The sequence below is a fragment of the Brakhagea baltica genome (assembly GCF_052161605.1).
In the GTDB taxonomy this organism is placed as follows: Bacteria; Planctomycetota; Planctomycetia; order Pirellulales; family Pirellulaceae; genus JBKCUI01.
On the sequence record NZ_CP197409.1, the window covers coordinates 3,690,976 to 3,748,646 of the forward strand.

General features: G+C 51.2%; 49 protein-coding genes (1 of these 49 running past the window's edge). 21 read left to right on the plus strand and 28 right to left on the minus strand.

The features are described 5' to 3' along the window. Position 1: 1 nt before the first annotated feature. The 7 genes from SH449x_RS14080 to SH449x_RS14110 all read right to left on the minus strand — a co-directional run bounded on the left by SH449x_RS14080 (position 2) and on the right by SH449x_RS14110 (position 11,037). The gene (locus SH449x_RS14080) at positions 2-1,405 is read right to left on the minus strand and encodes a methyltransferase RsmF C-terminal domain-like protein (protein WP_482376703.1); all 1,404 of its coding nucleotides are present in this window, start codon (positions 1,403-1,405) and stop codon (positions 2-4) included. Positions 1,406-1,420: 15 nt separating this feature from the next. Further along, a complete protein-coding gene (locus tag SH449x_RS14085; RefSeq protein WP_482376704.1) occupies positions 1,421-3,289 on the minus strand; it encodes a tetratricopeptide repeat protein in 1,869 nt (622 codons plus the stop codon). 113 nt (positions 3,290-3,402) lie between these two features. Continuing rightward, positions 3,403-3,933: a gamma-glutamylcyclotransferase family protein gene (locus SH449x_RS14090; protein WP_482376705.1), complete on the minus strand. Its 531-nt coding sequence runs from the start codon at positions 3,931-3,933 to the stop codon at positions 3,403-3,405. Between the two features lie 12 nt (positions 3,934-3,945). Then, complete coding sequence (locus SH449x_RS14095; protein WP_482376706.1) at positions 3,946-6,705, minus strand: peroxiredoxin family protein; 2,760 nt, start codon at positions 6,703-6,705, stop codon at positions 3,946-3,948. Positions 6,706-6,727: 22 nt separating this feature from the next. Then, positions 6,728-8,341 carry a serine/threonine protein kinase gene (locus tag SH449x_RS14100; RefSeq protein WP_482376707.1) on the minus strand — a complete coding sequence of 538 codons (1,614 nt, stop codon included), beginning with the start codon at positions 8,339-8,341 and terminating at the stop codon, positions 6,728-6,730. Between the two features lie 3 nt (positions 8,342-8,344). Continuing rightward, the gene (locus SH449x_RS14105; RefSeq protein ID WP_482376708.1) at positions 8,345-9,295 is read right to left on the minus strand and encodes a nucleoside hydrolase; all 951 of its coding nucleotides are present in this window, start codon (positions 9,293-9,295) and stop codon (positions 8,345-8,347) included. A 452-nt stretch (positions 9,296-9,747) separates the two neighbouring features. Further along, on the minus strand, positions 9,748-11,037 hold the full coding sequence (locus tag SH449x_RS14110) for a hypothetical protein (protein WP_482376709.1): 1,290 nt from the start codon (positions 11,035-11,037) through the stop codon (positions 9,748-9,750). Positions 11,038-11,228: 191 nt separating this feature from the next. Between SH449x_RS14110 and SH449x_RS14115 the strand changes: the two genes are divergently transcribed. Continuing rightward, the gene (locus SH449x_RS14115) at positions 11,229-11,993 is read left to right on the plus strand and encodes a GNAT family N-acetyltransferase (RefSeq protein WP_482376710.1); all 765 of its coding nucleotides are present in this window, start codon (positions 11,229-11,231) and stop codon (positions 11,991-11,993) included. Between the two features lie 358 nt (positions 11,994-12,351). Here SH449x_RS14115 and SH449x_RS14120 read toward each other — a convergent pair whose 3' ends face one another. From SH449x_RS14120 to SH449x_RS14135, 4 genes are read right to left on the minus strand one after another with little or no spacing between them, the layout of a single operon-like run. Continuing rightward, on the minus strand, positions 12,352-13,428 hold the full coding sequence (locus SH449x_RS14120) for a sulfate/molybdate ABC transporter ATP-binding protein (RefSeq protein WP_482376711.1): 1,077 nt from the start codon (positions 13,426-13,428) through the stop codon (positions 12,352-12,354). 6 nt (positions 13,429-13,434) lie between these two features. Beyond that, entirely contained in the window at positions 13,435-14,379 is a 945-nt protein-coding gene (gene cysW / locus SH449x_RS14125) for a sulfate ABC transporter permease subunit CysW (protein WP_482376712.1), read from the minus strand. Continuing rightward, positions 14,376-15,215, minus strand: a complete 840-nt coding sequence (gene cysT / locus SH449x_RS14130) for a sulfate ABC transporter permease subunit CysT (RefSeq protein WP_482376713.1) — start codon at positions 15,213-15,215, stop codon at positions 14,376-14,378. Before cysT ends, cysW begins: the two co-directional genes overlap by 4 nt. Positions 15,216-15,254: 39 nt before the next feature. Next, on the minus strand, positions 15,255-16,295 hold the full coding sequence (locus tag SH449x_RS14135) for a sulfate ABC transporter substrate-binding protein (protein WP_482376714.1): 1,041 nt from the start codon (positions 16,293-16,295) through the stop codon (positions 15,255-15,257). Between the two features lie 623 nt (positions 16,296-16,918). Between SH449x_RS14135 and SH449x_RS14140 the strand changes: the two genes are divergently transcribed. After that, positions 16,919-18,562 carry a sigma-54 interaction domain-containing protein gene (locus SH449x_RS14140; protein ID WP_482376715.1) on the plus strand — a complete coding sequence of 548 codons (1,644 nt, stop codon included), beginning with the start codon at positions 16,919-16,921 and terminating at the stop codon, positions 18,560-18,562. A 975-nt stretch (positions 18,563-19,537) separates the two neighbouring features. Here the strand turns inward: SH449x_RS14140 and SH449x_RS14145 are convergent. The 7 genes from SH449x_RS14145 to SH449x_RS14175 form a co-directional block, all read right to left on the minus strand. Then, the gene (locus SH449x_RS14145; RefSeq protein WP_482376716.1) at positions 19,538-19,837 is read right to left on the minus strand and encodes a hypothetical protein; all 300 of its coding nucleotides are present in this window, start codon (positions 19,835-19,837) and stop codon (positions 19,538-19,540) included. Positions 19,838-19,933: 96 nt separating this feature from the next. Continuing rightward, entirely contained in the window at positions 19,934-20,143 is a 210-nt protein-coding gene (locus SH449x_RS14150; protein WP_482376717.1) for a hypothetical protein, read from the minus strand. Positions 20,144-20,212: 69 nt separating this feature from the next. Further along, positions 20,213-20,854: an alpha/beta fold hydrolase gene (locus tag SH449x_RS14155; protein WP_482376718.1), complete on the minus strand. Its 642-nt coding sequence runs from the start codon at positions 20,852-20,854 to the stop codon at positions 20,213-20,215. 685 nt (positions 20,855-21,539) lie between these two features. Further along, a complete protein-coding gene (locus SH449x_RS14160; RefSeq protein ID WP_482376719.1) occupies positions 21,540-22,445 on the minus strand; it encodes an alpha/beta fold hydrolase in 906 nt (301 codons plus the stop codon). Between the two features lie 159 nt (positions 22,446-22,604). Then, on the minus strand, positions 22,605-23,414 hold the full coding sequence (locus tag SH449x_RS14165; RefSeq protein ID WP_482376720.1) for a BPL-N domain-containing protein: 810 nt from the start codon (positions 23,412-23,414) through the stop codon (positions 22,605-22,607). A gap of 55 nt (positions 23,415-23,469) precedes the next feature. Further along, complete coding sequence (locus SH449x_RS14170) at positions 23,470-24,063, minus strand: hypothetical protein (RefSeq protein ID WP_482376721.1); 594 nt, start codon at positions 24,061-24,063, stop codon at positions 23,470-23,472. Positions 24,064-24,214: 151 nt separating this feature from the next. Then, positions 24,215-24,598, minus strand: a complete 384-nt coding sequence (locus SH449x_RS14175) for a hypothetical protein (protein WP_482376722.1) — start codon at positions 24,596-24,598, stop codon at positions 24,215-24,217. An 834-nt stretch (positions 24,599-25,432) separates the two neighbouring features. On the opposite strand from SH449x_RS14175, the gene SH449x_RS14180 reads away from it, so the two are divergent. Continuing rightward, positions 25,433-26,587, plus strand: a complete 1,155-nt coding sequence (locus tag SH449x_RS14180; protein WP_482376723.1) for a DUF1559 family PulG-like putative transporter — start codon at positions 25,433-25,435, stop codon at positions 26,585-26,587. Positions 26,588-26,726: 139 nt separating this feature from the next. Next, the gene (locus tag SH449x_RS14185; RefSeq protein WP_482376724.1) at positions 26,727-27,161 is read left to right on the plus strand and encodes a hypothetical protein; all 435 of its coding nucleotides are present in this window, start codon (positions 26,727-26,729) and stop codon (positions 27,159-27,161) included. Between the two features lie 168 nt (positions 27,162-27,329). Here SH449x_RS14185 and SH449x_RS14190 read toward each other — a convergent pair whose 3' ends face one another. Further along, the gene (locus SH449x_RS14190; RefSeq protein WP_482376725.1) at positions 27,330-28,121 is read right to left on the minus strand and encodes an SDR family NAD(P)-dependent oxidoreductase; all 792 of its coding nucleotides are present in this window, start codon (positions 28,119-28,121) and stop codon (positions 27,330-27,332) included. A 228-nt stretch (positions 28,122-28,349) separates the two neighbouring features. On the opposite strand from SH449x_RS14190, the gene SH449x_RS14195 reads away from it, so the two are divergent. Further along, on the plus strand, positions 28,350-28,703 hold the full coding sequence (locus SH449x_RS14195; RefSeq protein ID WP_482376726.1) for a winged helix-turn-helix transcriptional regulator: 354 nt from the start codon (positions 28,350-28,352) through the stop codon (positions 28,701-28,703). 51 nt (positions 28,704-28,754) lie between these two features. Here SH449x_RS14195 and SH449x_RS14200 read toward each other — a convergent pair whose 3' ends face one another. Beyond that, positions 28,755-29,072: a winged helix-turn-helix transcriptional regulator gene (locus tag SH449x_RS14200; RefSeq protein ID WP_482376727.1), complete on the minus strand. Its 318-nt coding sequence runs from the start codon at positions 29,070-29,072 to the stop codon at positions 28,755-28,757. A gap of 243 nt (positions 29,073-29,315) precedes the next feature. On the opposite strand from SH449x_RS14200, the gene SH449x_RS14205 reads away from it, so the two are divergent. Next, the gene (locus tag SH449x_RS14205; protein ID WP_482376728.1) at positions 29,316-29,918 is read left to right on the plus strand and encodes an isochorismatase family protein; all 603 of its coding nucleotides are present in this window, start codon (positions 29,316-29,318) and stop codon (positions 29,916-29,918) included. Between the two features lie 199 nt (positions 29,919-30,117). Here SH449x_RS14205 and SH449x_RS14210 read toward each other — a convergent pair whose 3' ends face one another. Continuing rightward, positions 30,118-30,465 (minus strand): winged helix-turn-helix transcriptional regulator, encoded by a 348-nt coding sequence (locus SH449x_RS14210; protein WP_482376729.1) that lies wholly within the window; start codon positions 30,463-30,465, stop codon positions 30,118-30,120. A 120-nt stretch (positions 30,466-30,585) separates the two neighbouring features. Here SH449x_RS14210 and SH449x_RS14215 point away from each other — a divergent pair, with 120 nt between their 5' ends. Further along, on the plus strand, positions 30,586-31,248 hold the full coding sequence (locus SH449x_RS14215; RefSeq protein ID WP_482376730.1) for an SDR family NAD(P)-dependent oxidoreductase: 663 nt from the start codon (positions 30,586-30,588) through the stop codon (positions 31,246-31,248). 172 nt (positions 31,249-31,420) lie between these two features. Here the strand turns inward: SH449x_RS14215 and SH449x_RS14220 are convergent, their stop codons facing one another. Then, positions 31,421-34,753, minus strand: a complete 3,333-nt coding sequence (locus SH449x_RS14220) for an efflux RND transporter permease subunit (RefSeq protein WP_482376731.1) — start codon at positions 34,751-34,753, stop codon at positions 31,421-31,423. Continuing rightward, entirely contained in the window at positions 34,750-36,489 is a 1,740-nt protein-coding gene (locus tag SH449x_RS14225) for an efflux RND transporter periplasmic adaptor subunit (RefSeq protein ID WP_482376732.1), read from the minus strand. Before SH449x_RS14225 ends, SH449x_RS14220 begins: the two co-directional genes overlap by 4 nt. Positions 36,490-36,639: 150 nt before the next feature. Between SH449x_RS14225 and SH449x_RS14230 the strand changes: the two genes are divergently transcribed. Next, positions 36,640-37,254, plus strand: coding sequence for a TetR/AcrR family transcriptional regulator (locus SH449x_RS14230; protein ID WP_482376733.1), 615 nt, complete (start codon positions 36,640-36,642; stop codon positions 37,252-37,254). A 207-nt stretch (positions 37,255-37,461) separates the two neighbouring features. Here SH449x_RS14230 and SH449x_RS14235 read toward each other — a convergent pair whose 3' ends face one another. The 5 genes from SH449x_RS14235 to SH449x_RS14255 form a co-directional block, all read right to left on the minus strand. Next, positions 37,462-39,837, minus strand: coding sequence for a serine/threonine-protein kinase (locus tag SH449x_RS14235; protein WP_482376734.1), 2,376 nt, complete (start codon positions 39,835-39,837; stop codon positions 37,462-37,464). Next, positions 39,834-40,055: a hypothetical protein gene (locus SH449x_RS14240; protein WP_482376735.1), complete on the minus strand. Its 222-nt coding sequence runs from the start codon at positions 40,053-40,055 to the stop codon at positions 39,834-39,836. Before SH449x_RS14240 ends, SH449x_RS14235 begins: the two co-directional genes overlap by 4 nt. Then, positions 40,031-43,504: a protein kinase domain-containing protein gene (locus SH449x_RS14245; protein ID WP_482376736.1), complete on the minus strand. Its 3,474-nt coding sequence runs from the start codon at positions 43,502-43,504 to the stop codon at positions 40,031-40,033. Before SH449x_RS14245 ends, SH449x_RS14240 begins: the two co-directional genes overlap by 25 nt. Beyond that, a complete protein-coding gene (locus SH449x_RS14250) occupies positions 43,501-44,100 on the minus strand; it encodes an RNA polymerase sigma factor (protein WP_482376737.1) in 600 nt (199 codons plus the stop codon). Before SH449x_RS14250 ends, SH449x_RS14245 begins: the two co-directional genes overlap by 4 nt. A 201-nt stretch (positions 44,101-44,301) precedes the next feature. Then, the gene (locus SH449x_RS14255; RefSeq protein WP_482376738.1) at positions 44,302-45,102 is read right to left on the minus strand and encodes a low molecular weight phosphatase family protein; all 801 of its coding nucleotides are present in this window, start codon (positions 45,100-45,102) and stop codon (positions 44,302-44,304) included. A gap of 159 nt (positions 45,103-45,261) precedes the next feature. Between SH449x_RS14255 and SH449x_RS14260 the strand changes: the two genes are divergently transcribed. From SH449x_RS14260 to SH449x_RS14320, 13 genes are all read left to right on the plus strand, one after another. After that, positions 45,262-45,606 (plus strand): ArsR/SmtB family transcription factor, encoded by a 345-nt coding sequence (locus SH449x_RS14260; protein WP_482376739.1) that lies wholly within the window; start codon positions 45,262-45,264, stop codon positions 45,604-45,606. Positions 45,607-45,713: 107 nt separating this feature from the next. Next, positions 45,714-46,790: an ACR3 family arsenite efflux transporter gene (arsB, locus tag SH449x_RS14265; RefSeq protein WP_482376740.1), complete on the plus strand. Its 1,077-nt coding sequence runs from the start codon at positions 45,714-45,716 to the stop codon at positions 46,788-46,790. A 256-nt stretch (positions 46,791-47,046) separates the two neighbouring features. Then, entirely contained in the window at positions 47,047-47,223 is a 177-nt protein-coding gene (locus SH449x_RS14270) for a DUF1328 domain-containing protein (protein WP_482376741.1), read from the plus strand. A gap of 85 nt (positions 47,224-47,308) precedes the next feature. Beyond that, positions 47,309-48,820 (plus strand): hypothetical protein, encoded by a 1,512-nt coding sequence (locus tag SH449x_RS14275; protein WP_482376742.1) that lies wholly within the window; start codon positions 47,309-47,311, stop codon positions 48,818-48,820. Next, positions 48,817-49,050, plus strand: coding sequence for a hypothetical protein (locus SH449x_RS14280; protein ID WP_482376743.1), 234 nt, complete (start codon positions 48,817-48,819; stop codon positions 49,048-49,050). The genes SH449x_RS14275 and SH449x_RS14280 overlap by 4 nt, the downstream gene beginning before the upstream one ends. 536 nt (positions 49,051-49,586) lie before the next feature. After that, positions 49,587-49,994: a hypothetical protein gene (locus SH449x_RS14285; protein WP_482376744.1), complete on the plus strand. Its 408-nt coding sequence runs from the start codon at positions 49,587-49,589 to the stop codon at positions 49,992-49,994. A gap of 413 nt (positions 49,995-50,407) precedes the next feature. Then, positions 50,408-50,887: a bacterioferritin gene (locus tag SH449x_RS14290; protein WP_482376745.1), complete on the plus strand. Its 480-nt coding sequence runs from the start codon at positions 50,408-50,410 to the stop codon at positions 50,885-50,887. Between the two features lie 143 nt (positions 50,888-51,030). Beyond that, complete coding sequence (locus SH449x_RS14295; RefSeq protein WP_482376746.1) at positions 51,031-52,245, plus strand: DsrE family protein; 1,215 nt, start codon at positions 51,031-51,033, stop codon at positions 52,243-52,245. Between the two features lie 282 nt (positions 52,246-52,527). Beyond that, positions 52,528-53,088: an ECF-type sigma factor gene (locus tag SH449x_RS14300; RefSeq protein WP_482376747.1), complete on the plus strand. Its 561-nt coding sequence runs from the start codon at positions 52,528-52,530 to the stop codon at positions 53,086-53,088. 121 nt (positions 53,089-53,209) lie between these two features. After that, positions 53,210-53,413 (plus strand): hypothetical protein, encoded by a 204-nt coding sequence (locus SH449x_RS14305; RefSeq protein ID WP_482376748.1) that lies wholly within the window; start codon positions 53,210-53,212, stop codon positions 53,411-53,413. Next, complete coding sequence (locus SH449x_RS14310; RefSeq protein ID WP_482376749.1) at positions 53,410-53,814, plus strand: type II toxin-antitoxin system VapC family toxin; 405 nt, start codon at positions 53,410-53,412, stop codon at positions 53,812-53,814. The genes SH449x_RS14305 and SH449x_RS14310 overlap by 4 nt, the downstream gene beginning before the upstream one ends. A gap of 276 nt (positions 53,815-54,090) precedes the next feature. Further along, positions 54,091-56,691: an NHL repeat-containing protein gene (locus SH449x_RS14315; RefSeq protein WP_482376750.1), complete on the plus strand. Its 2,601-nt coding sequence runs from the start codon at positions 54,091-54,093 to the stop codon at positions 56,689-56,691. A gap of 168 nt (positions 56,692-56,859) precedes the next feature. Continuing rightward, a protein-coding gene (locus SH449x_RS14320; RefSeq protein WP_482376751.1) for a protein kinase domain-containing protein crosses the window boundary here: on the plus strand, positions 56,860-57,671 show its beginning. The gene runs 2,308 nt beyond the window's last position; the window shows 812 of its 3,120 coding nt (coding positions 1-812); it begins with the start codon at positions 56,860-56,862; its stop codon lies off the right edge, out of view.

Genomic DNA, 57,671 nt, shown 5'->3' on the forward strand with positions numbered 1-57,671 from the left:
TTTACCTGTCAGCGCAGGGCGTTGCCACTGCGGTTAAACTTTGAAACCGGCTCCAGGCTGGGAGTTGATTCTTTAACTGGCCGTTCGATTGTCTCCCCCACCCCAGCGGTCGACCTCTCCAAAAAACTCTTGTCCATGGATTGTCCCCCAAGGCGCTTAGCCCACGTAACGACTCACCTGAAAGGTACGCGATCGCTTGATCGTCATTGAGCTCTATAACTTCCCGAGATTTAAACCAGTTGTCGCGAGTTAAAGCCAGCGTGTGGCTCGGCTCTAAGCGTCGGGCGGCGGGAATTAACGCCAATGGGGGACGCGCCACCTGATCATGACGATCTAGCATCTTCCACGTCTCCTCCGTTCCCAAGTAAACCTCGTCCCGCAACTGACGAACGACACCGTTTCGTATCTCGCCAATGCCTTGCAATTCGGATAATAGATCGAGCTGAGGATGAGCACCTTGTTTCTTCTTACCGGAATGAGCTTTGTGTGAGCCCTTACCCTTGCATCTGTCATGCCTGTCAGGCGCATCTATTTGTTCGTGCGGCAAATCCTCGTTTAAAACCAAGCCGCCTGCGAAACCACCCGCGCAGGAATCACGGTGAGGCCACAATCGATAGCAACCTTCATAGGCTGGTGACGCCCAGTTCGCCAGACTCGGTGAACACAAAGGGGAGAATACATTCCCAAAAGACTCCACCAATCGACTCAGTTGCATCTCGTTCTCTTCTAGAGCAAACGTACAAGTAGAATACACAAGTCGCCCTCCTGGCTTTAGCAGCTTTATGGCAGCATCCAAGATTCGTTGCTGACGAGCTGCACTATGCTCAATCTGCTTGCTAGACCAAGCGTTCGCTTCCCGCTTATCACGGGACACCATCATTTGACCGCTACAGGGAGCATCGACTAGAACAGCGTCAAACTCACCGGCAAACTCCTGTGCCATCCGATCTGGATCCAGTTCCGTGGTCAAATAATTCGGCAATCCGGTGCGGCCTAACATGTACTTGAGCACATTGGTGCGAGACCGAATCGGCTCATTCGCGACCAAGACTCCTTGCCCCTGCATTCGCTCCAAGATAGCAGTCGACTTTCCCCCGGGAGCTGCACACAAGTCGCAGATCAACTCTCCTGGCTCCGGCTGTAATAGGCTAACCGGGAGCAGAGAGCCTGCATCCTGAATGTAGTAACAACCCGCGGCGTAATGCAAAAATCCCCCGGGTCGACATTCGCTATCCCTTAGAAAGAAACCTGCGTCATTCCATTCCACAGGCTCAACCTCAAAGGGTAAATCCGAAGCCTGAAAGTCATCACGCAGCCGGATCGCTCTGCGAGGGTGCTCACCTAACGAAGCTGTAAAAGCTTCCGACTCAGAACTCGGAAGCAGAGATAGGAACGATTCTAACAATCCCTTGCGCCGATCTTAAGGAGCGTCAGCTGGCGAGTTCTTCTCGCGCCATGGTTTTTTCTCTTGGTAGCTCTTGAGCTCCTCACGCAGCTGTTCGATCTGCTCGCTCTCTTCTTTCTCACCTAGCTCAACAGCTTTCTTAGCATACTCTACCGCCTTTTCAAAATCTCCCGCTTCGGCATAAGCAGCTGCCAAGGTGCTCACCAAGTGGGCCTCCGTAAAGTCGGTCATCTCGCAAGCCTTCAGCCCTAGCTCCAACGCTCTTTCGCCATCGCGAACATTATCTTCGGGACTCGTTGAAAGAATCCATGCGTAGTTGTTGAGCAAGTTGGATTGCTGTGCGGGGCTCGCGGTATCTGGCATGAGCCTTAACGCTTTCTCATAGGCGACGGTCGCTTCTAAGTGCTCACCTTGCCCGAGATAAATCTCACCTCGTAATCGATACGCTTCCCAACTGCTGGAATTGCCACGTATCACTTGGTCGAGGGTCCTCAAAGCAGGCTTGATTTGATTCGATTGCCAATAGGCAATCGCGAGCTTTTTGAGTAGCTCCTCTTTCTGTGGCGATCCATCCGCGAATTGGGCGGACAAGGTTTTGAATTCTTTAGCCGCACGCTCAAAGTCACCTTCGGCGACCGCTAATTCACCACTGAATAGCAAGGCTTCTAGATTTTGGTCGTCAGTCTCTAAAACGATATCAATATCTCGCCGAGCAGCTTCGGCATCTTCCATTTGTGCAGCTAAGCGAGCACGCAGAAAAATGGATTGCACGTTGTCCTTCATCAGCTTGAGCGATTCATCGAGATCGGCCTTAGCCAATTCCAGGATTTTCTTTGCTTCCTCTTCGCTCTTCTTCTTGCTTTCCTCATCCGCTTCAGCAGAAAGCTCGGCGATTGAGATGGCAGCCGATTTCGATTGGTATAGCAAAGCTCGTTGTCGGAGCACGGCCGCGCGGGACTCATCCTCGGTCAACAAGCCGATTGAGCTCGTGCTGAATGCAATCGCCTCATCGATTTGATCCAGTCTGAGCAAGGTCGCAATCTTGGTCGATATCAACTCCACACTTTCAGGATTGACCCCTAACATACGATCGAGCGTCAACAAAATCTTATCGAACTGTCCTGTCTGCCCGAGAGCCGACAGTAGCTTCTTACTGAGCATGTCATCGACGGGATTAATCTCCACCGCCTTTTCGAGATCAGCCAACTGCTCTTCTACGTCATCACCCATAGCAGCTCGCGCATCGTAAAGCCTGGATAGGCTCTGTCGATTTTCACTGTTCTTTCGTGCCTCAAAGAGCGGAGTAAAGTACTCAATTCCCTGATTCAGAATCTCGCGTGCCCCCTCGAATTCCTGACGATCGGCCAGAATTTGCGCCTTAATGATGTAGGCTTCTGTTTGTGAAGCATCAAAGCCGATCGCTTTAGAGACATCGTCTAACGCATCGAGCAAAAGCTTACTACGTCGAGATCGAGGACCGCCGCCTTGGAGTGCTGCTTGAATATTGATTTTGGCTTTCTCGCTGTAGGCAGAACCCAGGAACCGCTTAGCAGCAACCTCGCTGTCCTCGGAGAGTCCTTTTTCGATTGCAGACTCTGCCAACGTGATCGCTTCCTTGAGCTTGTCGGTAGAATCCACCTTGATGCGAAGCTGGATCGCTTTATCAAAATCCTCTTCACCCGGCTTGGGAACCGGAATCACCAAAGCTGGCGGGTCGGTCTTTTGTTTTTTGTCCTGCCCTCCGCCTGTCTCGTCCTGTCCAAAGCAAAGAGCGCCATACGCCAGCGGAAACATGGTTCCACCCGCAAAGGTCAACACTCCTAAAGTCGCGATCCTAATTTTGGCCAATGTTGATATTGGCTGATGATGTTTGCTCTGTTTCATGGTCTTTGGTGGGCGGAAAGGTGGGAAGGGCCCCAAATTTTTGGTTGCTCGTCAGCATTACTGACCGATCCTTATTGTATAGCCAGATCAACCAGTCGTCCTAGATCGAATACTCACTCTTCGGAAAAACTACGAGGAACCCTAGCTAGCGGATCGGGCCAAAATGCTACCTTTTCGTTTTCAGGTTGATCAAACGGCCACTCCATTGACGACTCGCTCAACTGCGCTTCTATCAAAATTTCGCGAAGGTCGCGAAATGGCGAGATTTCTCGTCGGCCCAGTAGAAACCTTTCGTCAGGGGCCAAATAAATCCAGCAAGGGATATTGGATTCCTGGCCAGAAGAGACGATTGGATAGGCAGGGAGTACCTCGCGGTCGTACTCATTGTTTGCCGCCCCCGGCCGATAGCCCTCGATCCGATCTAGAGCTCGCGTCGTCTCCCGCAGATCGTCCTCATGGAATTGCCAAATTTCCCCGAGCAACCATGATTCTCCCCGCAAAGCAGCTGGATAAGGCCCTAGATCAAACAATCTCGCCCTGACCAACCCAGGCAAAACTCGGGTCGGCTTTCGCGGCCACATGTCTCCGCGGAGTTGCTTTTGCTTAAGTGTTCCGTAAACGAAAAAGGCTTTTGGCTCATTCATTTCGGGTGGTTGTTACTCTTTCAGGCGTACGGTCCAACTGCTGACTTCCCCCTCCATGGCAACCACGATCCTGAGACTTTCCCCCACCGAATGGATACTTGCACCAAAAATTCGTCGCCCAAAAGACATTTGGTCAGGAAACTTTCCTCCGATGGCTTGCAGGTGAAGCACCCGATTGGGTGCGGTCATGAGAAAATAGAATGCGTTGGATTCACTCGTAGTGGAAGCGAGCAAGCGGCACTGCTCTGGTCTCGTTGCCAATGCTTGAGTCGATAAGCTCTGGAACTTGTCATCCAAAACAACCGCCGCTGTCTCCGCGCTAGGCAGTTTGGCCAAACCAACCAACCTCGGTCCATCGGGTGTCACACCCCACAACCAGAGCCCAAACTCTGGCTTAAACATAAGAGGCTTCGGCGGACCGAGTTCGCTTGTCGGCACCTGCGATTCGATGAATTCGATTGCACCGTCGGCTCGGACCGCACTCCATGCGATGGGAGCCCCCTTGCTGTTCAATCTCGGCATGATACTGCTGATCGCATTCTTTTGGGGATTGCTTTCGACGGCAACACTGCTGCGCTGCGTTGCAGGATTGAGTGCAATAATCCTCGACGCACTTGTTACTACGCAAAATGCTGGCTGACCATCGGCTAAGCACCAAGCTGCGTTGAGAATGGTCTCGTCGGCTAGCAAAGGAAATTGCTCGACCTCGAGCGGCGACCAATTTCCCCCCACTCCTCGGGGAGCGACGGTAAACCAGTAACGTGGCAGCCCCTCTGGAACTATGTAAATATGTTCGTGTTTCCATGGATCAGGGTAGATCCAGAATCGTTTGGCATTGACGGTGCTTTCTACCGGCAACTTCGCAACGATCGCTCTCTCCCCACGCTGGTCAATCGCCCACAAATTACCTGCGTCGTCCAGAACAGTCATGACTCGTACCGACGATGCACTGTCCGCGTAAAGCTCCCTCACGCTGGTGTTAGAACTTTCCAGCCCAACCAAAAATGGTTCTCCCATCGCTGCCACGATGCCATCCTCGAAGGTGATCTTCCAGTCTGGCTGAATGTCGTGAAAGACAAAAGGGAACTGTGCGATTTCCTGGTAGTCAGGTGGTAACTTGTTGAGTTCTTCTCGCGCAAGCACAAATCGATGGAGCTGTGCAGTATAGCGGGCTTCATTCTGGACCGCGTTTTTAAAAGCTATCGTGGCCAGATCCACTTCTTTCACCAGAAGCGGGACATCTACGACCATTCCGAGTGGGAGCCTTTTTTCGCTAAAATGCTGGATTCGATTATCGCTGCCGATAACGACTGTGGCCGGAGTTGCTTTGACACCCAACTGATCGGCCAGCGTTCGTTGAGAATCAGTACCAAACGGCAATGTGCAATTCCAAGCCGCCAGGACAGCTGCCATTCTCTCAGCAGGTCGATCCGAAACGAGAATCGTTTCATAATCCTGGTCCACACCTCGTTCCTTGAGCTGCCGCCTCACTGAATACAATTCATCGATGTAGCTCCGACTTTCCTCGGAGTCATCAATGAAATGGAACGAGGTAACCTTGGCCTGACGCTCTGCAAAATCGAAAAGCGGTTTTTCATCGACATCATTCAATGAAAATGGCTTCACAACGCGACCCATTTGCAGGGGGACGTCTCGCAAAGGAGCAGGGATAAACCTTCGAAGCTGTAGATCGGATTGCTGGGGCTTGATGGTCCATGTGGTCCAATCAATTCGCTCGTCAAATTTAATGTTTTTGTAGTCGATCTGACAAACGATTTCGCTGGGTGCAACGGTCGCTGGAATGGGGAGCAACAAGCCACCCAATACCGCATGCGGAAACTCTTGTCGCATCAGTATTCGATTAGGTTCGTCGATCCAATAAACCCAGCTAACATCCTGCAATGTTAATTGAATCCGCTCGCATTGCACGCCGTCCATTTCCGCTGGGCTCAACCAGCGAGTGGTCACTTCGTCGATAAACGCTTTGCTTCCACTTTCATCGAGCAGAAAGCCAATATTCAGAGGTAAGCCGAACATGGGGTTGATGAGTTGTTGTCCGAGATGATCTCTCAACAACCAATCGATCGAGATGGTCTCGGGCAAGGGCCGCACGAGTCGTTGATTCGGGATGCCGTCCGACGACGTTTGATCAAGAATGGACTCAAAGGTTTCAGGAGTCCAAGACGAACGCAACGACTCAACGTGAAGAGCCAGCTTGTTGGGGCGTTCGAACGCAATACGACACGGCACTTCCTCTTCGACAGGATCTGTCGGGTACGGAACCTTTAGCTTGAAAACCGCCGCATCCTCGTACGATTTGCTATCTCGATAATGATCGATGCAAGACAGTATTAACTGCTTAGCTTTTTGCTGCTGTTCGTCTGAGTCGGGAGCTTGAGGGACCGTTTCCGTCTTTGGTTCCACAGCATCGCTGCTTCGCCTGGCTGCGGAAGAATCCCTCGCTGAGTCTAGCTCGCTCGCCGCACCGGATGTTCCAGGTTTCGCCGCTGAAACAGAATCCGCAATAGCAGAATCAGCCGTCTTGCTGGCGTCCGCATTTTCTGAGGTCGAGGGGGAATCTGCCTCATTCGCTCCTACCGCCGGAACGGGGCCTTGCTTGTCCTTGCTTCCCCAATCACAACCCATGATGAGGTTGGTGGCTGTACAGACCATAGCAAGCAACCAGAATACCTGGCGATGTGCCCCGAGAGGGAAACGCGAGAATCTATCCTCAGCCCTCAAAGCTGATCCTTGGATTGGAGTTTTGGTCATTGTTTCAGCCTAAAGCTCGATTCTAGAGTTCTTTGGTCTTGGAAAGTCGAGATTGAGCCCGCTCGACTTGGGGGGCCATTTCTCGATTGTTCGTATACAGGCTGATGATTCCATCCCAAATTTGCTTGGCGCCCAGGAGATCGCCGTTGTTATACTTCTTGTCAGCCTCCTCCAGTTTAGTCTGCAAGAACTCCCTTAGTTCATCTGCATCGGGTGGACGGTCCTCAATTTTTTGCATTTGTCGACGTGCTAAGTTGACAAAAGGCCTCTCTTCTTCGACATCCTTTAAAAGATTGACGATCGCTCGATACTTATCGAGTGCCGTCACACGGTCGCCGAAGACTTCGAACTGGTTTGCCTCCATGAATTTGCGTTCCCCCTCGCTGTTCGGTTCTCGACCGAAGCGGCGATTCGTTTGAATCCTCTGCTCGGCATTGACCATCTCAATTTCCTCCAGTTGGTTCCTGGCCCATTCGGCTGTTACCGAATCGGGGAAACGCTCTATGATAGGAATCAAATATCTATCGCGTGCCTCGTTCAGCGAGCCGACGTCCTTCTGCGAGAGAAACCATTTCGCCCTGGTCTCCAGTGTGGATAAACTAGGTGGCTGCATCAAGTAAAAAATCAACCCCACAATGCCTAGCAATATGCCCCCCAAAACTAGCGGTCTCTCCAGTAAGCCGGGCCGATCGAAAAGTTCTTCAGCTTCTGCTCGCTTTTTGCGTTTCTGCTTTTTCTTTCCTAAGATGACCTTCTCTGCTTCGTCTTTGTCGACGTTGAGCTGCAACGGACTAAAACCTGACATGGCATGCTGAGCAACGCCAACCCCCGATTCCGCACGCTTTTGGGCTTCGCGGAAAGCCATGGCTGTCGCAGTAGCGGAATATGGTCGCTTGAGAGGATCAGGTTGCATAAGCTGCTCAATGATCGCGCTGAGCCAAACCGGGCAATCGTATACCAGGGTCGCAACAGGGGCGGGGGGGCCCGCTAAAACCGCGTGCCGGACAACTCCTGCGTTTTCTCCTGAATAAGGTGGCGCTCCGGTAAGGGCATAGTAAAGCGTTGCACCCAAGCTGTAGAGGTCAGACGCGATGCCCAATGGTTTGGATCCATCAATCTGCTCGGGTGATTGATAGATCAATTCGTCTGGTCGAGCGGGGCGCTGTTGAACGGGACCACTCCACATTTCATTGAGTTTAACGACTTCCCCACCCAACGTTAACAAAAGCTTGTCGGGGCGTATTCGGCCATGTACCCAGCCTGACGTGTGCGCGTGCTGCAATGCATCGCATACTTGCAGTCCATAATTCAACGCCATCTCCCAGGTCAATCGCTCTCGACGTGAAAGGTGCACATCTAACGACTCTCCCTCGACGAGCTCATAAACTAAGTAAGCATCCTTTGCGTCAAAGCCACCACCGTAACAGCGAACGATGCCCGGATGCTTCAATTGCTTGATTCGTTCCAAGGACTGCGCGAACTCCTGTTTACGCTCAGGAGTCATACCCATGGGCATCGAGAAGATCCGGACGGCTACCTGCGATCGTTGCTGGACGTGAATCGCTCGGTATACATTGGATCCCCGCGAACCTAGCGGTGCATCTAAGGCGAGAGGACCAATGCGCGATCGAGCCACGGTCTAGGCTCCTCCGGTTTCTTGACCTGCAAATCGCAATCCATTGATAATAATATCCCTCACCGCATCAACATCCACTTTGGTTAGAATCTCGACTCCACGATGATGCGTAGAAAATGCTCGCCGATCGACAATAGTCGCTCCACGCGTGAGTTCTCCTAGCTCCTCAACCTCCACCCCATACTCCTCCGATTGGAACATCATGGGCTCGACTAAATAAGCGATCCCGATAGCTGCCTGTAGTGCAATCGTTTCCTGGTCGCGTTCCTGGCGATAGCTTCGAAACAAATGGGAAAGCATGGGATGCAACAAAGCCCCCGCTCGAGAATGCTTGGGTGGAATCTGATTGAGAAGATCCAGATCAAAAGTAACTTGGTTGGTGATCTCGAGTGGAATCAGAGCCTTGGTCGTGAGAGAGCGGAAAACGGCTGTCGCACTCGACGGATCAAAGTGCATGTTAAACTCCGCTGTCGCCGTAACATCTCCGATACAATCAACCGATCCTCCGACCACAACGACCTTGTTTACCATTTCCATGATCGACGGGTCTCGTTGAAATGCTCTGGCCACTCCCGTCAGCGGACCCAAACATAATATCGTAACGTCATCCGGATCCGATTTGATGGTTTCCACAATGAGCTTTTCGCTGCTGACCTGATGCTGACGTTGCATAGGAGAGAAGCCTATATTGCCAATCCCATCAGCCCCATGCAGAAATCGGTTGTCCGAAACCGGAGCATCCTCTGGATCTTTGCCGGCACCAACTCGAGGTATTCGAGGAGGATCGAGCCTTTCGAGCAAACCAAGAACGTTTTGGGTGCACTGGTCGCTCTCCACCGTGCCCGAACAAGTCGTGATGGCGACAACCTCTAATCTCGGGTCAAAGAGTGCGAGGATCAAGGCGACAGCGTCGTCAATACCTGGGTCGCAATCAATGATAACTTTTCGTGACATAGTTCGTTGCCGTTTCGTGTGTTCCGTCTAGCGAGTTGCTCACCCCATGTTTTACGGCACGGCGAGCGGTTTTGCCAGCCTAGTAGGTGTTTCTGCCAACATTTGGCCCCTAATGGGACAGCTAGGCAATGAATGCATGGAGAATTACGTCGCAGACCGATCCTGAAAGGATCAAAGCCATTTGCCAGAGGATAGTTCGCGATGATCGTTTAACCGCTAGCCCAGCGGGCCGCCCTGAGATCTCCAGGGCAGCCCATATCAATATCTGTCAGGAATCGATAGTTTGACTTGCACGATGACGTCCGGGGCAGAACGCTCAACGCTGGGCGTTGCACCGATCGTACGACGATTTACCACTCCGCTATCACATCCCCGTCTCTTCGGTTTCCTAAATTGCGGTAGATTTGTCTCACCTCTGAAAAGAACTCCCGTGCAAAAAACCGTATCCCAGATCATTCAGGTCGGTCGGCTGCGAGATCCCTTTCGTCATGCCGAAATGACCGCGTCTGCCGAAAGTAGATGAGGCAGCTTCCCACGATCAAGATTCCGTAAAGGGAAACCAGGACGATGTTGCTCATTTTCATCGCAGGCGGAAGACTGACTAAAAATCCCATCAGCACCATCACCCCTAAGACAATCAGTGTATATCGTTCGAAATGAAGTCCCCCGTGGATTGTTGCATTCTTACCTGAGGCAAAAATGCCGAACAGGAAGATGAGTACGGCGAACAGCGAGCCAGCAATTTGAAGCATGAATTGCTGCCCTGCTGGCTCCATTTCCTCGAGCCCCCGAATTTTCAAGCAACCTTGATAGGTGTTCACGAGTGACTTTGTCATCACCCACCACACAGGAACACCAACGCCAGCTGCGTAAGATAACCAGCGGTAGGTTGGGGGTTCGAATCCCGGAATAGGTCGATTGAACAAGCAGAATGCCAAACCGATCGAGGCTCCTCCTCCAAATCCGATCGTCATCTCCCAATACTTCCACCAGTCGAGTGGGATACCGGTTTCCTGGAACGTGTGCCAGTAACCACCGATGCTGAACGAAAGAGCAAAGCCCGAGCTTATCAAACAAGCTAGAGCGACTCCTCGCCAGTTCCTACGTAGCATTTCGAAAACGAGGAATCCAAAAAAGGCACCTACGTGAGGTGAAATGGTGCGCAATGAGTTGAGAGCGCGTTGACAGGTCGCGTAGTCCGACTCTTGATATAGCCCTTCTTTGTAAAATGGAAGAAACAGTTGTGGAAATTGGTCAACGAACTGCAAAGCAATCCAGCTACCTGCAAAACCAGACGCCAGCCGAATAGGCCACAGCCACCATGCAAGGGTCGAACTCGGTAGGCACCAAGACATTAGGACTCCCGTTATCCCGCCCCAGTGCACGCCGCACAGAAACAGCATGGCATATCCCGTCCATACTGCGATCGGTCTCGGGTCAGTGGGATAATTGAGATAGAAGGACCCGCGAACCCAACTGATGTAAACACCATACCCAGTGTATCCTCCGATGGTTACGCCGAGCGTGATAGCAGCTACCATCCATGGACTAGCTAGGGAGCCATTGCGTTTTCCTCGCTCTGAAAACAAGAACCACAGAAGCCCCCAGCCCAACCCAGCAAACATTCCGCCGTTGCTCCCCCCGAAACCAGATGTGCCTCGTATCGCCCAAAAAAACGCCCCCATCAAAGCCATGACGGCCACAACGGTTATCGGTCTAGCCCGAGTAACTGACTCTTGCATTCCTTTTGTACCTCTCAAGTGATAACGGCGTCCTTTACGATATTTGCTACGGCCCACGTGTCCTACGTCTCGCTTGCCCCCTCAGACAAGTGTCGCCCCTAGCGGGACGAACGATAGGATGAGACCCTACCTATGCCATAAAAATGTATCCGTTGTATTTGACCTAGTAACCCATCGTACGGATTACGGTGATGAAAATGGATGAACTACATAAAGCGATGTCTTGGGAAGAGTTTTTGACCTATCCGCGAAAACTGGGCTGGAAGTACGAGTATTATGGTGGAATGATGCATCTGTCCCCCGCGTGGACTGCAATCGCAACATTTTTCCTTTCACTGGAAACCCTGCAACCACTGCGCGAGCAAGCGTCTGCAACAACGCAAACCAATCTTTCGATACGCCCAGTGGAGCCAGCAGATCGCTCAGCTTTGAATTCACTTTTCTGCGACAGCTTCTTTGGATCGATCGATTATGCCAGCTGTGGCCAATCCGATCTTCTGCGTTACGCACAGCAGAGTTTAGATCCTTTTTTGGGTTCGACACCTCCGGCTTTCTTCAGTGCTTGTCGTCTAGCAGAAGTAGGGGGTCGAGTCATTGGCTGCTGCATGATCGCGCACGGCGAACTCGGGCCAATTCTGCAACCGATCTTCGTCGCGACTGGCTACCAACGACGCGGCATCGCAACCAACTTATTGCTGGCTTCACTTCAGGACGTATCTATGGGTGCTGAACACCGTTTGTGCAGCAAGTGCAATCTTGGCAATGAAGCTAGTATGTCGTGGCATCTTCGCTGTGGGTTTATCGAGGAGCCTTGTCGCTGGACGGCAGGACATCGCGCCAATATCTACACGCAGGAAGCAGAGCGGCAAGAGATGCTGGGGCTCTCAACTGCGACCGCCGCTCGCGAGTTGGCCGATTTCTGGAGCAAGCAACGAACAAGACTGGAGTTTGAATAATCATCCGAGGCCACTACAATTTCCAAATCAAATCCGAATCGATGTTATCCTCTAGGGCTAACACAAGGGGACTCGGCATTTCGTCGCCGTTTTAGTCGGATCTAGAAAAGGTAAAGGGTCGTTTCCTTTACAACGAATACTGGGGGCTTATCATTCCCATTTCCCCGCTCAAAAATTGGCACGTAAGTAAATGGCACTCGATAAACGCGACAGATTGCATCCAGTTAGGGCAGTTCGCTAGGCAGCTTCTTGAGGAAATCTGAACGGAGTATTTGCGGAAGCGAACATTGGTTGCCTTCTTTTGTCCCTCAGCGGTGGATCGTTACACGCTTTTCACCTTGGGAGAAAGAACTTCTGTCTAGATGACAAAGTCGGGTATAAAGAAGCGAGCATTCTTCGGGTAGACGAAAACGATGTCGCCTGGTGACAGACTCAATTCTAGATACCGCTCCTGCGGTAGCTCAACTTGTATCTCATCCACTCCGTCTGCTTGTAAAAAAACTTTAGCAAATGCACCCGCTGGATTGAGCCGAGCCACTTTAGCCGTTAATCCTGGCTGATCATCCTGAAAACGGCGAATCTCAAGCTCGTGAGGTCGCATGTATACAGTTGCATCTTTCTCTGATGACTCTTGATAATTGGGATACTCGAATGTCAGGTTCCCGAGCGATGCCGTGCCTGCACGAACACGGCAACGAAATATATTCACCTGCCCCAAAAACTCCATGACAAACTGGCTCGCTGGCTTATGAAAGACCTCCTCGGGTGTACCGACCTGTTCAATTTTGGCTTTGTTCATGACCACGACGCGGTCGGCCACCTCGAGCGCCTCCTCTTGATCATGGGTTACCAATACACTGGTCAAATGGATCTCGTCATGCAATCTTCGCAACCAATCTCTTAACCCCTTTCGCACCTTGGCATCCAAGGCCCCAAACGGTTCGTCCAGCAAGAGGACTTGAGGCTCGACTGCAATCGCTCTGGCCAAAGCGACCCGTTGACGTTGCCCACCCGAAAGTTGTGACGGATACCGATTGCCGAAACCCTCGAGTTGAATCAGCTTTAACAAATGGTTGACCCGATCGCGAATCGACTCCTTTGATGGCCGAGTCGCTCTAGGCCGCACTCGGAGTCCGAAAGCGATGTTATCAAAGACTGACATATGTCGAAACAACGCATAATGCTGAAATACGAACCCGACTCCCCGTTTCCCGACAGGTGACGAAGTGACCTGGGCTTCGTGAAAGAGTATCTCGCTCCTCGGGTTGACATCAGGTGTCTCGAGCCCGGCAATAATTCGAAGCAATGTGGTTTTACCTGATCCCGACGGACCGAGCAGAGCGACCAGTTCTCCGTCATTCACTTTTAGACTTACATCCTCAAGTGCCGTAAAGCGGCCAAAGGTCTTCGATAGGTGCTTGACTTCAATGCTCATGAATTCTCAATGATCGGATAAAGAGGAATCGTCACCAAGGGAGGAATTTTGGACTCGTGATTCGACATAGGTTTTCGCGGCTAACGTCACCAGTCCTAGCAACGCAAGCAGAGATGCCACCGCAAACGCTGCTACAAAATTGAACTCGTTGTGCAGGATCTCAACGTGAAGAGGCAACGTATTGGTTTTTCCTCTCAAATGTCCAGACACCACCGAAACGGCACCGAATTCACCCATCGCTCTCGCGTTGCAAAGTATGACACCATAGAGAAGTGCCCAACGCACATTCGGTAAGGTAACATACCAAAAGGTCTGCCATCCGTTTGCCCCGAGCGTTATAGCTGCCTGCTCCTCTTCGGTACCTTGTTCGTGCATGAGAGGAATGATCTCACGAGCGACAAAGGGGAAGGTTACAAATATCGTAGCGATAACGATGCCGGGGACAGCGAAGATGATCTGAATGCCTTGGGAGTTTAACCAAGGCCCTAGCAATCCTTGCGCACCGAAGAGAAGCACGAAAATCAATCCGGAGATCACGGGAGATACCGCGAACGGCAAATCGATGAGAGTTAACAGGAAACTCTTTCCCCAAAACTCGAATTTGGCGATAGCCCATGATGCAGCCAAGCCAAACACGACGTTGAGCGGGACCGCTATGCCGGCGGTAATAAGTGTGAGCTTGATCGCAGCCAAGGCCGCCCGATCGTTAAACGCGGCTAAATAGGCCCCGATCCCCTTGCGAAACGCTTCGGCAAAGATGGACAAAAGAGGGAGAAACAGAAAGAAAAGTAAAAAGGAAATCGTGGTCAGAATCAATGCTCCACGAACCCAACCAGGCTCCTCTGTCGCTCCTCGAAACCGCGCACTCTGCGTCTTGGAGGGCCGGTCTGCTTTTCGCGGATCGAATTCTTCAATCACCCCACTTTTTGCGTCCTGCAAAACTTGGCTCATGATACACCTCGATGCCGCTGGCTGGTCCACCACTGAATCGCATTGATCGTGAAGAGAATTGCGAATGATGAGAGCAGCATCACGAGAGCGATCGCTGTTGCACCCTCGGTGTCGTATTGATCCAATTTCTGAGTGATAATCCAGGTAGTGATTTCCGTCTTCATCGGCAAATTGCCCGAGATAAACACAATGGAACCGTATTCGCCAATCGCTCTAGCGAAAGCCATCGCAAAGCCAGTCAATAGCGATGGAAGTATCGCTGGCAAAATGACATGGCGAAACGTTTGAAGCCGGGTCGCACCAAGGCTTGCGGAGGCTTCTTCGTTCTCCTTGTGCAAATCCTCGATAGCAGGCTGCAAGGTTCTAACCACAAAGGGTAAGCCAATAAATGCCATTGCCATAACAACCCCAGGGTAAGCGAACGCGATTTTTATTCCCAAGGGTTCTAAATACTGACCTATCCAACCGTTCTTGGAATACACGGCCGTTAGCGCTATACCAGATACTGCGGTGGGAATAGCAAAGGGTAGATCGACCATGGCATCGATCAGTTTTTTAAGAGGAAACGTATATCGCACCAAGGTCCATGCAACGACTCCTCCGAACACAACATTGATCAATGTCGCGATAAGTGCGGCTCCGAATGTTAGCTTGTAGGAAGCCACCACGCGAGGCTCTGATATGGTGGTCCAAAATCGTTCCCATCCCATGCCTGCCGTCTTAAAAAAGAGCATGGAAAGTGGTATCAGTACGATTAGACTCAAGTAAACAACCGTATACCCCAAGGTCAACCCAAAGCCGGGTATCACGCTGTACTGTCGAAAGGTTTTAGTCACCGATCAAGCCTCATGCTGCTATGCGAATGCGAGTTTCGATTAACGATGGTCCGGCGAGTACAACTGATCGAACACTCCCCCATCCTTGAAGTGCATGTTCTGGGCTTTGGTCCAACCGCCGAACACTTCATCGATCGAGAAAAGTTCGAGCTTCGGAAATCTCTCTAAGTCGACAGGATCTGCGTGTTCTGGCAAATGAGGCCGGTAATAATGCTTTGCAGCAAGCTTTTGACCTGCGGGAGAATATAAATACTCCAGATACGCAGTTGCAGATTCCAACGCACCATGCGATTTGGCATTTTCATCAATCACCGATACCGGTGGCTCAGCGATGATGCTGCTCGAAGGTATCACGATATCCAACTTGTCTGGCCCAAACTCATTGACCGAGAGAAAAGCTTCGTTCTCCCAAGTTAGAAGAACGTCCCCAATCTCTCGCTGAATAAATGTCGTTGTTGAACCTCGGGCTCCGGAGTCTAGCACGGGAACGTTCTTGAATATCGCCCTGAGAAACTGGAAAGCCTTTTCCTCATTCCCACCTGGTTGACGAAGTGCGAATCCCCAAGCGGCTAGATAATTGTAGCGAGCACCGCCGGATGTCTTAGGATTGGGAGTGATTACCTGGACATCGGTTCGAGCCAAATCGTTCCAGTCTTTGATCTGCTTAGGATTACCCTTGCGAACCAAAAAGACAATTGTCGACGTATAGGGACAACTGTTATTCGGCAAACGGCTTTGCCAATCAAGCGGGAACAGTTTGGTCTTCTCCGCGATCTGATCGATATCGTAGGATAGAGCGAGAGTCACAACGTCCGCCTTTAGTCCGTCGATCACCGAACGTGCTTGCTTGCCACCTCCACCGTGCGATTGATCGATCGAAATGGATTGCCCCGTCTTTTCTTTCCAGTGGCTTGCAAATTCTTTGTTGAACTCCGTGTAGAACTCTCGGGTTGGATCATAGGAGACGTTCATAAGTGTGAGATCCGCTCTTGAGCTATCGCCTCCTGGATCAGGATTGCACCCTAACAGCAAAGGGAATCCGAGCAGGAAAAGAAAAATCGCTCCGCGATAATCGTTCATGAACATTCCCTTATGGAAGATCTCGTAAGTGGTCTTTGGCAAATCGGTCGGCATAGTCGCCCAAGACGCAAGCCAGCAAAACCGTGGCCTTTAACGCAATGTAAGCAGTGTTTACGCACATGGGCGATTTAGGAACGCAAATCATGTACCGGAACTTTCGTATCCCACAAATTTGTCATTTGCGAACATGCTAGCTATCGCGAAATGATTAGTTTTTCGCCAGTTTTTTGCCCCAAACTCCATGCCAACAGTGCGGGAACGGTATGGCCGATCCGGATTGAATCCTGCCTGGTAATCGTGGAGGCAATACCGAAAACCGTCTTCCGTCACGGCAGGCCTTGAAATATGATGGAATTCTAGCTTTAGTGATGGGCTCCCTTTTTAGCCTATAAACCCGATGGCCATCGCAATAACGCATGCAAGAGATTGACCTTCGCCCGCCTCAAAGCTCTGCGTGCCCACCGCAAATCGCAGCCAACCCACTGCCCCGACGACTACGGCATGGGAATTGCAACATGGCAATCGCACCCGGCGGAAACTACGCTAGAGAAGAAAATTTATTGGCTCGCTAACTATGTTCACGGATGGATCGAATTCATTCTGACGGAAGAATCGTTTAGGAAATGACCACGGAGCAGATAGAGCCAAAGAAGATAAAGCCAAAGTCGTTATGGGAGACTCTGTTTCAGGAACCAAGCCCTGAAATCTCCCTGGGACGGTTGCTAGAGCGAATACGATTAGGAATCCCCGCGCAATCCCTTAGCCTCATCGGTTTCGATTCGCATCAACGAACCTTGAGAACTTTGTCCACCTACAAACAGGACGGATCTCGTTCTGACGACCGAACGACTCCATGCACCGAAGCCAAGTACCGAGAGCTAATCGAATGGCTGGATCGCAACGAGATCCTCCGGCAGTATGGGGTTCGTCGCACGGGCAAACTGGCGATCTTGGCAACAGAGGAGATATCGGGAGAGATCGTCGCCTTACCTATCCGAAGACCCATCACCGGCTGGAAAAGCGGAGTCCACGGAGCACTACTCGTGGAGTTAGAATCAGGCCGGACCATTCGAGAAGAACAACATGGTCAACTGGAATCGCTAGCCGGTCCGACTTGGTTGTTATTGGCAACCCTCGAGAATATCTTTAGTCAGAAACAGAAACCGTCAGCCACACAAGACGAAGCGAAAGCCAAGTCGCTCGAATCGCTCGTGGGTGCAGAATCGGGTTTGAGAACCGTCATGGAGCGAGTCGAGTTGGTTGCTCCAGCTGATATGCCAGTTCTAATCCTTGGGGATACCGGCACGGGAAAAGAAGTTGTCGCACGCGCCATTCACCAACGCTCAGCGCGGGCAGAGCGTCCTTTTATCCGAGTCAACTGCGGCGCGATCCCTTCAGAGCTAATCGACTCCCAGTTGTTTGGGCATGAGAAGGGGAGCTTTACCGGTGCCTCAGATCAGCGGCGAGGATGGTTTGAACGCGCCAACGGAGGAACGCTCTTTCTGGACGAAGTCGGTGAGTTGCCGTTGGCAGCACAAGTTCGATTGCTGCGAGTGCTCCAAGAGCATCAGATTGAAAGAGTGGGAGGTGAGTCCGTAATCCATGTCGACGTTCGAATCGTTGCAGCGACACACCGCGATCTATCGAGCATGGTCCAGCAGCGATCCTTTCGAGAAGATCTTTGGTACCGCATCAACATGTTCCCGATTTTGTTACCTAGGCTATGCGAACGGATTGAAGATATCCCCGCGCTAGCCAGACATTTCGCTCAGAAGGCAGCGGCCAAGTTCGGATTACCCTACGTAGACTTGAATCCAGCAGACATTAAGCAGCTTATCGAGTACCGCTGGCCAGGGAACATTCGCGAATTGCAAGCTGTCATGGATCGGGCAGTCATCTTAGGTCGAGGTACTCACTTGGAAATCTCCAACGCACTCGGATTAGGTAGCGCACCCAAATATGATATCGGAGTTGCCTCAGACGAACCAACTTTCTACGAAGTGATCCCGGAGCAGATAGTCAAGCCGAGCCAATTGCCCCAACCGAGTCTCACAGGTCGCAGTGAACAGGTCAGAAGCTCGGAGTCAGAACCTTTGCTAACTCTCGATGATGCATTACGAAAGCACATCGAACGTGCCCTCCACAAAGCCAGAGGGCAGATCGAGGGCAAGCGAGGAGCAGCAAAGCTTTTGAACATCAATCCGCACACCCTCCGAGCCAAGATGCGCAAGCTAGGAATCGAATGGGGGGCTTACCGTGAAGCCTAATACGTTACCATCTTATTTCATAAAACACAAGATCCGCTTCGCAATGCGCCAACTCTGGACTAAGTATCGACAGCGATCAATCCATTTCATTCGGCCATGCAGACATCGGCGATCTCCCAATCGCGGAGGGTGACGAAATATCCACGGAACTCGGGTTCACCTACTACACTGTAGATAATCTCGATAGTATTTAACTCATCATACAGGTTGATTCCAATGTGACGTACCAACCTTGAAGATAGTTCTATCATTAACTCCGGCGATACAAACACGCTCGCCATTCTTCAATATCTCAAAACGCGTCGACATTCCGTTACATTTTCCTTAGAGGCAAGAAGGCACCATTCACCCAGCAGAAGCGGCATATAAGGTTTCCATTAATAAAGGTCCCGCAATCGCTTTGTCGTAAAAGTCGATTCGCTGCAACTCATCCGTTTGCTTTCGAATCCTCGAATATGTCAGTAGTCGTCGACACAATTAAAACTAGCATACATTCATCGATGGGACAATACCGCGACTGACGACAAAGGTAGCTCTGCTGTTTCATTAGGCAAAAGTAGAAGGGTATGAAGACCTCGACTCATGCAACTCACTTTCCTCGGCAAACGGAATGCAATCTATGCATACCGGATCGTAACGGGGCGGCAGGCTAGATTAGACGCACAAACAGCGTGGTCTTGCTCGGCTACGCCAGAGATTGTCGCTTGACTAGTCGCAGTTTACAACCTGGACGCGGGTTTTTCTCTTTGTACCGCCTCTGATTTGCTCCGCCAAGATTCCAGCGCGACTGACACTAGCTCTCGCGATTCCGCCCTGCGCTGAAATTGCAAAGGTCGCAATCCGCACCGCCCCGACAGTCCCGTGAGGGATGGGATGTTAGCCGGAATGGCTTGATGCCCCATCCGAGGGGAGCTTCAAAGTCAGTTAGCTTTGATTGGTTCCGCAGATGATGCAAATTCAATGTTTGCTGTACCTTTATAAAAGAAAAAAAGCAAAAAACAATATCCACACGATTACGGTGCATGCCAGGGAGAGGCACCAAAGCTTCTTTATTGCTCTCCATCCCGCAAGGGTAGTGAAATCGAGCGTTTGCCCACGCTGATCGGCGAACACAATCGTTGCAAAAATGATCGCAAACGGAAACAGTATCTGCATAAAGTTCAAAATCACGAATGCCGCAAATAATCCTCCGATACCAAACCGAAGCAATGCGAACAGCATGGCCGCAGCGGTAGTTGTCCACAAAAGATCCGCAATCGTAAACTTCATCGGCATTCGCGTTAACTGCTTCGGCAAGAAGTAAATTTGCTCGACTCATGTCTTTATTCTACGGCATCCCACAATCCGACTCAAACTCTCTGGCTGGTTAAGTTACAGGTCTTCTGAGTCGTAATCTACACCAGCTTTAACGGGACAATCATCACCGCAATCGCATTCCTCCGTTTCCGCCATCCACGTAAACCGACCAAATGCAGCATACATGAAGCCGGTATAACCGAAGACACCAAATCCGAATAAGGCTTTGAATGCAGTGATGGACGATCGACGTCCATCGCCAAACCATTGGCCTGATACGATCATTGAAATGAGATAAGCCGCGCCCCCCGACGATCGAACGCAAAATCCGAGACGATTTGTTGGAAAGCTTCATTAAGCAGCAATTTGATGCAACAACTTCGCGATCTCATCGCTGTGTGTGAGCGGTAGGGTATGGCCTCCTCCGCGAATTACCACGTTGGCATGTGTGTACCGCATCGGGAATGTCGCGTCGCGATCGCCATGAATTTGAATCAAAGGGACTTGATCAACATTCTTTGAAGGGCGCCAGCTCAAGAGAGCTGCAGTTGCCCACCGATGCCATGCGCCTGATGTACCAGCCAATTTCTTTAAACGCCAAATAGCCCTTGAGCGAAGTGATCGGGGCCACGAGTTGGCAACCCCTCCGGCAGCTTTCATGATTAAGTTTGCTGGACGTGGTGTCAGCACACGGCAAACACGAAACCACGGAGGTAATTCGCTCGGGGATCGCACAGACGAAATGAGAACGCATGAGGTCGAATTGAGGCGACAGGCGAGCTCTCGGGCAACAACACCACCGAATGACACCCCACAGACAACAACCGGCTCGTCGCGACTAACAGTATGACTCAATCTCTCAGCGTAAGAATCGATGGATTCGTGTTCAAGCGGTAGTAGCCAATCGATAACCTTTCCGGTCGGAAGCAGCGGAAGCAATCGATCAAAGATTCGATGATCGGGAGTCATGCCTGTGAGCAGTAGAATTTTTTGCATGCCAGTTTCACGAGATTAAACTCTTGGCAGTATCTATTGCATGACTGAATTATCGCTCGAACATTCGCGGTTTGCAACCTAAACGCCCCCGCCTACTTTTTTACCCCTAACTAACCTACGCAACGTCTCGCCATATCTCCGTTCTGCCGCATACCCCTTGTACTACCGTTTGCTCCCTCACCTCGCTCGCTCAATTGAGCCACCGAAGCCCACCTTCTCCACGTATCGTAATCAGCCAAAAGGCTACGAACAGGTGAAGACTGACAACGATTGAGATGTACAAGAGACGCGAAGTCACGTTACGGCATACCAACAAATACCATAGAGTCGAAAAAGACAACAGTAAAGGTTCGAACTGTGATATTTGCAAATCAAGCAACTGCTCAGCGTCCCTAAACCAACGAAGCGATACTCCGTCGGGATGGAAAAGAGGAAGAGTGAGAAAAGGTGATAAAGCTAGAAACACCATCGCAACGAACAACGTGGTGACGTTCGATGCTTTCGAAGGCACAGGCTTGGGCATCGCATTCAAACGCCACCTCGATTTAGATTGTATCCTTAACGGAACGCAAGTCTGCGTTCGAAGGATGGATTGTAAAGAGTGAGACAATCAGAAAGACAAGCAAAAGTACAGTAAGCCAGATTATCCCCCGCCCATTATAGCATCCCAAGACCTCAACCGCTGTCAACGATTTAGCCAACTGATGATTGATCTGGTGACCAGCTCGGGGGCATCGTGTTGAACGAAATGGTCGGCTTCCGGGATGGTGACGAGCGTCAAGTCCTTCTCTAGCCATTTCCAGGTATCGTTGAGGGCTCCCGGCAGCAAAGCTTGGTCTTTTAGTCCGTGAATCATCAAGACGGAACATTGCACCCTCGGGCCATCTTCGGCGGGAGCAATATAGGGTTCCTTGGGGTAGTTGGCTTTGTAGTAATTCAACATCCCTTCCATGGACGAACGACGCATGGCCTCCAAATGCTTCTGGCGTTGCTCCGGGGCCTTGACCCAGGCGACCAAAACCTCGGGCGTGACCAACGAGGCCGCGTTTTCAGCTTGAAAAAACCTTGCATAGGCACTGTTTTCGCGTTGCCGCGGATTGTTGGCCAATTCACGCTGCAGACCGTTAGGATGCGGGAGATTCAGAATGATCAAACGCTCGGTCATCTTCGGGTGTGTCATCGCAAACTGCCAAGCAACCATCCCGCCCCAATCATGGCCGACAACAATGGCTTGTTCACGATTGAAATGCTGGATCACGCTCTTGACATCGTCCACCAATTTATCCAGCGTGTAGTTTTCGACACTGACGGGTTGATCGCTTTCGTTAAAGCCGCGCTGATCGATGGCGACGACTTGAAAGTTTTCGGCCAGGGCCGGAATTTGGTTTCGCCATGTGTACCAATAGTCGGGAAACCCATGAATCATCACGACCAATGGCCCTTCGCCTTTGGTCACAAAGTGAATCCGTACGTCACCCGATTGCGCAAAGCCGTGCGTGCCCCATTCATCGCTCGGCGGTGCGCTCTGTTCGTCGGCTGAAAGCGAACCGTTCCAGGCAATCACAGCGACCAACAACAAGCACCAGACCATTCTCCATTTCGTACATGTCGAACAGGCACTTCGAAAAATCACCATCATTTCTTCCTTCGCTTTCCTAGAACCTCAATCGCCCACTCGCCCTAACCATTCTATCCGAATGTATCGCGTTGATGTTGCGGTGCAAGGAGCGTTTCACGTCTGAGCAGGCGATCAGTCTTTTCGGCGTTTAGAGTTGGGGAAAACTTGGGACCAAGTGATTGTTTCCTCCTCTGACATCTCGCCTTGTGTTACCCAGTGCGCGGCGTCGGTGATCAGAGAATGATTTTGAAGATGTGCGTGGAATTCAGGATGTGGGCTGAACAGAACGAATCGCCCCTTTCCAAAAGTTCCAGCCAAAATTGCAGGGGTTCCTGGCATGAATCCCCCGCTCTCTCCATCTTTCTTGATATCGGTCGCAAAAGATGCAAGCGATACGGTCCGTCCAAACCCCGGTGCGTCTGTGATCTTCCAAAGTGGACCGTTCGCATAATACACTTGATGGTTTTCGTACTGAGAATCGTGCGGTTGGATTTGCACGACCCCTTTGCCCCGCGCCCAACGTCCATTTCGCGTATCAATACACTCGGCATTCGCGACCTCGATGAATTTCAAGGCTTCATTATGTCCACGCACAAAGGAATAGCCCCCCGCACAGCTCGCCAAGACGCCACCGCCATTCTTGACGAATTCCTCGACCATTCGTCCTCCGGTTTCTCCAAGCGAACTATTAAACTTCGTTCCACTTCCTCCGCCAATAACAAATACGTTCACCGAATCCAGCCCACCTCGCTGAACGCTCTCGGCTGAAATAGCTCCCGCCTTCCAGCCTGCTTTCTCCAAGATGCTGATATAAAGCCCTTGGCTTGTGTTTTTCGAAGGAGTTTCTGCAGAACTCAATACCGCAACTCGCATCTCCTGGGCGATTAAGCACGCACTGATCCCATAGACACAAATCGCGAAACCTATCAGCTTTTGCAACATTGTGGGTTAACTTTCTTTGTGTCGTGGTGCCGTAACAGTGGCTATTTTGGTTTGATTAACCGTCTGGATCATTTAGCAGCGTCTGCAATCGTTCCCGTAGAATGGGCGAAAATTGGTCGAGCCATTTTTCATTGATGATGCCGATAGAAATCATATCGAGTATATGAACCTGGTCTTTGCGACGAAACGAAGTCAGTTTCATCGTGATTAGCTTTTCAATGGGCAATGTTCGTGCAGACCCCATCAATGAGTATTGGTCGATATCAGGAACAGGTTCCGGGTATTCTTCCCGAACCTTCTTGCCGGCAAAGATTACATGGACAGCATCCCGAGCTTTGGCATTGGGGCCGTCTAAAAACATGCTTTCTCCAGCACTGCGGCGAAATATAAAACCGCCGGGTTCCAGCGCGGCGATCGCTCGTTCCAAGTCGGTCTCATTAAGAATGATGTCGACATCCTGTGTATTTCGGACCGCAGATTCGTCAACTTGAGAGACCCAGTGCTGAACCGCATTGCCCCCTATGATCGCGTAAGGAATCTCGGCTTCATTGAGTGCCGTAGTCACTCTCCGCATTCGGTCCTTTACTTTTTCCACAGCGGACTCGATCCTTTCCCAGAGAGCGTCACCAGTATATTTGATTTCAATCATGTTCGCTCTTATCCCAGAGATGCAGCAGTATCGCAATCATTTTCGGTTCAACGACGATGGAAGTCAAGGACGATATGTGTCTCACGCGTTGGAATACCATCGTGAACAAATTTCACCACACTGTAACTACGGTGCTTGAAACGGTTATGGGCTATTTCTCGTTTCGGTGTAGGGTTGCGAATCGTTCTCGAATCGTGTCGGCGTCACCAAGTGTGAAAAATGCAGTATACGAGTAAGTCAGTCCCGGTATGAGAGCGAACGTTCGCAACGGCGCGATATAGGAGCAATTCGACCCGGAACCACCCTCAAACCGATAGCAAGTTGCTTCAGAAGTACCGGGAACGAATACGCCTATTCCTTCGCCATGATCGTAGTGGTTGAGTGTGTTGATGTCGTTCGTTCGCGAAGAAAGATGGGCTATGGCACCACCATGAGAGAGAAGCAGCCCGACTCGCAAGTCGGCGTTTTGGATGTAGGCCCAGTCTTCAGTGTCCTTGGTTTGTTTCGCATCTTGTGCGAAGACACTGGACGCCATGAGCACAAGAAAGCCGATGCATTTGAAAATTTTGATAGGTTACTCCTCTTTTGCACAATAATCGGGATTGCTGCGAGGCGGATCACGCCCTAGCCATACAGTTCGTATCCGATAAAGTCTGAATCAGAAAGAAACTGCTCATGTGTCTTTCGCAGTCAGTGTCTGTCTCTGACCTGGCACTAATGTACCACAGGGGGCTTTGATATTCAGCAGGGGCAAGAGACAAGTCGGCCGACTTCGGATACCACTAGCTGCCCATGCCATCATTTTACCTCGCATCATTCTGCCCTCTAAAATCCATCGAAGCGGGTGGCTCGCGGTCTCCTCGCCGATTGGCTCGAAACGAGCTGCCTGACGATCGCCAACAGGGCAAGACTACACGGACATTTGAAATGGGACACGGTTGCAGGTTTCGTTTCAATACAGCTTTATTGAGGTGCTTAAAGAGCATTTCGCAGCCGGCTTATTTCACGGAGCCCGTGATTAGTCACGGCACGCCGCCACTTATAATAGCAGTAGTGGTTTTGCTATCTGAACAAACCAGAATTTTAGCCTATGTCCTGGAAACACCACCTGGGCTTCAAACCTAAGTTCCAGCAGAATCTTCATGTCCTGCCATTCTTGGTAAGAGATTTTTGATTTTTTGTTTGGCTTTGGCACGGCCTGTGCGTTGGAGAAGAAACACATGAGTTGCAACCAAGAGTGTAGATCGGGACAGAATGCTGCACCGAACTCTCTCTAATGCTCTCATGCTAGCGATGAAACGCTTCGAAGCATTTTTCGAAGTAAGGGAACGTTCACTTTTGCTGTCTCTCCAAAGTTAGGACCAAGGTTATGTTGAGAAGAAGGATCATCGGCCGTAAAGGATTTACACTTGTCGAATTGCTGGTTGTCATTGCCATTATCGGCATTCTGGTTGGATTGCTATTGCCCGCCGTTCAGGCCGCGCGAGAAGCTGCTCGCAGAATGCAGTGCTCCAACAATGCAAAGCAAATCGGCTTGGCCTTTCATAACTTCGAAAGTGCTCGCAAGAGCTTACCGACGAGTCTTCGCCCACCATCCAATGTTGCAGGCTCTGGAGAGCAAAGCCGCGTCTCCGTGTTAACCGACCTTTTACCATACCTGGAACAAGGCAACATCTACAATCAATACAACAAGGCGATCAACTGGAACCAAGGGGTCAACATACCCCTATCGCAAACCCCTATCCCAACCTACGTTTGCCCATCGAATCCGAACGGGGCAGTTTTGGATCTAGCTCCTCCGGGCAGCAATCCGCAGTTTATTCCTGGTATAGCAGCGACAACGGATTATTCCCCCATCTTCGGAATCGGCACGGGAGTATTCACACAAGTTCTTGGAATCTCGCCACCCGACCAGTTCCAAGATCCTGCCGAGATTTTTGCAGGAGTCACACCTCCCTATACGTACGTTCGCGGCTTCTTCCCTAAGAATGCGACTATAGATGCCCGAACTGGATTGCAAACACGTCCTGGAGCTAAATTTTCGGCCGTGACCGATGGACTTTCCAATACCGTCGCCATAGCTGAGTCGGCAGGAAGGCCTTTGGTGTACGTAAGGGGTAAGCGTTTGTCTGGTGGCAACCCGCTTGCTGATACGGATCCGTCCTCGTCGAACTCAGATCGTCTAAACTCAGGTGGTTGGTCACGTCCTGCTAGTGACATCATACTGTTCGGATCGACGAACGATCCACGAGGTGTTCTCGGAGGGACCACTGCCTTTAACTGGACCAATGGCCATAACATTCGCGGCTTGACCTATACGAGCCAAGGAATCGCAGCAACGATCCTCGGAACGCCGATCGCTACCCATGGTACCGGAGCCCCTTATTCGTTCCATACCGGCGGAGCACACTTTACGATGGGGGATGGATCAGTGCAGTTCCTGTCAGAAAACATGTCCCTCCGAGTCTTTATTAGCCTAGCCACTCCATCTGGTGGAGAGATCGCTTCAGCCACGGAATTTTAAAAATGCTGATCACTCTCTGCTCGTAGAACACTTTTCGAAAGGGACGCTGGGATATTCCCGGCGTTCTTTTCTTGAATCCCAGATGATGATTTCCCTAATCCCCGTCCCATTAATCCCAGATTTGAAAAAAATGAACGGAATGAAAAGCACGATGCTGCACCGAACTTTACTCCTACTCACCCTTGTACTCATGGCAATCAGTGGATGCTCGCCAAGCAATCCATGGGAAGCGACCCATCCAGTCAGTGGAACGATCGAGTTTAAAGGCAAGCCTATTGAGAATGCAGAGCTAACGCTCTTCCCTATCGACCAATCAGCACCCGACACAGTACGACCGAAGGGAAGAACCGGTGCAGATGGGAAGTTTGTCTTGGGTACTTACACCCAAAACGACGGTGCCCCCATCGGCAAGTATAAAGTGACGGTGGTGAGAAACGAAGTCTCCGTTTCCCGAGACTCGATCGTCGCGAAGCCGAACGATTTGCCACAAAAATACGCCAACCTGTCGTCAACAGATTTGGAAGTCGAAATTCTCACTGGCAACAACGTTCTGACGGCGATTATATTGAGGTAGGTGAAGTGTTCGGCTTGCACGCCGGACTCACCCGATTTCGCGTAGGAATAAATCCTATTTTATGCGTTCAAAGTTCCCTTAATGATGATGCCGCAAAAGGGAGTTTCTAAGCAATAAAGCGGACAATTAATCCGACCGCTGTCGCTTCAGACCATCTTTCGAAACGATCTACTTGTTCGATGACATGCCGCGCATTACGGTCCCCATGATGGAAATACGGGCCCAGCGTGGTAGGGGGAGCATCGCGTAGACGAGCAGCTTGGATAGGAACCCCGGTAACAGGGTGGATTTTCTTCCGAGGGCAGTGATTATCTCCGGTGCGATTTTATCAGGGTCCAAGCTGGCCGCCATCGTCATATTGGCTCGCGATGCAAAGCCTGTATTGGTCGGTCCTGGTGCGACGGCCAGAACGTCTACCCCCTTTGGACGAAGCTCCCTGCCCAGTCCCTCGGCCAAGACTTGGACATAGGCTTTCGTCGCGGCGTAATGTGCCGCCCACGGGGTTCCTTGAAAAGCGACGATGGAGCTGAGCAGGATTAATCCGCCACTTCCTCGCTTTACGAAACGTCGGCTGAAATACCAACTTAGAGTCATCAACGCACGGCAGTTTACATTCAGCATCTCGAGTTCAGGCTCAATCGGATTGTCGACAAAAGAACCTGACGTGCCAAAGCCAGCCGATGCAACCAGAAGCCCAACATCCAAGTCACTGGTAGCTCGCTGTAGCACGTCAATACAGTTCTCGTCCGACAGATCGAACATCACAACGCGGCATTCTACGCCTTGGGCTTGGCTAAGTTCTCCAGCCATTCGGTCGAGCTCCGTAACGCTACGGCCGACTAGAACAACATTGATTTTGGCTCGCGCTAGTTCTGTAGCTAAGGCACGTCCAATTCCCGAGGACGCACCGGTAACCACGGCCCAGGGGCCATACTTCGTACAAACTTTTTCAAAACTCATAAGTGCAACGTATTGTAATGGATTAGGGAAAGCATTTTCCAAAGGCTGCACCCCGCTTGGATGTCAATCTGTAGCCGTTTGAGAACATGGCCAATGGCGGAATCGCCAACTCCGATAGCTTTAGTTGCTTGCAATGTGCAAGCGATATGCTTACACTTTACAAGTTGGCATGCTATTGTCAAGAGTATTCGAGAAGGTCCATTAGATCGCTAGCCAAATTTGAAACAAATGAAGAAGCCAAAACACAAACGCTCACCGTGCCCAGTCGCCTGCACGCTGGATTTGATTGGTGACAAGTGGACGCTTTTGATCGTCCGCGACATGCTGTTCGGGAGGTGCTATTACAAGGATTTCTGCCAGTCGCCAGAGAGGATCGCTACCAACATTCTAGCGGACCGCTTGGGTAAGCTTGTCGAATCCGGTATCGCAGAGAAATGGATTCCAGACGAAGAGAACGGACGGGAGGCCTATCGATTAACCGCAAAGGGGCAATCGCTTAAGACGGTCTTAGAATCTGTTGCGCAGTGGGGACTCGACAACATCAAGGGGACCGAAGCGCGGCTGAAAACGAAATCCAAATGAATCGACTGCGAACCGCCGAGATTGCAAGGTTACAGCATGCGATTATCGATGCTATTGCTCATTCGGTTGTTGTTTGTCGTGGATTCGTTGCAGTTGCTTTTGATGTGCGATTGCCCAGTCCGCAAGGCCGGAAATCGGCTTCAATATGCTCTTGCCCAACGGCGTCAAGCGGTACTCCGTCTTCGGCGGTACGACTGCGTAGACCTTTCGACTCACGAGCCCAGATTGCTCGAGGCTCCGCAGCGTCTGAGTCAACATCTTTTTGCTCACACCAGGAATTTGCTTTTGCAGTTCACTGTATCGCTTAACGTCGGTTCCTATGACGAACAAGATGCTGCTTGACCATCGATCCCCTACCAAGTCGAACATTTGCCTCAGTGGGCAATTTGAGTCGAGTATGCACAGTGGCTCATATTTGTCTCCCAAGGAATTCTCCAGCACTGAATGAGGCTTGGTTAAGGTTTCATGAAGACGCTTAGGGCACCAAAAAGTGCCTACTTCCTAATTAGCCCCCTCTCCTTAGCATACAGCAAAAAGGATGTAAGTGGTCGCAAAATACGACGAAGCCCCTTTTTAGCCTTGAACCATTGACTTAACGATTGGGATATACAAATGCATTCAAACGACTCGACGTTTACTTCAAGAAACTCCGCCCTGTTGTTGATTGACCATCAGGTTGGAACGATGCAGCTAATCAAGAATATTCCGTTGGAAGTCGTCCGTCGCAATACGCTCGCGTTAGCTAAAACGGCCAAGATTTTGGGGATACCGGTTGTCCTTACGAGTTCGCAAGAGGGTAATACGCAGGGACCGCTGATTCCAGAATTAGCTGAGATACTTCCGAATGAATTCGAGGCTCGGGTACAGCGAACCGGTATCGTTAACGCTTGGAACGACTCTGCTTTTCGGGCCGCGGTCGAAGCTACAAGACGCTCAAATCTGATTATGGCAGGTGTTACAACGGATGTTTGTCTCGTCTTTCCAGCCATTAGCGCGGTGCGTGAGGGCTTTTCCGTTCAGGCTGTTATGGATGCCTCGGGTTCACCATTCGAACTTTCAGAGGAAATGTCTCGTCGCCGCATGGAAATCGCAGGTGTTGTTCTAACCGCCACTAACACAATCATGTCGGAGCTAGCGCAGGACTGGAGCCGACCTGAAGGCAATCAACTACTTGCGATTCTCTTTGGTGAACTGCTCCCAAACATCAGTGCGTGAGGTCTATCGAATGGAGCTTTCTCAGATGAACAACTTGGATTCCAATACCGTGAACATACGAATGGAGGAACGTTGAAAGTTTCTTACCGGTTACATTGCAGGCGTCATCGCAGCCGCGTGTGGATCGGAGATCGCCCAATCGCAAGAAACAGAAGAAGCGGAGTCTGGCATACCGCTGGTCGTTAACGGCGGGGATAGGTTACGAATTTGGGCAATGGGCGTTTTGGTCACTGTAAAAGTAAAAGCAAGTGACACGCGTGGAACCTATTCCGCATTTGAAGACCTCATTCCACCGGGTGCTGGGCCCGTGCCACACGTTCATTCCAGAGAGGATGAAACCATCTATGTCCTTGCGAGCGACCACGCCGTCGCGTTCGAGGTCGCGGAGTTGCTGGATCAACATCTTCTCACTAATTCCGCTAACCAACCGTGTTAGCTCACCAAAACGTTTCGGGCGTTCTAAGTACCAAATGATCAGCGATTTCCATTTGCCGCCGACGACTTCGAGGGCAGCTTCCAGACCGCAACGAAATGTTCTCTCAGGCATCGAACGAATCCTTAATTAATTCACTATGAGGCACTAACCATTTGGTAAGTACTTGTTGCCGCGATAGTGTAGCAGTAAGGTTAGTACTCATGCAGTTTATATTTCAAGAAAGGAAGACTTATGTCTAACGCAACTTGTTTGATCATCGGCTATGGACCAGGGGTCGGTCATGGAATTGCCGCCGCTTTTGGAAAAGCGGGCTACGATTTGATTCTGTGCTCCAGGAATCCCAAAAAACATGCTTCGGCAATAGCGGAGCTGACGAAAAAGGGAATTGAAGTTCAGGTCGAGTCGTTGAATGCGGCCGATACGGCAAGCATTGGAATCTCGGTCGCAAGGTGGGCCGATACCGCAAACATTGAAGTGCTTGCTTACAACGCGGTCGTGCCGACGTTTATGCAGCCGACACAACTCGATCCAGAGCAAACGGTTATGGACTTGCGGATCAACGTGGTCGGGGCATTGGCTGCAACGAAGGCCGTTTTGCCGGCGATGAAGTCTGGCGGCAAGGGATGTATACTTTTCACAGGTGGCGGCTGGGCATACTATCCTTGGGATCAAGCTGCTTCGCCGAGCATGGGCAAAGCGGCATTGAGAAGTTTGGCGATGACATTGAGTCAGGAATTGAGCGACTCGCCCATTCGTGTTGGCCTTGTCTCTATCATGGGAGAGGTCGCCCCCGGGACAGCATTTGATCCAATGAAGATCGGCGAAGCGTTTTTGAATGTTGTGAAGCGCGATGAATCGGAGCATGAAACCGAGACTATGTTCACGGGTAGCTAGTCGTTTTCCGCTTAACGGTTGAATTGCCTTGGGACGCATACGTAGAGACACTCGCTCCTAAGGGTAGATAGCACCTCGGTCTAGAGTATAGCCTGGCGGCATTATGATCAGCATCAACGAACGTATTATAGCTTACGTTGTCGATGTCCGTATGGAGATTCGTTTCAGCGCTTCAGTTGCTAATTCGCACTCTTTGGAACGAGTACAAGACCGGGATGATGACCAGCGTCAATACGGTCGCGAACGTCAGCCCAAACACTAGCAACCAGGCCAATCCGACCCACAAGGGTCCGCCCGAAACTCCAAGTGGAACGAGGCCGCCGACGGTCGTGGCGGTGGTTAAGAAGATGGGCATCAACCTTTGCTTGCCGGCCGAGATGATTGCCGTTCGCAGTTCCTCCTTCGAAAGCGGTTTCCCTCCGTTTGCCTCGTGCGCTTGCCGAACCATCAAGTCGGCAAACTCAACGAACAGAATCGCCGCGTTGAGCACAATTCCAAACAAAGCCAGCACTCCAAGTTGCGGCATAAAGCCAAATGAATTGTTTGTGGCCCACAGTCCGAGGAGTGCTCCGCCAAGCGCCAGTGGCAAGGTCGCCAATATGATCAGCGTCCGGAAAACACTATTGAACTGACAAATCAACAAGATGAAGATCGCAATAAAAGACATCGCGAACGACGCTAACATCTTCCACTGAGCCTTTTGGGATTCTTCCAATGCGCCACCAACTTCGATTCGCATGCCGGCTGGAAGTTCTGATCGCAACGCATCCATCTCCTTCGAGCTGAACACCTGCGTCGTAACATCGTTACCGGAAGCACCTGAGGCAATCTGGGATCGCACCTCGATGGTACGATTGCCATTCCGGCGATCGATCTTCGTTGACCGCCACTGGGGAACAATATCGGCTAAGGCCGATAGCGGAACTTTGCCAAAGCTGCTTTCGATTGGCGTTGTCGGCATATCGCTAATCGATTGTCGGTCTTGCGGTCGCAAGCGAAAGTAAACCGGAAGCAGGCGATTCCCCTCGCGGAAATGGGTTAACAATCGACCTGAATACAGTGCATTTAATGAAGAAGCAACATCCGAATTGCGTAATCCCGTGACCCCCATCCGCGTTTCCGACACATCAACGAACAATTGTTGCGAGGCTTCACCCCATGAGTCATTCACATCCCAAGTATCGCGTTTGGCATCGATCAGCGCTTTGATACGGTCAGCAAATTGGCGTAGTCGGTTCAAATCAGCGTAGCCATCTCCGACGACTCGTAACACGACTGGATCGGCAGGGGGGCCAAGCGCCAATTCGATCGGCACAATGCGGGCACCCACGATCGGTTTGATCCCTAGGCTTTCGTCCCCTTCGCGAACGGCTCTCCTCAAGTGCTCGGCAAATTCATGCGTCAGCTTGCCGTCGCTCGTTTGGATCAAGATCTCCGCAAAGTTTGGTTTGATGATCTCCGGCTCCCAACTCAAGTACCATCGGGAACCACCGCCGCCGATCATCGTGCGCATATTGAGCAATCGGTCGATCTGTCCATCGTCGACACTTTTGCCCGCAGCGCTCACCTTACGAATCGCGTCTTCGACTTGTCGTGCAATTCGATCTGTTTGGTCAACGGAAGAGGACTCGGGCAAGTAGATCTTGACCGCGAATTGATTGCGCTGAGTTAGCGGAAAGAACTCGGTGGATACAGGAAGCTGAAAGGCTAGGAGCAGCAGGACAAAAGCACCCAGCAGCGTAAGCACTCTATGGTTCCAGACAAATCGGAGCAGCTTGCCGTACAGCCAGGACACCATGCCCTCTGTCCTAATGCTACTGCCAAGCTCGAATGTACCATGGTCATGAACGCGTTGGAATCTTCTCAGGATTTTGAAGGGCCAACGATCAAGGTTCCCCACCCTGCTGAGCGCTGAGAAGAGCCATGGAATGGGAGCCATTGGCTTGCGGGGGTCTGCTGGGGGTCGGATGAACCATGAAGCCAGGATAACGCAAAAGGTCATCGCCAGCAGCCAGCTCACGGTGAGCATGACTGACAAGGTGATAGGTAAACTGTAGATAAACTCGCGATTCGAACCATCCATCGCAATCACCATCGGGATAAAGGCAGCGATCGTCGTCAAAGTTCCATTGAGCATCGAAGCCCCGAGCAATTGTGCCGCCTGCACGGCTGCTTGTTTAGGTTGCATACCGGAAATTTGATTAGACATCGTTTGATCGCAAATTTGGACCGCGTTGTCGACAAGCAGACCGAGCGCGATAATCATCGATGCCAACGACATTTGTTCAAGCTGGACGCCAAAGGCAGGGATGATTGCCAGCGAGATCAAAACCACAAAAGGAATATTGGCTGCCATCACAGCAGCAGTTCGAAATCCAACAAACAGATAAACGAAGACGACCACAATCGCGATCGCTTCTATAACGTTGACCAAAACTTCGTGAATGCGACCCTTCACGCTCAACGATTGATCTGAAATAACCGATACGGAGATATCTGGAGGGAGCCCTCCGGTCTGTATTAGTTGCTTGACGCACTGTTTTGCAGCGTCACAAATGTCGACGATATTAGCTCCCGACTTCATCGATACGGCAACCATCACGGCAGGGACCGACAGGCTTGGATCTCCATAGCGGCAGGCTCTAGTAATGGGATCGATGTAGCCGCGTCTTACGTTCAAACCGATGTCCTTGACCCTAACTTGGTTGGATACCGCTGACGAAGAAACGGTGCCCACGACCAATTGTTCCATCTCGTCGACTAGGTGGACATCTCGATTGGGTTTGACAAAAAATCTACCGTCTGCGGTATCGATCTGTCCTCCCGGCGCGACAATATTTTGCGAGCGTGCCAAAGCTTCTACATCGGCAGTAGATAATCCCAACTGCGCCCAGTTTCCCGCGCTCGATTCGATATAGATGGCTTCTTCCTGTACGCCGTGTCGATCAACCTTCGCAACTCCCGGTAGCAACGAGATTGCATCGCGTACGATATTAGAAAAGTTGTCGAGGTCGCGTGGTGTGTAGGCATTCGAGGGGTCGAGTTCGCTTTCCCCTTGTAAAGGCGTTTGATGCACAGCAAATACGATGATACTCGTGTCGGCAAATTCGTCGTTCACGAAGGGTACGATCGATGGATCGGGCAATTGCACATTCTGGACGCGTGCACGAACGCGCTCCCACGCACCGTCGACTTTAAAGCCCGGAACCCATTCTTCAAGTTCGACGAAAATTACTGATTGTTCGCTCAACGAATGGGAACGAATTAAGCGGACCTCCTCGAGGCTATCGATCGCTTTCTCCAGCGGGTCGGTGATCAATCTTTCGACCTGTTCAGCGGAGGCTCCCTGCCAGCGGGTGCTAACCACGCAAACCTTTAGTGTGAATTCTGGGTCTTCACGTCGCGGCATCGTCAGGAAGCTAATAATACCCCCGATTACCATAACCACAACAAAGCTGACCACGATTGTCGGCTTGGCGACGGCGAATTCGGAAAGTCGATTCACTGGTCTACTCCTGCGTTGGTAACCAAGCGAATTCGATCACCGTCTTCTAGATAATGCGTCCCACCCACGACGATCTGTATACCTTCTGCGAGCTCATGCTGATTGATGGCCTTCACCTTGAGCAGCATGGATGATTCCGATGCGACGTAGTGATTGCAAACCTCAACGGCTACTCGCTTTGCTTTTCTTTCTTGGTCCGCCGCCGAATGCGTCGAGTTCAAACCATCAACGACGTTCAAAAAGGTCCTTCCGTTCTGGTTCATCACAGACTTCATTGGCACGAAGAATCCGATTGAGTCGTTATCATTCGACAAGAGAACTTGGACGAGATCGCCTGAACGGAGTTGCCATTGCTTCTGTGACACCAAAACTTTACGTTCTAGCCAGTTCAATGGATCCTGTGCAACTTCAGGTCGAGCGAAGTTCAGTTGTCCTGTAATGAAGTCTATCGCTGGGTCGATATCAGCTACGTCTGGAAATTCAATGGGCTTAAAATGCCAGTTGCCGAGCAACGGAATGACTTCCGAGCCCACGGAGACTCTAACCGGCTCGACTGCCAGTAGCCGATTACTCCGATCAGATGGCTGGTTCCATTTTCGGTTCGAGACCTTCCAAACGAAAGTCTCATTTCCGATTTGGTGAATGCACCGCTCCTCGACCAATTGGCGGTCGTCGTTTGAAATGAGCGAACCGAGATTGAGTGGAAAAATCGCGTCTGTTTCGGCCAAGTTCTCTTTTTCGAGTTGATGATCACTCGTCTTCACCTCGCAATTTCTTACATGCAAAGTGACGGTATAGGTGCGTGAGTTACTATCGGCGACTAAGTCGACCGTGTACACAAGCCCGCTTTCCAGTTTTTGGTTTCCATCCTGATCGGTAATCAAGACGTTAAGGATGTCTCCCCGTGCATAGTTGCGAGAATCTTCTGGGGAAACTTCAAATTGAACCAACATTGGGTCCATCATTTGTACGGTAACGACCGGTGCCCCTGCTTGCACGAATGAGCCTGGGGAAGTGTGAACGTCGGCCACAATTCCTTGGAACGAACTGCGAAGGACCGAGTTGCGTAGATCCCGCTCCGCCTCGGAGAGGGCAACTTGTTCGCGTGCGATCTGTGCAGCGAGGACTAGTTGCTCTGCTTGGGCTTGTGAGAGCGCCGCCTGTGCCGCTTCCAATGCGGCCGAGGCGACAACCAGTTGCGTTGTGGCAGAATCAAGTTCCGAGCGAGAGATCGCATTTTGTTTGGAAAGCTGTGAGAAGCGGGCCAGTTCCATTGCCGCTAGCTTGTGTTCCGCTTCGGCCGAAGCAATCGATGTTGGCAAGCGTTGCTCGATAGTGACTCGATTCGCCTCAAGCCGGCGTTCGGCGACGGCGACATCCGCTTTAGCCGTTTCGACAGCCAGTTGGAATCGCTCAGGTTCGAGACTCGCCAAAATCGTCGGTGACTTTGCATCGCGGGAATGCAAATGCGGTTGGACCCCCTCGTTGGGCTCAATCACGAAGTTGATGCGACCGGAAACTTCAAATCCAATCCGCTCACTTTTCCAGGGCGCGACCGAACCGGTTATGGTTTGGTGGCGCAGTTGCTGGGTGCGGTTTAGCGTCATCACCGATACCGGCTTCGGTGGCTTCTCGACCTCGAACGGTCCAGCCGCTCGTGGTGAATCGCAACCGAGTATGGTGATGATTGCGCCGGTAAATCCCAGCAACAGCAGTCCCAACCGACGTATTTCCATCTAAACGCACTCCGTAGTCATAGCTCAAATGGGGCCTTGGGATTGCATAGCAATCATTGCAAAATGTAAACTCTCAGGTATACTTTAACGCGGCCACCCAGACAAGTACACCCCAGAGTTTACATTTTTTCAAAAAGCGAGCCATGGAGGATGATGATGGAGGATGATACGGGAATTCGATTAACCGACCGTAAGCGGGCATCGATCATCGAGGCTTCAGTTGAGGAGTTTCAAACCCGCGGGTTCCACTCAGCAAGCATGAATCGGATCGCAGAGTTGGCTCAAGTAAGCAAACGGACCCTCTACAAGCACTTTGAGAGCAAGGAGTCTCTGTTTGATGCGATATTCCACGAATTGGTGGCTCGGTCGGAGAGTTATCCGATTCCCGATTTTGATCCAAACAAAGGTTTGGCAGAGCAGCTTGTGAAGCTAGGGCAGAGCGAGATTGACTTCATGAATTCAGCCTCGGTTCAAGCGATGGCTCGCGCCGGTTTGTCGCGTTTGCTAGCTGAGCCTGAGATTGCGAAGCAGATTGACCACAATCGATTTCTCAATCGCGTTCAGCGTTGGATTGGACAAGCGAAGTCGGCGGGGCAACTAAAAAAGATCAAAGATGTCGAGTTTGCAGCGTTGCAGTTTGTCGGGTTGTTAAAAGAGTTCGCGTTCTGGCCAGCCATTGTCAAAGGTGAGCCACCACTAACAAAACCTGCGAAGCTTCGAATCGTACGCGAAACCGTTGAAATGTTTTTAGCTCGATACCAATGAACAACTTAAGGATCTCTCTCGTATCCTGATCAAGTCGTTGCTAAATTCAGTAGTCGCGACTTTGATATGCGTTGGTCATGATAGCCCCGCTCTGTCCGAGCTGACGAGTGACCAAGCTAGGTCAACCTTTTTACTCCGGATTGCAATTGGGGCTTGAGTCAAGAGATGTAAGACGATAGTTATGTCACATGCACCCAATCGGATGCGTTACTCCGATTGTACTTCGATCATAAATCGAACGGTCTCCGGTTCACCGTCTGCCTCTACGATACGGGCTGTTATCGACTTGATGGAGTAGCTTTGGATGGGTTTGAATTGGAATGCTAAGGTCGACAACTCCGGTTCCGATGACTGTGAAGATCGTTTCTGATTATTGCCGTTGAAGCTGAAGTTCTGAGTGCTACCGCCCCCGCTTCCTGTTGCAGATGCTCCGGACGGTATGTATACATTGCCTTCTTTGTCTTCAATCTCCAATTCGTAGTTGCTCATCGATGCCATCATGAGCTGTACGCGTTCGAATATATTACCAGCTTTTTTCATTGCAGAGGTTGGCGGAAACGATACGACCACCGTCAACCCTTCTGGTGTTTCATTGATGGACTTGATCGCGAACTCTTCCCCGTCCACTTTTTTCTTGTGCGGACGAGCTCCTGCAAAGATTGCTTCCAAGCGTCTACCGGTTGTGATTTTCAGTTCACCGTGGATTTCCTTAATAGGTACGTCGAGTCTTTGTCGACGAGGTACATACAAACCTGCTGCACCTGGGAATTGATTATCAAACTTTGGCCATGACGAGGTGATCGGACCAGAATCTTTGGCTTCTTCCACGGTTCCATCGATCTCTACAATCTTGACCGCGGTTCCCAACTGCGCATACCGATTGTTTTCACGCTTACCTTTGACTCCTTCTTCGGTAATCTTAAGGGCAATTCCATACGTAGGCTTGACAAAGCTGTGTCCAAATCCAGCACCACCACCTGTAAAGCCTCCTCCGCCGCCACCCGCTGATGCCGAGCCAAAACCACCTACCGCTCCACCGGTTCCATTGCCATTGTTAAAGGTCTGGCCTGTCGCAAACTGATCGGACGTAAAGTTGCTCGAACCTTGAGCGTTAACCGATGTATTCAGCTTGGGGCGAAAACGAGTTACTCGCTCAGTGATATCACCGAGATTACCGACCCCTTCGAGAGTAATTTTATAACCGGAGACCGTGGTTGACCCCTTCATCTTTGGCGGAGCCCCTCGCGTCCCTTCGGTAGCCTGGTCTTGCTCACTGGTTTGTGCGGCTGGCATGGCAGAACTAGTTTGCGCTGGCTCATGAATTAGCAAACCTATTCCAGTCCACCCCAAAATTGTGGTGATGGTCGTTGCTGAAATCAACATAATAATATTCCTCCTGGTTCGACGTGCTAAAGTCACTTTCGAGTTAAGCAACTCTTTCGGAAGTGACACCGAATGAGGTTGTTCAAGATGTGCGAGGCACTGTTGAAGTAGGCTCGCGACCACAGTGGCCGACTGAGGACGATCGTCTACACGCTTGGCCAATAACATGCTCACAAGTCGCTCCAGCCACTCTGGAATTCTCGGATTGATTTCGCGAATCGGCATGGGCTCGGAGTCTGTAATTCGCCGCATGACGCTCAGACTGCTTTCAGCTCGAAAGGGAGGACGGCCGGTGCACATGGTATAGAGGGTGCTTCCGAGACTGAATAAATCGCTGCGTGCATCGACGCTGTTGCCAGACGCTTGTTCGGGGGACATATACTGTGGTGTGCCAGGATGGAAACCAGAACGAGTTAGGCTGGCATCATCGGCAGCCCGAGCGAGCCCAAAATCGCTGATCAAGGCGCGATCGACATCCTCTTCGAGCAGGATGTTCGAGGGCTTGATGTCACGATGCACCAGTCCTTGTTGATGCGCGGCTGACAACCCGTCAGCAACCTGCATACCAATTCGAAGAATCTCGCACAACTCGAGAGAGCCCTCGCGGTCTATTCTCGACTGCAACGACTCGCCGGACACATATTGCATGACGATAAAGGGGGATTCTCGTTCGGTCTCGACATTGTGAATTGGTACCACATGTTGATGCACGACTGCCGCAGCTGCGCGTGCTTCGCGGGAAAATCGTTTGCGTGCCGGGCCACAGCTTGCCAGATAAGGAGCTAGTAACTTGATTGCCACGGGGCGATTCAGTTCGGTATCGAATGCTTTGAAGACGATACCCATTCCGCCAGCACCGATCAACCGTTCCACTTCGTATCGGCCCAATCGACCTAGCATTTCCGGGTGTGATGGCGGTGATAGCAACTGCTTCGCCATCGATTCCGTCCAGTGAAGGGGCGAATGCTCCAGACTCACAGGCGGCGGGGAGTATCGCGGAATGGTTCCGGCTGCACCTGATACTGCGGCTTTAGCAGCTTGCCACTCTTCGTTTGATCCTGCGAGTTCGCTGATACGATGTTGGCAGCGAGGACAGTTCTCCAGGTGAGCGAGCAATTCCTCGCTTGGCTCCAACGATTGGTCATGTCGAAGCATGACTTCCAGAGCTGTATCATTACAGGCTAACTGTTTATCGCTCATCGTTGGTCCTGGTATTGCTGTACAAGTTCCTTGATGCTCGCTGCGCACCAACATGGCTGTGGAAATATTCCCTCCATCCCATTTTCTTCTCCCCCTCTTCCTTCAACGACCCAACGGGCAGCACTGGGCAGTTTTACTCGCCGCATCATGGTGGTTGTCAGTTCCTCTTCATGGATAAAAAAGTAACTGCTGTTTAGTATTCCGCTATAATCTTCCATTGTTCGTCCGCTTTGCGCAGTTGTACATATCGAAACGCACCTGGAACTGAGAGCTTGAGCAAGACATCATTCTCCTTGATCGAGAAACGCATCAACTGGAACAGGGACTCACTTGGCTGATTCGGTTCTGTGGCAAAGTCACCAACCGCGACATCCAACTGCTCGATCCGAAACGAGTTGACGACCGTACCGACAACAAAAAATGGCATGGGATCCTTTTCTGCCTGCTTTTTGAGAGCCACAAGCATGTCCTCTCGCTTGATCGGGACTCCGTATTCCGTCATTTTACCGGGAACTTCGAGACCAAAATAGAATAAACGATTTCCAGGGAGCAACTGGACCTCGGGAGCATAAAGCTTGTTGAGCTTCTTTTCATCGTAGAGCATGCAAGCCCGTAGCAACTCTTTCGCAAAAGCGGTAACTTCTTTAGCTGGCTGAAGTAGGGCCGTGGACTTCCGCGCCGGACCTGAAATCTTGACGTCTTCAAGTCCTAACCAGAAAACGGGATGCGGCGTTGAATCCAGATGGTATACCACGACCGGTCCGGAAGGTTTTAAGAGTCCACCGAGTCCTTTGTTTTGAGACGCATCGCCAATCGTCCCCTCCAGCTTAACGAGGTCTCCCGCTTTAAAGTCGATTTCTTCCGAGTTCTCAATCATAATCGCTGCGAGGAACGGTGCGGCATTCTTTTTGCCGACTGATTTCGGCATCAGACGAGCGACACCATTAAATGACTTCGCTGTATCACTTGCCAATTCAAATTCCCATTTTACCTTTTGCCCCTTCAACGCTTTGTTCACTCGAAATTGGACGGTATCCTCAGCAGGTGCCATGTCGACATATCCACCGGCACCATCCGTGACCGGTACAACCTCCGAATTTGTCTCTTCCTCCCCAGGGATGATCGTTACTCGACTCTCCAGAGATATCCTGTCGGGGACTCGAGCCTTGCTAGCGAGTTCGCCAAGGTACGTGTCGAAAGCGGCAATATCCGTCCGCCAGTCTTCGCTTGATGGTGTACTTTCTCCAGGCTGATCCTCTTGTGCGACCTCTTCTTCGCCCATCGACTGTGTGACCGAGTTGATCTGAATTGCCTTTTCGCGGATAATCTCCCAAGCTTTCGCGAATTGAGACGTGTGGATATTCAGTACGTGCGTTTCCCGATCCAGCAACTGCTTCGAGTTGACTCCGGGGTCAGCCGCGATTCTTGCATTTCTCCAACCAGCCTTTCCGAGTTCTGCGGTCGCGATTGCGATGGGATCTTTTTGCTTTATTCCAGGTGGCCAGATCGAACGTTCCACATTCAGCGAATCATCCGTTGAAGTGACTCGATAGACTTCAGCATAAAGCGGGAGAAACACATAATAGTGTTTCTTGTCCACGAGGAGGGCTGAATAGAACGTATCGAGATCTGCTACTTTGCGAAAAGACGTAGCATCCGCATCTTCCATCAAATGACTGCCTGCGTAGACACCATTTTTATCCTTGACGACTGATTGGTGAATTACCTGAAAGGTTGCTGCATCATATCCGGCGATCTTTGTATCACCCCGCCAGACACTGTTTCGATCTGCACCAAATGGACAATCGTCTCCAAAAGTACGAAACGTATCTGGATCGGCACCTTCCAGAGGAGTTGACGACCAATAGACTCGATTGACGTCCCTGTAAAACGCTTGATCGAGATGTCGAAAAGTCTTTGCATCTGCACCTGGAATCTCCGTTCTCTGATACCAAACGCTCTTAGCATCTTTCCAAACAAATCCCGCGTTCACAAGCTCGACTGTCTGCGGATCGATTCCCTGCAGAGGTTCACCGTACCACCAAACATGCCGAAGGTCTCTAGCAAGATTGAAGCCGATGACCTCAAAGCTTGAAACGTCAGCTGACGGGAGCTCGACAACCCAAAATTGGCCCGGACTGATCCATTTGTAATAGACCATGTTCTTATCTTTGGTGTACTCTTCGCTCAAAGCTTTGAAGCTCGCTGCATCGACATTCGCACATTGACTTAGTTTAAGATTCGCAAACCTCGCAAATGACTTGAAATTCTCTTTGCCAGCCTGGTCGATGCGTTGCTGGTTAAAGTAGATGAATTCTCCCTTTCGCGAGTAACCGTGTCCCAATTTTTCCGTGTCGATATCATCGTTCTCAACAACTGGTTGAGAAGGAGTCGGGAGAAATAACACACCAAGAACAATAGCCGCGAATAGACCGATCATTGATATGACTCCGTAAAACAATAAGTGAGTTTTTAAGATCGAACGCTTTCGATAAGCGGACTGTTTTCTTGTTGATAACTGTGGAGGAAGCGGAAAGTTGGCTGGCTGTTGTACGTGACTCAAACACGCTGCGAGGAGGTCACGAACTTCACTGGCGGACGCAAAACGTTCCGTCTTTTCTTTAGCCATCAGTTTCTCGATGATCAGGACCAACCACTCTGGAACATCTGGATTCCAGTCACGAATCGGCGTCGCAGCTTCGTCGCTGATTCTTCTCATCACACCGTAAGAAGATTCAGCTCGAAAGGGAGGACGGCCGGTGCACATGGTATAGAGCGTGCTTCCGAGACTGAATAAATCGCTGCGTGCATCGACGCTGTTGCCAGACGCTTGTTCGGGGGACATATACTGTGGTGTGCCAGGATGGAAACCAGAACGAGTTAGGCTGGCATCATCGGCAGCCCGAGCGAGCCCAAAATCGCTGATCAAGGCGCGATCGACATCCTCTTCGAGCAGGATGTTCGAGGGCTTGATGTCGCGATGCACTAGTCCTTGTTGATGCGCGGCTGACAACCCGTCAGCAACCTGCATACCAATTCGAAGAATCTCGCACAACTCGAGAGCCCCCTCGCGGTCTATTCTCGACTGCAACGACTCGCCGGACACATATTGCATGACGATAAAGGGGGATTCTCGTTCGGTCTCGACATTGTGAATTGGTACCACATGTTGATGCACAACTGCCGCAGCTGCGCGTGCTTCGCGGGAAAATCGTTTGCGTGCCGGGCCACTGATTGCCAGATAAGGAGCTAGTAACTTGATTGCCACGGGGCGGTTCAGTTCGGTATCGAATGCTTTGAAGACGATACCCATTCCGCCAGCACCGATCAACCGTTCCACTTCGTATCGGCCCAATCGACCTAGCATTTCCGGGTGGGATGGCGGTGACAGCAACTGCTTCGCCATCGATTCTGTCCAATGAAGGGGCGATTGATCCAGGCTCACAGGTGGCAAGGAGTATCGCGGAACGGTTCCGGCTGTTCCTGATATTGCGGCTTTGGCAGCTTGCCACTCTTCGTTTGATCCTGCGAGTTCGCTGATACGATGTTGGCAACGAGGACAGTTCTCTACGTGAGCGAGCAATTCTTCGCTCGGCTCCAACGATTGGTCATGCCGAAGCATGACTTCCAGAGCTGTATCACTGCAGCTTAGCTGTTTATCGCTCATCGTTGGTCCTGGTATTGCTGTACAAGTTCCTTGATGCGTGCCATCACACGACTACGGGCGAAGTAAATATTGCCTGGGCGAGTATTGAGCTTTGCAGCGGCATCCTCGACAGAGTATTCTTCGATTTTGGTAAGCCAAAATGCCTGCCACGTGTGCTCTGCGACCGACTCGCGCACACGCTCTGCGGCCCATTGGAAGACTATTTGCTCGTATTCCAAATCCAGATCGCTGGAAAGATCTGCGGGTGCAGGCAAGTTTGCCAAGTGGAACTGGGCCTCGCTGCCATCGCCCCCCAGCGGGCGAGTCGCACGCTGCGTGATCATGTCGACGGCCGCATTACGCGTTATGCGTAGTAGCCAGGCACGGAAGCTTCCTCGGTTGTCGCGTTGTAACCAATCGGAGACGGATCTTGCTACCGCCATGAGAACTTCTTGAACGAGGTTTTCAGCGTCGGCGGTTTGAAATCCTCGGCTTCTGGCGACGTTGAAAATGACGGGGCCGTACATCGTCACGAACTCATCCCAAGCAGCCAGATCTTCTGCGTTTTGAAGCCGCAGAATCAGACTGGCTCGGGTTGCTTCTTGGTTGGGGTTCATAGATTCGTGGCTTACGGGTCCTGATTCGCTTCTAACAGCAAGACTGACTCAGCGAAGGAAATCTTGCGCGAGGGCACGCGCATTTTCGCAGATTTTTAGAAACTTGTCGCTAATCGCCACCAACTTCACCCTCCCCAGACCGACGTTTGGGGCGGTTCAGCCCGCGACAGCGTGGCTGGGGAGGGGTGAAGACTAACCGCACTAGACTCGGGACATCATGAAGAGCATCTCGCAACAGATTTGGGCCGAACGTTCATCGTATCGCAGGGCCTCGAACTCGGTGTCGTCGGCAACCTTTGGGTCTTCGTACCGGATCGGTATCCTCAGCTCGCAACCCATTACCAGCGGGCAAGCCTCGTCGGCTTGAGAGCAAGTCATCACTGCGCAGTAGCCTTGACTCGGATTGGGTGGATCGCCATAAGCCTTGGAGAAGCAAACCTGCGGTTCCGAGGAATCGGAGACATAAACACTGTAGCGTGGATTCGATGAACTGGGATCATCAGCAACAATTTTCAGTCCGCATCGCTGCATGGCGGCGACTGCTCGCGGATTAAAGGCTGTTGCCTCGGTGCCACCCGAAAACGTCTCCACGCCGACCAAGCCATAGTACTCGGCAGCGACTTGAGCCCAGATCTGAGAGAGATGACTGCGCCGTGAATTGTGGGTGCAGATGAAGGTCAGTTTGGCTGGCTTGGATTGGGACAAGCAGTCGCGAATGTAGTCCGCGACTTTAGCGAGATCATTCTTTCGGTCGTCAGGTATCGCATCAAATTCTGTGGCTCGTGCGTTTATGTATGCGAGCAGCTTTGGATAGAGTAAACCGGCGGATGGTGCAGGTTGTCTTACGGTCATTTTTTGTCTTTCTGCGGATTCCAGTTCAGTTAACGCGACGACGATCTGCAAATCTTTGAATACCTCTCGCCAATCGCCACCAACTTTACCCTCCCCAAACCGCGTTTGGGGAGGGTCAGCCCGCGATAGCGTGGCTGGGGAGGGGTGCACGCACGATTGATGGTCGATCAGCGGAAAGTGTCAATTTTCACAGTCGTTTCTTTTCCGTGGTTACCCACGGACCAAGTCCGTTTTTAGCATCTTGACGCTCGATGCGGAAGCGGCTAAGTTTGCATTGTGACGCAAATGTGCATTAAAAGAAAGCTGACCATGAGACCTCGAGACGCATCCCAATGTTGCAGTCCAATCGACGATTTGTTAGATGCGGGGTTATTCAAAGCTTTGGGTGAGCCGACGCGATTGAAATTGCTATCTTGCTTGACGAAATGTGGCAGGCCATGCTCGGTGACCGAATTGACCGAATGTTGTGCTGTTGATTTTTCGGTGGTATCTCGGCACTTGGGTGTGCTCGAGAAAGCAGGCGTTCTTACCGCCACAAAGGTAGGTCGCACTGTGTTTTATGAGGTGCGTTATAAGCACCTCATCGAATCGTTTCGCGGGCTAGCAAAGGTGATCGAAGGGTATCGTCCTAAGCGTGGAAATTCGAAGACTTAGGCGAGCGACATTTGCGAACTGGATTCAATCGCACCACTGCTAGAGCGCGCCAACCGCCTCCCAATCATTCTTACACGTTCGATTAACCCAACGGAAAGTAAATCAAGATGGACCAAGCGGAAAAGGCCGGAATCAGCTTCTTCGAAAAGAACCTAACCTATTGGGTTGCCCTCTGCATGGTAATTGGCGTTCTAGTGGGAAAATTCGTTCCTGCGATCCCAACATTTCTTGCGAAGTTCGAGTACGCGAATGTGTCGATTCCCATTGCCTTTTTGATTTGGTTGATGATTTATCCGATGATGATGAAGGTGGATTTTGCGAGCGTGAAGGACGTGGGTAAAAATCCCAAGGGGCTTTTTGTGACATGGATTGTAAACTGGCTGATCAAGCCTTTTACCATGTTTGGTATCGCCGCCTTCTTTTTTTATGTTGTCTTTAAGCCATGGATATCGCCGGAATTGGCCAAGGAGTACTTGGCGGGGGCCGTGCTACTGGGGGCGGCTCCTTGTACTGCGATGGTGTTTGTCTGGAGCCATTTAACACGTGGTAATGCAGCGTATACAGTCGTTCAAGTCGCAACCAACGACTTGATCATTTTGGTTGCTTTCACACCGATCGTCGCCTTCTTGCTCGGTATCGGCGGGATTGCGATTCCATGGATGACACTGATCGTTTCCGTGGTGCTCTTTGTGGTGGTGCCCTTGGTGGGAGGTGTGCTAACACGAAATTTGGTGATTCGTTCCAAGGGTCTAGAATACTTTCAAAATGCATTCCTTCCGAAGTTCAACAACATCACGATTACGGGACTGTTGCTGACGCTGGTCTTGATCTTTTCATTCCAAGGCGAAGTGATCGTTAATAATCCACTGCACATTGTTTTGATCGCTATTCCGTTAATTATCCAGACCGTATTGATATTCTTTCTGGCCTATGGAGTTTGTTACCAGCTTCGCTGTCGTCACGACATTGCCGCCCCCGCTGGGATGATTGGGGCGTCGAATTTCTTCGAGCTTTCTGTCGCCGTGGCGATCACACTCTTTGGAGCTTCCTCACCGGTCGTGCTGGCGACGATCGTCGGTGTGCTAGTGGAGGTCCCGGTGATGCTAGCGCTTGTCCGTTTCGCAAATCGGACCCGACGAAAATTTTGCGTTCGAGGAAAGCCGTTGAGTAGGGTCTTAGGCTAACGACGGAATTGTTCGTTGTGGACGGAATATCTCAATAAGTCCGTTTCGCCAAGTCTGAGCAGGTGCAGTCCTGATCGGTAGTAGCTTTCCTAGTCCTATCCGCCATGAGACTTTCAGGGTTTCGTCGATTGGTCACGTTGGTCATCCACGTAACAATCCAATCTATGACAGAGTAGCCCATGATTTCTCTATCACCTTGAAGTCCCAGGCTACAAGCTAACAGCGAAGTAGAAAATCACTAGGAAGGAAACGAGTCATGTTACAGTTAGCGATTGCATGTTTGGTAATTGCGTTGATCGCAGCGATCATGGGATTCGGAGGTATCGCGGGATCATTCGTGGGGGTCGCAAAGATTCTTTTTGTTGTTTTTCTTGCGCTAGCCGTTTTGTCCTACGTTTTCAGTGGAGCAAGGCGAGGACGAATCTTGGATTAGCCAGAGAACGTGTTTCCATGAGCTGTTCCACGACAACGCCACCAAACCAAATAGAAATAAGGATATTTATTAATGGAGAGTAACTATGTATCGAAATAGGAAGACCATGTGGTATCTCCTGGCAGCCTGCGCGGCTGTTGGTGTTACTATTGTCGTAAATCCGTCGGTCGCTCAGCAACGAACAGCAACAATCGACGATGAAGTTGAGATCCTCACTCGTGGACCAGTTCACGAGGCGTTTGCTGAGACGATTGTTTTCGATCCCGATCCCGGGCTTGTCATCCCAAAAATTCCGCCCGCTGCTATTGAGGAGCTTCCCCCAGAGTATCAACCGGAGGGGGACAATATCTCCTGGATTCCTGGTTATTGGGCATGGGATGATGATCGGGAGGATTTTATTTGGGTCAGTGGAATTTGGCGAGCTCTACCGCCTGATAGACAATGGATTCCAGGATATTGGGCATCGGCCGGCAAGGGAGCTCAATGGACGTCAGGATATTGGGCCGATGCCAATTTGGAAGAGATTGAGTATTTGCCAGAGCCACCGGCAACGGTTGAAGCAGGTCCTAATATACCGGCTCCTTCAGCAGAACATCGTTGGCTGCCCGGGAGTTGGGTTTGGCAACAGAACCTTTACGCGTGGCGACCCGGTTATTGGGCGCCTGGCCAGGAGGATTGGACTTGGATTCCGGCACGCTATGTTTGGACACCACGAGGCTATGTCTTCGTGAACGGTTACTACGATTACAACATAGATCGACGAGGTGTTTTGTACGCTCCCGTCTATTTCAGGTCCAGCGTCTATACTCAACGAAGCTTTCGCTATTCGCCCGTGACGGTTATCAGCCCGAGTGTGTTCACAAATCACCTGTTTTTGCGACCCAACTATGGCCATTACTATTTTGGCGACTACTACAGTACAAACTACGCAAATCAGGGCTTCTCACCGTGGTTTTCCTACCACAACCAGTTTTCAGGTTACGATCCTTTCTATGCCCAGCAACGATGGCAAAATCGCGCTGACCAACAATGGAAACAGCGTATGGAGACCGCTTACGAGCGCCGCCGAGACAATGAGCGTGAACGACCACCGCGCGACTTGAGGTCCCAACGCGAAAGACTTAATCGAGACGGAAGTGCTGTGGATGATAGTTTTCGTGTGGGCACGACATTGGAGGAACTGACTCAGGCTAAAACTATACTTAATCGTATTCAACCACTCGCTCCTGAAGCACGACAACAACTAGGCAGAAGGGGGGGGGAGATTCGCGCCTTGAACGAACAACGACTCAAATTGGAATCGGAAGTCTCTGGTCGCACCGGTAGACCGCCGGATGGCACTGCGGCACCGGGACGAATTCGAATTCCCCGATCGACAATTATTGGGGCACCGATCAAAAAACTCGAGCCTGGTAAAGCTCCACCGAAAGTCCTCACGGTACCGCCTGCGGACCCTAAAATCCAACCGAAACCGCGACCACCCCGAGTTGATAAGATTGTTCCGCCGGTGCGAGGCAAGGGGAAAGAAGGAGAGGGGCGCGGCAAAGATGGTAAAAAAGACGACGGTGCTGGCGAAGGAGGAGGATATCCATCATGAGGCGATTACTAATCATTGTGTTTCTGATCTTGGTTGTTATTGTAGCCGGAGGCTTCTACCAAGGGTGGTTTACTGTATCGAGTCCGGTTGGCATCGAAGGGGATAAAAAGAACATCAATTTGGAGATCGACAGTGGCAAAATGAAGGAGGATGCCGACGCTCTAACGACAAAAGCGAAGGAACTAACCGACAACGCCACAGGTAGCAATCGTGAGGTTGACGACAAGTGACCTCGTTGGGCTGGTTCAACGAAGCCACCCTTCCCTAGCGGAAACCCGCCGAGGATCCCCACCTGGGAGGTAAACAAATAACCGTTTAATCGAGCGACGGGTAAAATTCTACCAATAATTCCTTCGTACGATGGACTTCCAGTCCGTCGTACGTGGTATATTTCCATCTGCTGTTCGCCTTACCTCCTTTTTATTCGTGCCATACAAGTAAAAGTATCTACCAAAAGATGATTCGCCGACTTGAGTCACAGTGTGCGGAATAAACCGGTAGGCAATTGGAATCTCTCAACTCAACTATGGTGTATAGAACAATGATGATCAACAGTACAAACGTTATTCGGTTTTACAATATTTATTTACCGACCCGCTTTAGTAGGTGGTGTCGGTTGGCCGCAGCATTCTGTTTTATGGTGGCGATACTCCCGAATGTGTCCCATGCTAAATGGGGACTGAGAGGCAATAAGCCGCATGGCTTACACTCAACACATAGCTTTGGTTGTAGTGGAGGGTGCTACGGTTCCTCTGGTGCGAGGCTGATGCCTTACCAAAGTGCGTCAACGCAGACTGGATACGCAAATAGTCACTCGCAGACTACATTCGTCGCTCGCTTAAATTCGGGATTAACGACTGCGACGGATTTGGATAGGAATAGATCGCTAGATCTCATTGTCAAGGTTCCTTCTAATGATGGGTTCTATGTGAATTCTGAGATCGAGGAAAACAAAGAAGGCTCCCACAGGTTAGTCAACGTCAATCCGATGCAGGGACGCGACTACCATGTTATCGTTCGCGCTGAATCGGTGGATGCGAGTGGCAAACGAATTTTGGAAACAAAGCGGTTCTTTGTAAGGGCAGGTGAAACTGGGACTACGGAGCTCCTGATGAACGGTAGACCTGCGAAAGTCGTAGTATCGAGCCGGCAACCCGGAAACACGGATCGCTAGAGTTCCGAAGCATGTTTGGTCGCGTGTGACTAATTGCCTCGTCTCGCTTTCCCATTTGCCCTCATCGAAAAGTTCAGATGGTTTGCAGTCGGTAGATCGGTTAGGTGGCCCAGCTCCGACCGTGTTCGCTGAGGATCGCGAAAAGCGAAAGCGATTTGTGTAACCTTTTACCGACTCGCGGATCTACCCATGGGAACATTCAGAAATTCCCGGGACCTGCTAATTGTGGAAACTAAACAACGGTTTAATCAGCGTTGCGATGCGTATCACCGCAAGCTTCTTACTGCTTGCTGTCGTTTTCGTTGAACCGTAATTAACTCATGGTCTGGACAACGTCTGTCGATTGACGGACTCGCCCCACCGTAGAACCGTGGATAGTAACCGCAGCAAATCCTAACGAGAAAAGCAACAAAATGACCAAGACAAAGACGATTGAGAATCTTCAACGCGCGTTATCGATGGAACTTACCGCCATGCACCAGTATCAGCTTCATGCATGCGTTTTGGATGACTGGGGCATGGGTCTATTGGCGAATAAGATGAGGGAAGAGTTACAGGAAGAACTTGGTCATTCCGAAGAATTCCTAGTCAGAATACTGTTTCTGAAAGGTGACCCGAAGCTTGCACTGGAGAAGACACCGGTACGGGCGACATCGCTAAAGCACATGTTTGAAACGGACCTGGCTGATGAAAAAGCAGCGATCGATTTTTATACGACAGCATCCATTCAAGCGAGTGAAGAGCGAGATATTGGAACGCGGCAGCTCTTCGAACGAATCGCAGTGGACGAAGAGGGGCATGCGAGTTGGTTGGAATTACAGATCGACTTACTCAATCGCATGGGCGAGCCAGCGTATATCGCCAAGCATATGTCCACCAGCTCGGCAGAGTAGCTAACAGCCTACTGAATAAGGAACTGCCCCCTTACCGGCTGCCTTAACAAGTCGTAGTGTTTGTTCAACGAGCTGCCAGCTCGTGACACAACCGTATCATCAAATTAGAACGCTTCTAGTACTTTTGTCTTGGGGTTTTTGGCATGGTCCGCAAACTTGGTTTCCTTCTGTTAACATCGCTTGCTGTTCTGGGCCTCACCGTCTCGGACGTATCAGCGCAGGATCGGCCTGGTGCTGGCCGCGGTCAAGGATTTCGGGGCGGACGAGGCCCTGGGGCCGGTCTTGGGTTCGGCCAAGGTAGGCGAATGGCGAATCAAGTGGAGACAAAGGATAAAGCAGCCAAATCTGATGATCTCGCGTACCCGGCCATTGCCAATCATGGAGGCGTTGTTTCACTGCCTAATGCCGCCCAGCAACCCCGTTCGGGCACGAAGTTGCTGGTTGATCTAACGAGCGGAGGAGACCCGAACGAGCTTAATAGTGGGTTGGAGAAAGTGGCCAAGTACCTCAATATTTACGCTGGCGGTGGGGCGGAGCCAGCAAACGTGAAAATCGCTGTTGTCTTCCACGGCGAAGCAACACTCTCAGTACTTAACTCCAATGCCTATGCCGAAAAATTTAAGACAGTCGGAAATCCAAACCTAGGACTGCTTGGGCAACTGAACAACAATGGTGTTGAGCTTTATGTGTGTGGTCAGTCATTGATCTCCAAAGGTGCAAACCTCGAAGATGTCGCAACGTTTGTCAAGCCAGCCGTGTCGGCTTTGACGGCTGTCGTGAACTTGCAAGCGGACGGTTTTGCCTACGTTCCGATCGCAAGCTCTACACCCGTTACGAAGTCTGAGCCTCAAGAGACTGTTGCGAAAGTCGAAGAGCATGCCAGCGAGCATGGTGGCGAGCATGGTCCAATGCAGGGACGCGGAATGGGGCGTGGGCCAGGCGCGATGCCAGGCATGCGGGAAGACATGACAACTTTGCATGCTATGTTCGCGGATCGTGAAAAGATTAAGCGAACCGTCACTGACTTAGCGGATGGAGCTGAGGCAGTAACGGAATCCGATGACGAAGCGATTGCGAAATTGCTAAAAGAGCATGTACCAGCTATGGAAGACCGCGTTGTTGACAACAAGCCGTTGCCCCCTATGACGTTTCATCCGATCTTCGTCGAGCTCATTAAGCATGCCGATGACTACACGCTGACCTACGAAGAAACCGAAAAGGGGATAAAGGTCCGTTACCAGTCGGATGACCCGTATGTCGTCATGTTGGTGCAGGAGCATGCGAAATTGGTCAGTCGCTTCATTAAAAACGGTATGGAAGAAATTCACGCACCCTATGAACTTCCCACTCGAAAATAAGACAACTCGATGTCAATCTAGCCTGCGAACCACACGCTCCAGTCGGACGAGCCGACTGGGGGCGGCAAATAAAGCCCCCCGATGGGCTCGCCCCATCGGAGCCAACGGTTCGCAGCTAGACCGCACCAGCAACACCACCAGACCCCGACGGGCTTGCCCCGTCCGGTGAATTAGGTTTCTGAGCTAGCCGGTACACATCCGCCACCAATGGCGGTTTCCATGTAGAATGCCGAGGACTACTCCATGGTTCCTAGTTCAGATTCCTAGTTCACGTTGGTCTAAATGAACGATATCACGCAGATTCTAAAGCAGATCGAAGACGGAGATTCTTTGGCTGCAGGCCGACTTATGCCGTTAGTATATGAAGAGCTGAGGAAACTAGCTGCCTCTCGCCTGGCATCGGAGCGGTCGGACCACACTTTGCAAGCAACAGCTCTAGTTCATGAAGCCTATTTGAGGCTGGTGGATTCGGAACAAGCTTGGCAGGGCCGAGCTCACTTCTTTGCGGCGGCAGCCAACTCCATGCGTCAGATCTTGGTCAACTGGGCTTTGGCAAAGCGCGCGAACAAACGCGGCGGTAGTGTCCGGCGGGTGGACATGGAGGATCTGGCTGACGGGTTTTCTACCGACCCGGACCTGATCTTGGATCTGGATGAAGCATTGACGCGTTTGGCGGCTGAGGATTCCGTGGCTGCCGAGCTGGTCAAGCTACGGCTCTTTGGCGGCCTGTCCGTAACAGAGGCAGGTCAATCGCTAAACCTATCTCGCACCGAGGCTTACGACAACTGGAAGTTCGCCCGAGCGTGGTTCGCTGCCACCAATCTTGGCTCAGTCGAAGAATAATTTCGAAATTCTGGACAAGATTGCAAACGGTTTTCTGGATTGACTGAGGACGACAACAGATTTTCATTTGTCGTTATTGGTCATGTAGAGAGATCGTCAACTCGATGGTAAAATGATTTGCATGACAACAATCGCTGAAATCGAAAAAGCAATAGAGCAATTGCCATTGCCTCAAATTGAAGAACTCGCGCGATGGCTGGATGATTATCGTTCGAGAAGGAGTTCGCCAGCGGACGTCGAAACGTGGTTGACGCAAGCTCGGGGGGCAAGTCAGTCGGGGGTGACGACGGCAGATGTAATGACACTGACTCGCGGTGAGGAATGAGTGGATTTCTATTTGATGCAAATGTGTTGCTCGATATCGCCACTGCAGATGTGACATGGCTGACTTGGTCCGAGGGGCAATTTCGAGTCGCGGCAGCTAGTGGGCCGGTTCTTATAAACCCATTGATCTACGCAGAGCTCGCGCCAGCATTTACCACCCAACTGGCACTCGACCGGTGGCTCGATCCATCGATATTTGCGAGGCTTCCTTTGCCTTACGGGGCAGGGTGGTTAGCGGCCCAAGCGTTTGTAAAGTATCGACGGGCTGGTGGGGCCAGAAGTTCTCCGCTTCCCGATTTCTATATTGGAGCTCATGCGGAGATAAGCAATCTGACTTTGGTAACGCGGGATGCCACCCGATACCGCAATTACTTTCCAGCCGTCTCCCTCATCACGCCCTAATTCTTCGAGCTTGGATGAATCGGTGGCGCACCCGATACCTATTGGCTATACCTCGTAGCCCAAAACGGTCACTGAGACGGGGCGCTAAACCCTAATCGCACCGAGGCTTACGACAACTGGAAGTTCGCCCGAGCGTGGTTCGCTGCGACCAATCTTGGCTCAGTCGAGGAATAATTTCAAAATTCTCCGGACGGTTCAGAGCTGTTTCTTGCATTGATCAATGCCAAGCAGAATTTTCTCCACACAGCAGTTCATTTTTGAACGAGGATCACCGTCATGTTTCGAAACTCCCGCCGTAAACTCGCAGAACTACTCAATCCAACGATCAAAAAGACGTCGGGTAAGCGCTTAAGCGTCAACGCGGGCAAACCTTCCGGAAAAACAAGAACAGGTCGGAAGCTCGTAGCTGAACAACTCGAGGCCAGAAACCTGTTTGCGGGCTTGGTGTTCGAATCAGTCATCACCACGGAAAGCGACTATCCTGTCGGGAAATCGTATGCATATACAGTCGCCGCTGATTCTGCTGGCAATACGTTCATGGGCGGCATTTTTGAAGGCACCGTCGATTTTGATCGAAACGCCATCCAGCCCGGCAATCAGGATATTTTAACGGTAGAGCCTAATGGAAGCGGTGGTTTCAACGGATTTATTGCCAAGTACGATTCACAAGGACAGTTTGTCTGGGTGAAGCGGATGGATGGTTCAGCCCTTGGTTTGGAAGTGGACAGCAGCGGAAACCTGTATGTCGGTGGCGAATTCTCGAATAGCGCAAACTTTGGTCCTTTTACGCTCAACAGCCTTGGCGGATCCGATCAGTTCGCAGCCAAGTTGGACCAGAACGGTAATTACATGTGGGCAATTAACTGGGGTACGGCAGACCCTGAAACATTTAGTGATATGGTTCTGGACGACGACGGCAATCTTACCATTGCGGGACGCTCGCGACCAAGTGGCCCTTCTTCCACGCCTGGAATAACGCAGTTGCGCCAGTTGAACAGTCAGGGACAGGTCGTTTGGACTGGAGATTTCGCCGCACAGCGTGCCATCGTTAATAGTTTGGCAGTCGATGCTAGTGGTGATATTTACTGGGCAGGTACTTTCAGAGAGTCCGTTGATTTGGATCCCGGATCCGCGGTGCAGTTGTTTACTGCATCGGCAGCATCGAGCAGTAGTTTCGTTGCAAAACTATCAGTCAACGGGGAATTCCAATGGGCCACAACGTTTGACTCCGATACATCCATTGATCCAAATTCGCTAGTACTTGCGCCCGTTGTCGCAATTGGGAATGATGGCTTCGTCACTGCGTTAGGTTCTTATCGAGGCAATGTTCGTGTCTCGTCGAACAGCGGACTGTCACTTCCTTATTCCAATTCCGATAAAGGGTATTTGGCAAAGCTAAATTCGGCGAATGGCGGGGTTGCCACTATCTCTGCCTATGGCGGGAGTCTCGGATCGATCAGAGGACTTATTGCAACATCTGATGGATACGCAGCAGTGGGTTCGACGGGGGGAACGGGAGGATTCAATCCAACTCCAAATATTTCGCTCGCAGGAAAAGGCAGCAACGATGTGTGGATCATGGCGCTTGATGGTCAAGGATCCATCACGTGGGCTGGATTGGTAGGTGGAACAAGCATCGATAGCGCACACGACCTAGCTCAGGATGCAACCGGAAAATTACTGGTTACCGGCTTTTCGGCTTCAACGTTGTTCGACTTTGACCCACATCCGTCGCTGTCTTACGATGTTTCACGACCTGCCTCGTTCGTTCTGAAGGTAAAGCCGATGTTGGCGACTAAGTTCTATGTAGTTGACGATGCATCAAACGATCGCACGTTCGAATATGCCGCCGACCATAGTTCGGTCGAAAACTACTCGCTCAACAGCGGCAACTCAGCACCACGTGGTGCTGCCAGCACGGTTGCAGGGGACAAGGTGTGGGTCGTCGATGCCAACAAGAAAGTCTATGTCTACAACAACAGCGGTACTCTTCTGGGTTCATGGACAGCCGGTTCCGTGGCTTCCAATGCCACGATCGAAGGGATAACCACTAACGGCACCGACGTTTGGTTGGTCGATGCCCGTCAAGACCGAGTCTACCGCTATACAAACGCCGCTAGCCGACTTTCAGGGAGTCAAAACGCTGCCAGTAATTTCGCTCTCAACAGCGGCAATCTCAATCCGAAAGATATCGTGACCGATGGCACAAACATTTGGGTGGTCAATGACAGCACAACCGATAAAGTCTTTAAGTACACGATGACCGGTGCTCTGGTAGGAAGCTGGACCATCGACTCGGCGAACAAAGCACCTACCGGCCTAACGATTGACCCTTCCGGAGCCAGCCAGAGCATCTGGATTGTCGATAACGGTACTGATCGCGTCTACGAGTACACGAATGCTCGCAGTCGAAATTCCGGTAGCCAATCAGCCTCGCTCAGCTTTGCCCTAGCGGCTGGAAATACGAACCCCCAAGGTATCGCAGATCCTCCGGCTCCATCGTCGGCTGCCGTGACTGCCGTTGCTGCGACATTCGAGCATACGAATCCCTTTATAGCCGACGAACAGGGACTCAGCGCGCAAATGCTGGGTGGTTCCCGTTCACTCGATCTCGCAGCCAGCCCCCTTTTCGAGCTGGCACGACGATCTGGCGAGAATCGGATGGAGACCATTCGTAGTCACGAGCGAGGGGATCGGGTAGTCGCTGTCCCCACGTCCCTCGTCCCATTTCTAAGTTCACCAATCGCAGCCCCCGCCGCTAATGTTGACGCGGTAGACGAAGCCTTTGCCGGTCTCGATTCACTTTTTGATGATAACGAAGACGAGTCTCTATGGTCCCCCTTGGAGGCATCTATTACAGGATCGCGAATGGGCTAGCCTAACGGACCGATTTACGAACCCTCGGTGCCCGGGGCAACCGAACATAGCCACCCTCACGCCCGTGGCTATGCTTCGGGTTATGATGAAAGCGAAACAGTGTGAACAAATCATGGCGATTTCACCAACGACCCTTCGAATCTAACTTGTTACTGGTATCGATGACTCGTGAAAAACACCGACGTAGAAAAACTCTCCGCCAAAGCGATCTTTCTTCTAGCCTCTGGGATTAAGAACGACACCGAGCGAGATGTCATCATCAACGAGCATTGCGGTGCCGATCTCGAATTGCAGAAGCAGGTTCATAGGCTTCTAGCCGCAATAGCTAAGAACGATGGAGACAGTCCGCTGGATGCCATTGTGGATGCTTTCGGCCCTGAAGAAACGCACATGGCCTCGGACAAGGTTGGGCGGGACGAGGCCTCCCCCACCGCCTCCCCCACCATGGATTTCCAAGATCGAATCGACGGTCGCCAGATAGGTTTGTACAAGCTTCTGGAACAGATCGGTCAAGGCGGTTTCGGTACGGTCTACATGGCTGAACAGACATCGCCTGTTCGTCGCAAGGTAGCATTGAAGATTCTGAAGCCCGGCATGGATTCGCGCGAAGTCATCGCCCGCTTCGAAGCCGAACGGCAGGCGCTGGCCATGATGGACCATCCCAACATCGCCCGCATCTATGATGGAGGAGCGACCGAGAGCGGTCGCCCTTATTTCGTGATGGAGCTGGTTCGTGGAATACCGATCACGGACTACTGCGATGAAGCTCGATTGACGACCGAGGAACGTCTCTCGCTATTCTCAGATGTCTGCCGTGCTGTCCAGCACGCCCATCAGAAAGGTATTATTCATCGCGACTTGAAACCTTCTAACGTGTTGGTCACGATGCACGATGACAAGGCGGTGGTCAAGGTGATTGACTTTGGGATCGCCAAAGCACTGAGTCAGCAGCTCACCGAACGGACGCTGTTTACCGGTTA

What these genes read in the sequence shown, in the direction of transcription:
- SH449x_RS14085 (WP_482376704.1), bottom strand. Translation starts at nt 3,289, where the DNA reads ATGAAACAGAGCAAACATCATCAGCCAATATCAACATTGGCCAAAATT.
- SH449x_RS14090 (WP_482376705.1), bottom strand. Translation starts at nt 3,933, where the DNA reads ATGAATGAGCCAAAAGCCTTTTTCGTTTACGGAACACTTAAGCAAAAG.
- SH449x_RS14095 (WP_482376706.1), bottom strand. Translation starts at nt 6,705, where the DNA reads ATGACCAAAACTCCAATCCAAGGATCAGCTTTGAGGGCTGAGGATAGA.
- SH449x_RS14105 (WP_482376708.1), bottom strand. Translation starts at nt 9,295, where the DNA reads ATGTCACGAAAAGTTATCATTGATTGCGACCCAGGTATTGACGACGCT.
- SH449x_RS14110 (WP_482376709.1), bottom strand. Translation starts at nt 11,037, where the DNA reads ATGCAAGAGTCAGTTACTCGGGCTAGACCGATAACCGTTGTGGCCGTC.
- SH449x_RS14115 (WP_482376710.1), top strand. Translation starts at nt 11,229, where the DNA reads ATGAAAATGGATGAACTACATAAAGCGATGTCTTGGGAAGAGTTTTTG.
- SH449x_RS14120 (WP_482376711.1), bottom strand. Translation starts at nt 13,428, where the DNA reads ATGAGCATTGAAGTCAAGCACCTATCGAAGACCTTTGGCCGCTTTACG.
- cysW (WP_482376712.1), bottom strand. Translation starts at nt 14,379, where the DNA reads ATGAGCCAAGTTTTGCAGGACGCAAAAAGTGGGGTGATTGAAGAATTC.
- SH449x_RS14135 (WP_482376714.1), bottom strand. Translation starts at nt 16,295, where the DNA reads ATGAACGATTATCGCGGAGCGATTTTTCTTTTCCTGCTCGGATTCCCT.
- SH449x_RS14140 (WP_482376715.1), top strand. Translation starts at nt 16,919, where the DNA reads ATGACCACGGAGCAGATAGAGCCAAAGAAGATAAAGCCAAAGTCGTTA.
- SH449x_RS14145 (WP_482376716.1), bottom strand. Translation starts at nt 19,837, where the DNA reads ATGCCGATGAAGTTTACGATTGCGGATCTTTTGTGGACAACTACCGCT.
- SH449x_RS14150 (WP_482376717.1), bottom strand. Translation starts at nt 20,143, where the DNA reads ATGATCGTATCAGGCCAATGGTTTGGCGATGGACGTCGATCGTCCATC.
- SH449x_RS14155 (WP_482376718.1), bottom strand. Translation starts at nt 20,854, where the DNA reads ATGCAAAAAATTCTACTGCTCACAGGCATGACTCCCGATCATCGAATC.
- SH449x_RS14160 (WP_482376719.1), bottom strand. Translation starts at nt 22,445, where the DNA reads ATGGTCTGGTGCTTGTTGTTGGTCGCTGTGATTGCCTGGAACGGTTCG.
- SH449x_RS14165 (WP_482376720.1), bottom strand. Translation starts at nt 23,414, where the DNA reads ATGTTGCAAAAGCTGATAGGTTTCGCGATTTGTGTCTATGGGATCAGT.
- SH449x_RS14170 (WP_482376721.1), bottom strand. Translation starts at nt 24,063, where the DNA reads ATGATTGAAATCAAATATACTGGTGACGCTCTCTGGGAAAGGATCGAG.
- SH449x_RS14175 (WP_482376722.1), bottom strand. Translation starts at nt 24,598, where the DNA reads ATGGCGTCCAGTGTCTTCGCACAAGATGCGAAACAAACCAAGGACACT.
- SH449x_RS14180 (WP_482376723.1), top strand. Translation starts at nt 25,433, where the DNA reads ATGTTGAGAAGAAGGATCATCGGCCGTAAAGGATTTACACTTGTCGAA.
- SH449x_RS14185 (WP_482376724.1), top strand. Translation starts at nt 26,727, where the DNA reads ATGAAAAGCACGATGCTGCACCGAACTTTACTCCTACTCACCCTTGTA.
- SH449x_RS14190 (WP_482376725.1), bottom strand. Translation starts at nt 28,121, where the DNA reads ATGAGTTTTGAAAAAGTTTGTACGAAGTATGGCCCCTGGGCCGTGGTT.
- SH449x_RS14195 (WP_482376726.1), top strand. Translation starts at nt 28,350, where the DNA reads ATGAAGAAGCCAAAACACAAACGCTCACCGTGCCCAGTCGCCTGCACG.
- SH449x_RS14200 (WP_482376727.1), bottom strand. Translation starts at nt 29,072, where the DNA reads ATGTTCGACTTGGTAGGGGATCGATGGTCAAGCAGCATCTTGTTCGTC.
- SH449x_RS14205 (WP_482376728.1), top strand. Translation starts at nt 29,316, where the DNA reads ATGCATTCAAACGACTCGACGTTTACTTCAAGAAACTCCGCCCTGTTG.
- SH449x_RS14210 (WP_482376729.1), bottom strand. Translation starts at nt 30,465, where the DNA reads ATGCCTGAGAGAACATTTCGTTGCGGTCTGGAAGCTGCCCTCGAAGTC.
- SH449x_RS14215 (WP_482376730.1), top strand. Translation starts at nt 30,586, where the DNA reads ATGTCTAACGCAACTTGTTTGATCATCGGCTATGGACCAGGGGTCGGT.
- SH449x_RS14225 (WP_482376732.1), bottom strand. Translation starts at nt 36,489, where the DNA reads ATGGAAATACGTCGGTTGGGACTGCTGTTGCTGGGATTTACCGGCGCA.
- SH449x_RS14230 (WP_482376733.1), top strand. Translation starts at nt 36,640, where the DNA reads ATGATGATGGAGGATGATACGGGAATTCGATTAACCGACCGTAAGCGG.
- SH449x_RS14235 (WP_482376734.1), bottom strand. Translation starts at nt 39,837, where the DNA reads ATGAGCGATAAACAGTTAGCCTGTAATGATACAGCTCTGGAAGTCATG.
- SH449x_RS14240 (WP_482376735.1), bottom strand. Translation starts at nt 40,055, where the DNA reads ATGGAAGATTATAGCGGAATACTAAACAGCAGTTACTTTTTTATCCAT.
- SH449x_RS14245 (WP_482376736.1), bottom strand. Translation starts at nt 43,504, where the DNA reads ATGAGCGATAAACAGCTAAGCTGCAGTGATACAGCTCTGGAAGTCATG.
- SH449x_RS14250 (WP_482376737.1), bottom strand. Translation starts at nt 44,100, where the DNA reads ATGAACCCCAACCAAGAAGCAACCCGAGCCAGTCTGATTCTGCGGCTT.
- SH449x_RS14260 (WP_482376739.1), top strand. Translation starts at nt 45,262, where the DNA reads ATGAGACCTCGAGACGCATCCCAATGTTGCAGTCCAATCGACGATTTG.
- arsB (WP_482376740.1), top strand. Translation starts at nt 45,714, where the DNA reads ATGGACCAAGCGGAAAAGGCCGGAATCAGCTTCTTCGAAAAGAACCTA.
- SH449x_RS14270 (WP_482376741.1), top strand. Translation starts at nt 47,047, where the DNA reads ATGTTACAGTTAGCGATTGCATGTTTGGTAATTGCGTTGATCGCAGCG.
- SH449x_RS14275 (WP_482376742.1), top strand. Translation starts at nt 47,309, where the DNA reads ATGTATCGAAATAGGAAGACCATGTGGTATCTCCTGGCAGCCTGCGCG.
- SH449x_RS14280 (WP_482376743.1), top strand. Translation starts at nt 48,817, where the DNA reads ATGAGGCGATTACTAATCATTGTGTTTCTGATCTTGGTTGTTATTGTA.
- SH449x_RS14285 (WP_482376744.1), top strand. Translation starts at nt 49,587, where the DNA reads ATGCCTTACCAAAGTGCGTCAACGCAGACTGGATACGCAAATAGTCAC.
- SH449x_RS14290 (WP_482376745.1), top strand. Translation starts at nt 50,408, where the DNA reads ATGACCAAGACAAAGACGATTGAGAATCTTCAACGCGCGTTATCGATG.
- SH449x_RS14295 (WP_482376746.1), top strand. Translation starts at nt 51,031, where the DNA reads ATGGTCCGCAAACTTGGTTTCCTTCTGTTAACATCGCTTGCTGTTCTG.
- SH449x_RS14300 (WP_482376747.1), top strand. Translation starts at nt 52,528, where the DNA reads ATGAACGATATCACGCAGATTCTAAAGCAGATCGAAGACGGAGATTCT.
- SH449x_RS14305 (WP_482376748.1), top strand. Translation starts at nt 53,210, where the DNA reads ATGACAACAATCGCTGAAATCGAAAAAGCAATAGAGCAATTGCCATTG.
- SH449x_RS14310 (WP_482376749.1), top strand. Translation starts at nt 53,410, where the DNA reads ATGAGTGGATTTCTATTTGATGCAAATGTGTTGCTCGATATCGCCACT.
- SH449x_RS14315 (WP_482376750.1), top strand. Translation starts at nt 54,091, where the DNA reads ATGTTTCGAAACTCCCGCCGTAAACTCGCAGAACTACTCAATCCAACG.